This window comes from Streptomyces sp. NPDC052020 (assembly GCF_040680575.1).
Classification (GTDB): Bacteria; Actinomycetota; Actinomycetes; order Streptomycetales; family Streptomycetaceae; genus Streptomyces.
The window spans coordinates 165,227-222,765 of the sequence record NZ_JBFAWY010000008.1 but is presented as its reverse complement, the minus strand read 5'-3'; the positions used below and the strand labels follow the sequence as shown (position 1 = coordinate 222,765).

The window sequence follows — 57,539 nt, the reverse complement described above, 5'->3', positions numbered from 1 at the left end:
CTGGACGGCGAGAAGGACGCCATCGCCCGGCTCCAGGAGACCAAGCGGCTCGGGATGTGACCTCACGCGCGGGGGCGGGCCGGGTGCCCCGGGGCTCCGGCCCGTCCCGGCGTCACCGTACGGCGTGGCCGGCCTCCCGCAGCGTCTGCTTCACCTCGCCGACGCGCAGGTCGCCGAAGTGGAACACGGACGCCGCCAGCACCGCGTCCGCGCCGGCCGCGACGGCCGGCGGGAAGTCGGCGAGCTTGCCGGCGCCACCGGAGGCGATCACCGGGACCGTGACGTGCTCGCGGACGGCGGCGATCATCTCCAGGTCGTAGCCGTCCTTCGTGCCGTCCGCGTCCATCGAGTTCAGCAGGATCTCGCCCGCGCCCAGCTCGGCCGCCCGGTGGGCCCACTCGACGGCGTCGATGCCGGTGCCGCGCCGGCCGCCGTGGGTGGTGACCTCGAAGGAGCCGGACGGGGTGCGCCGGGCGTCGACGGACAGGACCAGCACCTGGCGGCCGAAGCGTTCGGCGATCTCGCGGATCAGGTCGGGGCGGGCGATGGCCGCCGTGTTGACGCCGACCTTGTCCGCGCCCGCCCGCAGCAGCTTGTCGACGTCCTCGGCGGTGCGCACGCCGCCGCCCACCGTCAGCGGGATGAACACCTGCTCGGCGGTGCGGCGCACCACGTCGTAGGTCGTCTCGCGGTTGCCCGACGAGGCGGTGATGTCCAGGAACGTCAACTCGTCGGCGCCCTCGGCGTCGTACACCTTGGCCATCTCGACGGGGTCGCCCGCGTCGCGCAGGTTCTGGAAGTTGACCCCCTTGACGACCCGGCCGTTGTCCACGTCCAGGCAGGGGATGACTCGGACCGCCAGGGTCATGACTCCACGGCTCCTCAGTACACGAAGGTCTCTAGCCTCTGAAGGCTTCCAGTTCCACCGACACCAGCACGCGCGGGTCGATGAACCCCTCCACGACCAGCAGGGTCGTGACGGGGCGTACGGCGTCGAACAGCTCCTTGTGGGCCCGGCCCACCTCGTCGACGTCCCGGGAGTGCGCGAGATGCACACGGGTGCGGACGACGGAGTCGACGCCCAGGCCGAACTCGGCGATCGCCTCCAGCGCGGTGGTGAAGGCCACCTTGGCCTGCTCGTAGGGGTCGCCCTCCCCGTACAGCACGCTGCCCCTGAAGGACGTCGTGCCCGCCACCAGGACGCGGTCGCCCGCCGCGACGGCGCGTGCGAAACCGAAGGACTCTTCCCAGGGACTTCCGCTCTGCACACGCCGCACGGCTTCGGACGTCATGACGACACAGCCTCCAAGGCCTCTTCCAGGGTGAACGCCTTCGCGTACAGCGCCTTCCCTACGATGGCGCCCTCGACACCGAGCGGGACGAGACCGGCGATGGCGCGCAGGTCGTCCAGGGAGGACACGCCGCCGGAGGCGACGACCGGGCGGTCCGTCGCCGCGCACACGTTCTTCAGGAGGTCCAGGTTGGGGCCCTGGAGGGTGCCGTCCTTGGCGATGTCGGTGACGACGTAGCGGGCGCAGCCCTCCTTGTCGAGCCGCTCCAGCGTCTCGTAGAGGTCGCCGCCGTCGCGGGTCCAGCCCCGGCCGCGCAGGGTCGTGCCGCGGACGTCGAGACCGACGGCGATCTTGTCGCCGTGCTCGGCGATGACCCTGGCGACCCACTCCGGGGACTCCAGGGCGGCCGTGCCGAGGTTCACCCGGGTACAGCCGGTGGCCAGGGCGGCGGCGAGCGTGTCGTCGTCGCGGATGCCGCCGGACAGCTCCACCTTGATGTCCATCGCCCCCGCGACCTCGGCGATCAGCTCGCGGTTGTTCCCGGTGCCGAACGCGGCGTCCAGGTCGACCAGGTGCAGCCACTCGGCGCCGGAGCGCTGCCAGGCCAGGGCGGCGTCCAGGGGGGAGCCGTAGGAGGTCTCGGTGCCGGACTCGCCGTGCACGAGGCGGACGGCCTGGCCGTCGCGGACGTCGACGGCGGGGAGGAGTTCGAGCTTGGCCATGTCGCTACAGGGTTCCGATCCAGTTGGTGAGGAGCTGGGCACCGGCGTCGCCGGACTTCTCGGGGTGGAACTGCGTCGCCCACAGGGCGCCGTTCTCGACGGCGGCCACGAACGGCTTGCCGTGCGTGGTCCAGGTGACCCTGGGCGCGGCGATGGCCGGGTTGTGGGTTTCGAGGGACCAGTCGTGGACCGCGTAGGAGTGCACGAAGTAGAAGCGCGCGTCGGCGTCCAGCCCGGCGAACAGCTCCGAGCCGGCCGGCGCGTCGACGGTGTTCCAGCCCATGTGCGGCACGACGTCGGCCTGGAGCGGCTCGACCGTGCCGGGCCACTCGTCGAGGCCCTCGGCCTGCACGCCGTGCTCGATGCCGCGGGCGAAGAGGATCTGCATGCCGACGCAGATGCCCATCACCGGGCGCCCGCCGGAGAGCCGGCGGTCGATGATCCAGTCGCCGCGCGCCTCCTTGAGCCCCTGCATGCAGGCGGCGAAGGCGCCGACGCCGGGCACCAGCAGACCGTCGGCGTTCATCGCCTTGTCGAAGTCGCGGGTGATCTCGACGTCGGCTCCCGCGCGTGCCAGGGCGCGCTCGGCGGAGCGGACGTTGCCGAAGCCGTAGTCGAAGACGACGACCTTCTTCGCGGGAGCGGTGCTCACCGTGCTCAATTCCACACCTCCAGCCGCAGGACCCCGGCGACCAGACACATCGCGGCGCCGATGGAGAGCAGCACGATCAGGCTCGTGGGCATCTTCTGCTTGACGAAGGAGATGATCCCGCCGACCAGGAAGAGGCCGACGACGATCAGGATGGTCGAGATGCCGTTCACAGCGCGCCCTTCGTCGAGGGGAGGATGCCCGCGGCCCGCGGGTCGCGCTCGCTGGCGTAGCGCAGCGCCCGCGCCAGCGCCTTGAACTGGCACTCCACGATGTGGTGCGCGTTGCGCCCGTAGGGCACGTGCACGTGCAGCGCGATCTGGGCCTGGGCGACGAAGGACTCCAGGATGTGCCGGGTCATCGTGGTGTCGTACTCGCCGATCATCGGCGCCATCTTCTCGGGCTCGGTGTGCACGAGGTACGGGCGGCCGGACAGGTCGACGGTGACCTGGGCGAGGGACTCGTCCAGCGGGACCGTGCAGTTGCCGAAGCGGTAGATGCCCACCTTGTCGCCGAGGGCCTGCTTGAAGGCGGCGCCCAGCGCGAGGGCGGTGTCCTCGATGGTGTGGTGGGAGTCGATGTGCAGGTCGCCCTTGGTCTTCACGGTCAGGTCGAACAGACCGTGCCGGCCGAGCTGGTCGAGCATGTGGTCGTAGAAGCCGACGCCGGTCGCGATGTCGGTCTTGCCGGTGCCGTCGAGGTCGATCTCGACGACGACCGAGGTCTCCTTGGTGGTCCGCTCCACGCGTCCTACGCGGCTCATGCGCTCTGCTCCTTAGGGGGTGTGGGGATCTGCCCCACCGAACACCTCAGTTCACGTACCGCGTCGAGGAACGCGTCGTTCTCCTCGGGCGTTCCGGCGGTGACCCGCAGCCATCCCGGCACGCCGTTGTCCCGCACCAGGACGCCCCGGTCGAGGATCTCGCGCCACACGTCGTGGGCGTCGGCGAAGCGCCCGAACTGCACGAAGTTGGCGTCCGATTCCGTCACCTCGTAGCCGAGCGCGCGCAGTCCGGCGACGAGCCGGTCCCGCTCGGCCTTGAGCTGCTCGACGTAACCGAGCAGGGTGTCGGTGTGCTCCAGGGCGGCCAGCGCGGTCGCCTGGGTGACGGCCGACAGATGGTAGGGCAGCCGGACGAGCTGGACGGCGTCGACGACGGCCGGGTGCGCGGCCAGGTAGCCCAGGCGCAGGCCGGCGGCGCCGAACGCCTTCGACATCGTGCGGGAGACGACGAGGTGCGGGCGCCCTTCGAGCAGCGGCAGCAGCGAGCGGCCGTGGCTGAACTCGATGTACGCCTCGTCCACGACCACCATCGACGGCTTGGCCGCCTGCGCGGCCTCGTACAGGGCGAGGACCGTCTCGGGCGGGACCGCGGTGCCGGTGGGGTTGTTGGGGGAGGTGATGAAGACGACGTCCGGGCGGTGCTCGGCGATGGCCTTCTCGGCGGCGGCCACGTCGATGGTGAAGTCCTCGCTTCGCGGCCCGGAGAGCCAGCCGGTGCCGGTGCCGCGTGCGATGAGGCCGTGCATCGAGTACGACGGCTCGAAGCCGATCGCGGTGCGGCCCGGCCCGCCGAAGGTCTGGAGCAACTGCTGGAGGACCTCGTTGGAGCCGTTGGCGGCCCAGACGTTCTCGACGCCGAGGGGGTGCCCGGAGGTCTTTGTCAGGTACTCGGCCAGCCTGGTACGCAGCTCGACCGCGTCCCGGTCGGGGTAGCGGTTCAGGCCGCGGGCGGCCTCGCGCACCCGCTCGGCGATGCGCTCGACCAGCGGCTCGGGCAGCGGGTACGGGTTCTCGTTGGTGTTCAGCCGTACCGGGACGTCCAGCTGGGGCGCGCCGTAGGGGGACTTGCCGCGCAGCTCGTCACGGACGGGAAGCTCGTCCCAGGGGGACGCGGGGGTGTCGCCGGTCACTTGCCCTCGGGAACCTTCCAGTCGAACCGGGCCTTGATCGCCGCGCCGTGCGCGGGCAGGTCCTCCGCCTCCGCCAGCGTCACCACGTGGTGCGCGACCTCGGCCAGCGCGTCCTTGGAGTAGTCCACGACGTGGATGCCGCGCAGGAAGGACTGGACGGACAGGCCGGAGGAGTGGCAGGCGCAGCCGCCGGTGGGCAGGACGTGGTTGGAGCCGGCCGCGTAGTCGCCCAGCGAGACCGGCGCCCAGGGGCCGATGAAGACCGCGCCGGCGTTGCGGACGCGGTCGGCGACCGCGGCGGCGTCGGCCGTCTGGATCTCCAGGTGCTCGGCGCCGTAGGCGTCGACCACGCGCAGGCCCTCCTCGACGCCGTCGACCAGCACGATCGCGGACTGCTTGCCGGACAGGGCCGGGCGGATGCGGTCCTCGACGTGCTTGCTCGCGGCGACCTGGGGGGCCAGTTCCTTCTCCACCGCGTCCGCGAGCCGGACGGAGTCGGTGACCAGGACGGCCGCGGCCAGCGGGTCGTGCTCGGCCTGGCTGATCAGGTCGGAGGCGACGTGCACCGGGTCGGCGGTGTCGTCGGCGAGGATGGCGATCTCGGTCGGGCCGGCCTCGGCGTCGATGCCGATACGGCCGGTGAAGTAGCGCTTGGCGGCGGCGACCCAGATGTTGCCGGGGCCGGTGACCATGACGGCGGGCGGGCAGGACTCGGTGCCGTAGGCGAACATCGCGACGGCCGTGGCGCCGCCGGCCGCGTAGACCTCGTCCACGCCGAGCAGCTCGCAGGCGGCGAGGATCGTCGGGTGCGGCAGGCCGCCGAACTCGGCCTGGGCCGGTGAGGCCAGGGCGATCGACTCGACGCCGGCCTCCTGCGCGGGCACGGCGTTCATGATCACGGAGGAGGGATAGACGGAGCGTCCGCCGGGGGCGTAGAGACCGACGCGCTCGACCGGCACCCACTTCTCGGTGACGGTGCCGCCGGGCACCACCTGGGTGGTGTGGGTGGTACGGCGCTGGGCGCGGTGGACGAGGCGGGCGCGGCGGATCGACTCCTCCAGAGCCGCGCGCACGGCCGGGTCGAGCCGCTCCAGGGCGTCGGCGAGCGCCTGCCGCGGCACGCGGACGGACTCCAGCCGTACGCCGTCGAACTTCTCGGCGAAGTCGATCAGCGCCGCGTCGCCGCGATGATGCACGGCCTCGCAGATCGGACGCACCTTCTCCAGGGCGGCCGAGACGTCGAAGTCGGCTCGGGGCAGCAGGTCGCGCAGGGCGGGGCCCTCGGGAAGGGCGTCGCCGCGCAGATCGATTCGGGAGATCACGCAACCAATTCTCTCAGACCCGCGTCCGGCACCGTCCGCACGTATCAGTGACTGATACGGAACGTGGTGCACACCACCCGCACGGGCCCCCTCGGTTTCCGGTACGACAGATCCTTCTCACGTTGGGTGTTCGAGCGGTGACACAGCGGGCATGAACGGTTGTATCGGGAACCGACTCGCGAGCAGCGGGTGACGAAGGGAAGCACCGTGACCGAGGGTGCCGGGCTCAGCCCCGGGGACCTGCCGGACGACCTGACCGCCGCGGAGGCCGGCATGTGGCAGGCCTTCCGCAACGGCAGCGTGTACGACCTCAGCAGCGGGGACGCGCTGGCCGACGATCCGCACGGAGCGCATCCCTGGGGCCCGGAGCGGACCGTGCGGGCCCGGATCGTGTGCTGGCTGCTGCTGGACGGGCCGCCCGCGCTGACCGGCCGGGTCTCCTCGCTCAAGCTCGTCGGTGTCCAGGTCGTCGACGCGCTGGACCTGGCGGGCGGCACGGTCGTGCCGTACGTCGAGATGCGGGGCTGCCGCTTCGAGCGGGAGGTCCTGCTGCCCGAGGCCCGCTTCACCACCGTCCGGCTGGTGGACTGCTCGGTGCCGCGCCTGGAGGCGGCCCGGGTGCAGACCGAGGGCGATCTGCATCTGCCGCGCTGCCGCTTCCGGCACGGCATCCGGCTCACCGACGCCCAGATAGGCACGGATCTGCTGCTCAACCAGGCGATCGTGCACCGGGACCGCAGCGGCCGGTCGATCGCCGGGGACGGGCTGAGCGTCGGGCAGGACCTCCAGGCCGAGATGCTGGAGTCGGACGGCGAGCTGAGCCTGCGCGGCGCCACCGTCGGGGTCTCGCTGAGCCTGCGGGGCGCCCGCCTGAGCAACCCCTCGGCGCGGCTCGCGCTGAACGCCCCCCAGCTGTCCGTCGAGCGCACCCTCTACATGACCCCGGCGGGCGTCACGGGCGTCGGCGGCCCCCTGCTCAGCGGGATGACGCCGGTGGAGGGCATCCGGGTGCAGCGGTTCGAGTGCGAGGGCGGGATGCGGCTGGACGACGGCCGGTTCGGCGACGCGCTCGACTTCGAGCGGGCCCGCTTCACCCTCACCGACGAGCAGGAGCTGTCGCTGCGCCGGGTGCAGACGCCCGAGCTGCGGTTCCTCGGCGAGCGCCCGGCGCGCGGCCGGGTGGTGCTGTCGGGGGCGCGGGTGGTCAACCTGATGGACCGGGCGGACAGCTGGCCGGGCCCGGGACGGCTGCACATGGGCGGCTTCTGCTACGAGAACCTGGTGCCGCGCGGCCCGTTCCCGCTGGCGGAGCGGCTGGACTGGGTGGCCGCCGCGACCGCCGAGTACAACCCGGAGCCCTACGAACGGCTCGCGGCCGTGCTGCGGTCCGGCGGCGAGGACGAGGACGCCCGGGAGGTGCTGCTCGCCAAGCAGCGCCGGCGCCGCGAGAGCCTGCCGCTCGCCCCCAAGCTGTGGGGGTACGCGCAGGACTGGACGGTTGCCTACGGCTACCGGCCGGGCCGGGCCGCGGTGTGGATGGCGGTGCTGTGGGCGGCGGGCTCGGTCGCGTTCGCGCACGCGGGGCACCCGCCCGTGAAGCGGGGTGAGCATCCGGCGTGGGATCCGGCCCTGTTCGCCCTCGACCTGCTGCTGCCGGTGATCGAGCTCGGCCAGGCCGGCGCCTGGCAGCTGAGCGGCGGCTGGCAGTGGCTGGCGGCGGCGATGGTCCTGCTGGGCTGGGTCCTGGCGACGACGGTGGCGGCGGGGGCGACCCGGCTGCTGCGCCGCGGCTGAGGTGCGGCCGGCGGCGGCCCTCCGGGGAGACCGCCGGTGCGGAAGTGACGCGGGCACCCACCTCTTTGCCCTTCCTTGACTGAACTCCGTACAACTTTCCATGAGTTCCACCGGAGCGCTGGCGCGCTGCTGACCTGCGCACTTTCAATGGTCGGCACCATGGCTCTGCTGCGCATGCTCCTGAGTAGGGCGCGGGTGAGCGGGAAGCCGCCGCGCCTGGCCGCCGGACCGCCCGCCGAGGACGAGGTGCTCCTCGACGTGCCCGACGACCGCCTCGCCCCGGCCCTGATCGCGGCGGCGCACGGCGGGTACGCGCCCGCGGCCGAGCTGCTCGCCGCCACCCGCGCGAGCGCCGAGTGGGAGCACCGCGACCGGTACGCGGCCCGGCTGGCGGCCATCGCCCGCTCGCGCCCGGAGTGGCTGCGGGCCTGGTACGCCGCCGCCCCGCACGACCCGGACGCCCTGCTGGTCGGGGCCCGCCTCGCGGTGGACCGCTGCTGGGAGTCGCCGGCCCGCGCGGAGCTGCTGCGCCAGGCGGCCCCGGCGATCGCGGCGGCCGCCGACCGCGGCGGGCGCGACCCGGTGCCCTGGCGGATCGCGCTGGACGGCGCGCTGGGCCGGGGCACCAAGCCGGCCGAGTTCGAGCGGCTGTGGGGCGAGGCCGTCCGCCGCTGCCCGCACCACTACGGCAGCCATGTCGCGGCACTGGAATACCTGGCCGCCACCTCGCCCGGCGCGCACCGCGCGTGCCTGGACTTCGCCGAGACCGCCGCGCAGGACGCGCCCGAGGGGGCCCTGGTGCGGGCGCTGCCGCTGCGGGCCGCGTTCGCGTGCCTGGCCGCGGGCGGCGGGCGGGGGGTGGAGCGGGCCCGGCTGCACGCGGCGGCCGATCTCGCGATCGCGCTCTCGTCCGCCTATCCGGCCGCCGACCCGTGGCCCGCGGAGCTGCGCAACCTGCTGGCGTACGTGCTGGTGCGCCTGGGACGCCGGGCGGACGCCCTGGAGCAACTGCGGCTGACCGGCCCGTACGCGACGTCCTTCCCCTGGGACCGGGAGGCGGACGATCCGCTCGGCCGCTTTCTGGACGTGCGCCGCGACGTGCGCGCGGCGGTGGCCCGCGCGCCGGTGCCGGCGCGTTCCGGCCGCCCCCGATACGGGCACGGCCGCCGTGTCCGCTCCGCCGACCATTAGGCTTCTGCGTCGTGACCACCGTCCGGCTCCCCCTGTTCCCCCTGAACTCGGTCCTGTTCCCGGGGCTCGTCCTCCCGCTGAGCGTCTTCGAGGCGCGTTATCGCGCCATGATGCGCGAGCTGCTGAAGACGTCCGAGGACGAGCCGCGCCGGTTCGCCGTCGTGGCGATCCGGGACGGCCACGAGGTGGCGCCCAGCGCGCCCGGCCTGCCCGATCCGACGGCGCTGCCCGAGCGGGGCGCCGCCGCCGGGTTCGGCCCCGATCCGGCCAAGGCGTTCCACAAAGTGGGCTGCGTGGCGGACGCGGCCACCATCCGGGAGCGTCCCGACGGCACCTTCGAGGTGCTGGCGACCGGGACGACCCGGGTCCGGCTGCTGTCGGTGGACGCCTCGGGGCCCTTCCTGACGGCCGAGCTGGAACCGCTCGCCGAGGAACCCGGCGACGAGGCGGGGGCGCTGGCCGAGGGGGTGCTGCGGGCCTTCCGCCAGTACCAGAAGCGGCTGGCGGGGGCGCGGGAGCGGTCGCTGGCGACCGGCGCGGACCTGCCGGACGAGCCGGGCGTGGTCTCCTATCTGGTGGCCGCCGCGATGGTGCTGGACACGCCCACCAAGCAGCGGCTGCTCCAGGCCCCGGACACCGCGTCCCGGCTGCGCGACGAGCTGAAACTCCTTCGCGCGGAGACGGCCATCATCCGTACGCTGCCGTCGTTGCCGGCGTCGGAGCTGACGCGCGGCCCGACGAGTCTCAACTGACGTACCGAATCGACGTACCCAACCGACGTACCGACGCGACGAGTACGGGAACAGGCCGGATGGCGAAGAAGGCGAAGAAGCGGGACGGGGCGCGCGAAGCGCGTGCGCACCAGGGCGGCGGCCGGCGGGCCGGCGGAACGCCCGCGACGGTGGCGCTCACCGCGGCGGGAGTGCCGTACACGGTCCACTCCTACGACCACGACCCCTCCCACCCCTCCTACGGCGAGGAGGCGGCGGAGGCGATGGGCGTCTCCCCCGACCGGGTGTTCAAGACGCTGGTGGCCGACGTCGACGGGGCCCTGACGGTGGCGGTGGTCCCGGTGGCGGGCCAGCTGGACCTGAAGGCGCTGGCGGCGGCGGTGGGCGGCAAGCGCGCGGCGATGGCCGACCCGGCGCTCGCGGAACGCGCCACCGGCTACGTCCGCGGCGGCATCTCCCCCCTCGGCCAGCGCAAGAAGCTCCCGACGGTGCTGGACGCCTCGGCCGCGGCGCACGGCACGATCTGCGTCTCCGCCGGCCGCCGCGGCCTGGAGGTGGAGCTCGCGCCCGGCGACCTCGCCCGGCTCACGGACGCCGTTCTCGCGCCCGTGGGGCGCGTGTGACCGCTCGCCGGGCGGCTCCCGCCCGCTGACGTCCGGCGCGCGGGAGCGGCGTGCGCGCGGGGCCCGGCGCCGCGCGCCGGGGCTCACGCCCCGGGAGACTTCCCGTACGGGTCGCGCGGCCCGTCGTAGGGGCCCTGCGGGTACGGGCCGCCCTGCGGGAGGGGACCCTGCGGGTACGGTTCCGGGTCCCGCGGCCCGAACAGCGCCGTCAGCCCCAGGTGGACCAGCAGCGCGGCCAGGGGCCAGGCCAGCAGCGCCCCCTTCGCGCCGAGCCTCAGCGGCGCCTGGAACGTCACGCCCTTGCCGGCCTCCTTGGCCTGGGCGATCACGTCCTGTCCGGGACCGAGCCACACCCCGGTCCGCCACGCCAGCAGAGAGCCGAGCAGGCCCCCGACGCCGAGCGCGACCACCAGCGGCACGCCGCCGCGCCGCCGCAGCAGGAAGACGACCGCCGCGCTGACCGCGCCGAAGGCCAGCGCCAGCAGCGTGAACGTTCCGTCGACGCCGATGGCCTGCTCGCCCTCGGTGTCCTTGAGGTAGACGACCCAGGTGCCGTCGACGGCGTCCCCGACCAGGGGCACGCGCGGCGCCAGCCACCACCACACCACCCCGAGCAGCACCCCGGCGACCGTCACCCCGACGGCCGTCACCACGGCCTCGCGCACTTCGGTCTTCATCCCGGGGCCGTCCTGTCCGTACGCGCCGCCCCACGTGTGCGCGCCGGCGGACGGCGGCGTCTGCCGGTGCGACGAATCGTCGTGCGGGGGCGGGGGCGGAGTCAGCGGTGCGGTCACCCTGACATCGTGCCAGGCCCGTCCGCGCGGTGCGTCACCGGACGGCCGCCCTGCGATAGGCCCAGGTGGCGACGGCCAGCGAGACCACGCCGACCGCCCCGCACACGGCGAGGTCACCGAGGACGAAGGCCCACTCCGGCCCGTCCGCGAAGGTCCTCGCGAACGCCTCCACGCCGTACGTCGACGGCAGCAGGTCCCGGGCCAGGCGCACCGCCTCCGGCATCCGCTCCGCCGGCAGCACCCCCAGCAGCAGCGCCGCGGACATGCCCAGCTGCCCGAGCAGCGTGGCCAGCTCCGGGCGCGGCGCGAGCAGGCCGAGGGCGGCCCCGAGCCCGGCGAGCGCGGCACCGGCCAGCGGGATCACGGCCGCGAGCACCCACAGATGCGCCAGCGGCAGCCCGAACAGCACGCACCCGAAGACGGCGGTCACCACGGTCCCCGGCACGGTGAAGGAGGCGTACGCGCCGGCGGCGCCCAGCACCACGGCGGCCGGCGGCACCGGCAGCGTCGCGTAGTGGTCGAGGCCGCCGCTGGCGCGCAGCTGGCCGAAGTACTGCGCGAGCAGGTTCAGCGCGACGAACGCCACCACGAGCACCGACGACCCGGCGACCACGGCCCGCGCCTCGCCGCCGCCGTCGACCACGCCGCGCATGAGGATCATGATCCCGATCGACTGGAAGGTCGCCACGAACAGCAGCGGGATCCGCGCCACGCGCGCGCGGGAGAGCTGCGCCCGGTAGACCGCCACCAGGGAGGGCCACACCCGCGCCTTCGGCCCGAGCTCGGCCGCCGGTGCGGGAGGCTCCTCGGCGGCCACGGCACCGCCCGGCAGGACATCGGCGGGTACGACACTCACGTCGTGCTGCTCCTCTTCGCTGAGGTCACTGAGGTCTTCCCCGAGGCAGGTGAGGTCCCTGAGGTCGTCAAGGCCCCGCCGGGGCTCCGGGTGACGTCGCCCCGGCCGGTGGGCGGGGCGGCGGCGGCCCGCGTGCTCACGCCTTCACCAGCCCCTGCCGGGCGGCGCCGCCCAGCGCCAGGTACACGTCCTCCAGGCTCGGGGTGGCGAGGGTGAAGTCGTCCAGGGCGGCGAAGGCGGCCCCGCCGGTGACGGTGGCGACGACCGTACGGGCCTCCTCGGGCGCGAGCCTGAGCGTCCAGCGGCGCCCGGACTCGGCGGCGCGGTCCCGCAGCGCGGCGACCTCGGGGACGTGGAGGGGGGCCGTCTCGCGCCACACCAGGTCGACGCGGACCTCGCCGGCGACCTGCTCCTTCAGCCCGGCAGGCGTGTCGCAGGCGATGACGCGGCCGCGGTCCAGGACCGCGACCCGGTCCAGGACGGTCTCGGCCTCGATGACGTTGTGGGTGACGAGCAGCACGGTGGTGCCGCGCTCGGCCCGGCGCCGGTCGACGGCGGCCCACACCGCCCGCCGCGCCACCGGGTCCATGCCGGTGGTCGGCTCGTCGAGGACGAGCAGCGGGCGCTCCCCCACCAGCGCGGCGGCGAAGCAGGCCAGGCGCCGCTGCCCGCCGGAGAGCCTCTTCAGCGGGCGCCCGGCGATCGGGGTGAGACCCAGCTCCTCCAGGACGGCGTCGCGCTCGTCGCGGGCCCGCCGGGCGTCCAGACCGCGCAGCCGCCCGGTGGTCTCGGCGGCCAGCGACACGGTCAGCTCGTCCAGGGCGGTGGACTCCTGCCCGAGGTAGGCGAGGATCCGCGAGGCCCGCTCCGGGTGCCGCACGATGTCGTGGCCGAGGATCCGCACGGTGCCGGCGTCGGGCCGCATCAGTCCGGTCAGCTGCCGCACCAGGGTGGACTTGCCGGCGCCGTTCGGGCCGAGCAGCCCGAAGATCTCGCCGCGCCGGATCTCCAGCCGGACGTCGTCGGTGGCCCGCACCTCGGGTGTCGCGGGGGTGCCGCGCCGGCCGCGCACGGCGGGGTAGGTCTTGGTCAGTCCGCGCACCGCGCACACGACATCAGCACGGTGCCGGTATGTCTGTGCCACGCGCGTACTCACAAAGCAGGAGCCTACGGGGTCGGCGTCCCGGCCACGCTCCCGGGTGGCCCCATAAGCGTCAACTCGGCGCAACCCTTCCCCTCCCGCGGCGGACGGCGGCCGGGCGCGGAAAGGCGCCGGGGCCGGACCGGCGGACGAGGCGGGGCGGGCGCGGCGCTCACTCCCCGGCCGGGGCGCGCTCCACCGCCGTCCGCTGGTCGATCTCCCGCCAGAACCCGGCCCGGATCGCGTACCGGTCGCGTTCGTCGATCTGGTCGTCCTTGTGGGCGAGCAGCCCGAAGCGGGCGGCGTAGCGCAGCAGCTCGCCGTCGACGCGGTGCGGGATGCGGGGGTACATGCCCGACAGCTTCTGCAGATGGCTCTGGTCGCCGAGGCGCTCCACCCAGCGGCGGGCGAAGACCTGCCCCACCTCGTAGGGGTCGCCGCCGACCGTGGTGATGTCCTCCTCGCGGTCGGCCCACCGCTGCTCGGCGGTGGTGAGCTGCGCGAGCGTCGGCATCGAGACGGCCTCGGGGGGCTCGGAGACCGGACGGTCGACCCACCCCTTGTCGGAGGACCAGCGCAGGGTGGCGGAGGCGGGATGCGGGGCGGCGGCGGGCTGGGGACCGGGGGCCCGCAGGGCGGCGAGGTCCTTGGGGGTGGGCACGCCCTTGGCGGCCGGTGCGCGCTCGGCGCCGCCGTTGCGCGCGGCGGTGGACGCCGTCGGGTGCGGCGGCTCCTCGGCGGACCGCTCCGCGGGGGCGGGCAGCGCGGACTCCGGCAGGGGTGCGGAGAGGATGGCGGCGATCTCCGGGCGGGGCGCGGGCGGCGGCGCGCACACGCCGGTGAGCTCCTTGGCGCGTACGGCCTTGGTGATCCAGGTACGGTCCAGTACGCGCCGCTCGTCGGCCTCGGCGACCAGGTCCTCGGACTGGTTGTAGTCGCCGTCGGCGGCCTGCACGGCCCACAGATGGACGGCGACGCCGTGCTCCTTGGCCGCCATCATGCCCGGCAGCAGATCGCCGTCGCCGGTCACCAGCACGATGTCGGAGCAGGCGCGGTTGCGGGCCAGCTCGGTCAGCTCGGCGTGCATGGCCGCGTCCACGCCCTTCTGCGCCCAGCGGCCGTCGCTGCGGGTCAGCGCGCCGAGCCGGACGGTGACCCGGGGCATCACGCGCAGCCGGCGGTGCTCGGGCTGCGGGACGCGGTCGGGGGCGCCGTCGAACCAGTAGATGCGCAGCAGGGGCTGCCGCGTGTCGGACTCGGCGCGTTCGCGCAGCCCCTGGATGAGGGCGGCGTGGTCGACGGTGATGCGGGACCGCGAGGGCTCACCGGCGAGGAGACTGGCGGCGGCCCCCAGCAGATACCCGGCGTCCACCAGGACGATGCAGCGGTCCACGCGATCCACCCTCTTTCCGGGAGGTTTGCTTCGGGCTTGCTTCGAGTCTGCCCGACCACGCCGGGGTTAACGGCCCGAACTCGATCATCGGCGTGGCGTTTCGGCGCTTCACCGACCGACGAGCCCTGTCACAGACGGTAATTGCCCGACATGCGTTCTTTGTACGCCTATGTGAATCTGGTCCCGGCCCTGGCCCCTAGATCCCCCACAGGAGGCATCACCATGGCCAAGAACAAGAACCGTGACCGTAAGCAGCCGCGGGCGGAGCGCGCCTCTCAGTCGTCCCAGACGGCCACGCTGGAGCCGCAGGACGAGCAGCGCACCTCGCAGGCGACGCCCGGCGAGATAACCGCCCGCAAGGGCAGGCAGAAGCGCTTCGGTCACAACTGAGTCCGGTAACCGGGTCGTGGCCGGCCGCTGCCGGCCCGCCCGCAAGACATGAGGGGCGCACCCGCCGCCGGGTGCGCCCCTCGTGTTTCCCGCGTCTTGTGCCTCCCGCGCTCCGGCGGCCGGCTAGCCGGCCAGGCAGGACGGGCCGAGCAGCACCTTCAAGTCGCCGAAGAGGGCCGGGTCGGGCTTGACCCGGTGCCGGTCCAGGCGCAGCACCGTCGTCTTCGTCGGGCCCTGGAGCTTGATCCGGACCTCGCTGTCGCCCTTGTGGTGGGTGAGGATCTCGCCGAGGCGGCTGACCATGGGCGGGGTGACGCGGGTGGCCGGGATGGTCAGGACGACGGGCGCGTTGGTGCCCGCGTTGGACAGGTCGGGGACCATCAGCTCCATCGCGACCAGCCGGGGCACGTCCTCGCGCTTGTCCAGGCGGCCCTTGACGAACACGACGGCGTCCTCGACGAGTTGGGTGGACACCAGCTGGTAGGTCGCCGGGAAGAACATGCACTCGATGGAGCCGGCGAGGTCCTCCACGGTGGCGATGGCCCAGGCGTTGCCCTGCTTGGTCATCTTGCGCTGGAGGCCGGAGATGATGCCGCCGATGGTGACCACCGCGCCGTCGCCGAAGTCGCCGCCGGTGAGCTGGGAGATGCCCGCGTCGGCCTTGTCGGACAGGATGTGCTCCAGGCCGAACAGCGGGTGGTCGGAGACGTACAGACCGAGCATCTCCCGCTCCTGGGCGAGCAGATAGGTCTTGTCCCACTCGTCGGCGGAGAACTCCACGTCCAGCCCGAAACCGGGCTCGCCGCTGTCCTCCTCGCCCATGCCGCCGAAGAGGTCGAACTGCCCCTCGGCCTCCTTGCGCTTGACCGCGACCACATTGTCGATCATGGGCTCGTACTGCGCCATGAGGCCCTTGCGGGTGTGGCCCATCGAGTCGAAGGCGCCGGCCTTGATCAGCGATTCGGTGGTGCGCTTGTTGCAGACGACCGCCTCGACCTTGTCGAGGTAGTCGGGGAAGGAGGTGTACTTCCCCTTGGCCTTGCGGCACCGGATGATCGACTCGACCACGTTGGTGCCGACGTTGCGCACCGCGGACAGGCCGAAGAGGATCACGTCGTCGCCCTGCGCGGCGAAGTTCGCCTCGGACTCGTTGACGTTGGGCGGGAGCACCTTGATGCCCATGCGGCGGCACTCGTTGAGGTAGACGGCCGACTTGTCCTTGTCGTCCTTGACGGAGGTGAGCAGCGCGGCCATGTACTCGGCGGGGTGGTTCGCCTTCAGGTACGCCGTCCAGTACGACACCAGGCCGTACGCGGCGGAGTGCGCCTTGTTGAACGCGTAGCCGGCGAAGGGGACCAGCACGTCCCACAGCGCCTGGATGGCCTCGTCGCTGTAGCCCTTCTTGCGGGCGCCCTCCTGGAAGAGGACGAAGTTCTTCGCCAGTTCCTCGGGCTTCTTCTTGCCCATGACGCGGCGGAGGATGTCGGCCTCGCCGAGCGAGTAGCCGGCGATGATCTGGGCGGCCTTCTGCACCTGCTCCTGGTAGACGATCAGGCCGTAGGTGACGTCCAGGACCTCCTTGAGCGGCTCCTCCAGCTCCGGGTGGATCGGCGTGATCTCCTGCTGGCCGTTCTTGCGCAGGGCGTAGTTGATGTGCGAGTTCATGCCCATCGGTCCCGGCCGGTACAGGGCCGAGACGGCGGAGATGTCCTCGAAGTTGTCGGGCTTCATCATGCGCAGCAGGGAGCGCATGGGGCCGCCGTCGAACTGGAAGACGCCGAGGGTGTCGCCGCGCTGGAGCAGTTCGAAGGTGGTCGGGTCGTCGAGCGGGAGGCTGAGGAGATCGATGTCGATCCCCTTGTTCGCCTTCACCATCTTGACGGCGTCGTCCATGATCGTGAGGTTGCGCAGGCCCAGGAAGTCCATCTTCAGCAGGCCGAGCGACTCGCAGCTCGGGTAGTCCCACTGCGTGATGGTGACGCCGTCGGTGTGCCTGACCCAGACCGGGACGTGGTCGACGATCGGCTCGCTGGACATGATCACGCCGGCGGCGTGCACGCCCATCTGCCGCACCAGGCCCTCGACGCCGCGCGCGGTGTCGATGACCTTCTTCACGTCCGGCTCGTTCTCGTACATCGAGCGGACCTCGCCCGCCTCCGTGTACCGGGGGTGGCTGGGGTCGGTGATGCCGGACAGCGGGATGCCCTTGCCGAGGACGTCGGCGGGCATGGCCTTGGTGATGCGGTCGCCCATCGCGTACGGGTAGCCCAGCACGCGCGCGGAGTCCTTGATCGCGTTCTTGGCCTTGATGGTGCCGTAGGTGCCGATCTGGGCGACCTTGTCGGCGCCGTACTTCTCGGTCACGTACCGGATCACCTCGGCGCGCCGGCGCTCGTCGAAGTCGATGTCGACATCGGGCATCGAGATGCGCTCGGGGTTGAGGAACCGCTCGAAGATCAGGCCGTGCGGGATCGGGTCGAGGTCGGTGATGCCGAGCGCGTAGGCGACGATCGAGCCGGCCGCGGAGCCGCGGCCGGGGCCGACGGCGATGCCCTGCTTCTTGGCCCACATGATGAAGTCGGCGACCACGAGGAAGTAGCCGGGGAAGCCCATCGAGATGATGACGTCCATCTCGTACTGGGCCTGCTTCATGCGGTCCTCGGGGATGCCGCCCGGGTAGCGGCGCTCCATGCCGCGGCGGACCTCCTCCTGGAACCAGGTGACCTCGGTGTAGCCCTCCGGGATGTCGAACTTCGGCATGAGGTCGCGCTTCTCGAACATGCCGGTGGTGTCGACCATCTCGGCGATCAGCCGCGTGTTGGCGCAGCCCTCCTGCCAGGCGTCGGAGGAGTCGATGGCGTACATCTCCTCCGTCGACTTCAGGTAGTAGCCGGTGCCGTCGAACTTGAAGCGGTCGGGGTCGGAGAGGTTCTTGCCGGTCTGGATGCACAGCAGGGCGTCGTGCGCCTGCGCCTCGTGCGCGTAGGTGTAGTGCGAGTCGTTGGTGACCAGCGGGGGGATGCCGAGCTTCTTGCCGATCTCCAGCAGGCCGTCGCGGACCCGGCGCTCGATCTCGATGCCGTGGTCCATCAGCTCCAGGAAGTAGCGGTCCTTGCCGAAGATGTCCTGGTAGTCGGCGGCCGCCTTCAGGGCCTCGTCGAAGTGGCCCAGGCGCAGCCGGGTCTGCACCTCGCCGGAGGGGCAGCCGGTGGAGGCGACGAGCCCGGTGGACCACTGGGCGATGGTCTCCTTGTCCATCCGGGGCCACTTCTGGAGCCAGCCCTCGGCGTAGGCGTCCGAGGAGAGGCGGAAGAGGTTGTGCAGGCCCGTGCTGTCGACCGCCCAGATGGTCTTGTGCGTGTAACCGCCGGAACCGGAGACGTCGTCCCGCTTCTGGTGCGGCTGGCCCCAGAGGATCTTGCGCTTGTTGCGGCGCGACTCCGGCGCGACATACGCCTCGATCCCGATGATCGGAGTGATCCCGGCCTTCTGCGCGGAGTGGAAGAAATCGTACGCACCGTGCAGGTTGCCGTGGTCGGACATGGCGATGTGCGTCATGCCCATCTCGTTGCACGCGTCGAACATGTCCTTCAGCCGCGCGGCACCGTCCAGCAGCGAGTACTGGGTGTGGACGTGCAGGTGCGTGAACGGCGGCTTCGACACGTGCGGCCTCCTGGGGAAACGCTGGGCGACAGGCTGCGGACAGTCTGGGGGTCAGCGTCGAAGTCTATGCCCCGGGACCGACAGCGGCGGGCTCACCCGCGTACCGTCGACACGGGGCGCCGGGCACTCGGACGGGCCGCCGGACGTTGGTCCGGGCGGGGCGTTCGCCGCCGCGCGCGCCGCAAGCCGCCGCGCACCTGCGAAAACGTCCGCCCCACAGGTCACGCACCACCGCACCAGGAGGCACCCAGCGATGCCGGTACCGCAGCTCGACGAGGAGCACCGCGGCGAGGAGATCCTCGCCGTCTTCGACACCGCCTTCGGCGAGCTCCTGGCCGCCGACCCGGCCGCGTTCCGGGTGAAGTTCCGGAAGATGGCGGCCTCCGCCTTCGCCTTCTACCGCGGCACGGCGTGCCTCTTCTACCACGACCTGGACCGGGAGGGCTCCGGGCGGGAGGGCGGCACGGCCGGTCACGGCCCGTACCTCGACGAACGCACCTCCCGGGTGTGGATCCACGGCGACCTGCACGCGGAGAACTTCGGCACGTACATGGACTCCACCGGCCGCCTGATCTTCAACGTCAACGACTTCGACGAGGCGTACGTCGGCCCCTTCACCTGGGATCTGAAGCGCTTCGCGGCCTCCGTCGCCCTGATCGGGTACGCCAAGGCGCTCAGCGACGAGCAGATCACCGAGCTGGTGGGGGTGTACGCGGGCGCGTACCGCGAGCGGATCCACGCCCTGGCGACCGGCGCCAAGAGCGACGAGGTGCCGCCGTTCACGCTGGACACGGCGTCGGGCCCGCTGCTGGACGCGCTGCGCGACGCCCGTGCGCTGACCCGCTTCGGGCTGCTGGAGTCGATGACGGAAATCCGCGACTTCGAACGCCGGTTCGCGCCGGGCGGCGGCTCCATCGAGCTGGACGCCGCCACCCGCTACAAGGTGCTGGCGGCCTTCGACGGTTATCTGGAGACGCTTCCGGAGTCGTCCCTGACCCGCCCGGACTCCTACCGGGTGAAGGACGTGGTCGGCCGCCGGGGCATCGGCATCGGGTCGGCCGGACTGCCGTCGTACAACATCCTGCTGGAGGGCAACAGCGACGCCCTGGAGAACGATGTGGTGATCTACATCAAGCAGGCCCAGACCCCGGCCGTCTCCCGGCACATCACCGACCCGGCGATCCGCGACTACTTCCGGCACGAGGGCCACCGCACGGTGATCTCCCAGCGCGCCCTCCAGGCCCACGCCGACCCGTGGCTGGGCTGGACCGAGCTGGACGGCGCGGGCCAGCTCGTCGCCGAGATCTCGCCGTACGCCGTCGACCTGGACTGGGGCGACATCGACGACCCGGAGGAGATCGCCGAGGTCGTCGCCGACCTGGGCCGGGCCACGGCCGCCATGCACGCGGCGGCGGACGACCAGTCCGGCGAGTCCCTGGTGCCGTTCTCCACGGAGCGGGCCATCGACGCGGCGATCGCCGCCGACGAGGAGGGCTTCGCCCCGCTGCTGATCGACTTCGCCCACGACTACGGCGCCCGCGCCCGCGCCGACCACCAGATCTTCGTCGACCTGTTCCGCAACGGCCGGATTCCGGGTCTGTAACCGTCGGCTCTCACAGCACCCCTTTAGGGGTCTCTTACCGGCCTCCGTGACAGACTCTCCTTTCGCTATGGACATATCCGGGACCCACCTCAGAGCCGTGCGCGCGGCGCTGTTCACGGCACTCGTCGTGATGCTCAGCACCGCGTCGCACGTGCTGCTGTCGCAGGTCCCGCTGCCGCTGAACACGGTGGCCGCGATCGCCGCCGCCGTGTTCGTCCCGGCCTACGCCCTGGCGGGCCGCGAGCGCTCCTTCGGGCGGATCGCGGCCCTGCTGATCCCCCTGGAGCTGGCCGCCGACACGGTCTTCACCACCGGCCAGCACCTGTGTTACGGCCGGGCGGGCGGCCCGGTCACCGGCCCGCTGCGCTCCGTCGGCCTGCATGTGCTGTGCGGCGACGGCACCGGCGTCGGCGCCGGTGTCGCCGCCCCGCTGACCCGGGTGACCGGCGCGGACACCGACCGGATCGCCGTCGCCCTCACCCACGCCGACGCCGCCACCGCCTGGCTGCTGCTCGGCGCCCACGTCGGCGTCGGCCTGCTCGCCGCGGCCTGGCTGCGCCGCGGCGAGCGAGCACTGGCCCAGCTGCTGCGGGCGGTGGCCGCGACCACGTTCCGGCCGCTGCTGCTGGCCGTGGCGGCGGTGACCGCGGGGCGGGCCCCGGCACCGCACCGGCCGGCGCGCCCGGCCCGGCGCACCGCCACCGCCCGTGACCGGATCCTCGCCCACTGCATGGGACGGCGCGGACCACCGTGCTCGGCCGCCTTCGCCTGAACCACCCGAGCACCAGCAGTCCCCCCAAGTCTTCCGCACACCCCCGTGTGCGCGTCCCCATGGAGATCACCACCATGAGCAAGCGGAACAGCCAGGCGGCGAAGATGGCGGCCCGTGAGCGCCTGCGCGAGGAGCGCGAGCGCCAGGCCAAGCGCGACAAGGCCAAGCGGCAGATCGTCGTCGCCGGCTCCATCGTCGCCGTCCTGGCGATAGCCGGCGGCATCGGCTACGCCGTCGTGCAGGCCAACAAGCCCTCGCACTGGGAGTCGGTCGCGGACGCCAAGGTCGTCGCCCCGGCCCACACCTCCGGCAAGGACGGTACGACCGTCACGGTCGGCAAGAGCGGCGCCAAGAAGACCCTCAAGATCTACGAGGACCCGCGCTGCCCGGTCTGCGCCGCCTTCGAGCAGGCCGTCGGCCCCACCGTCGACAAGGACGTCGAGGCCGGCAAGTACAAGCTCCAGTTCATCGGCGGCACGTTCCTCGACGGCGACACCGAGAAGGACGGCAAGTTCGAGACCGGCTCGCACGGCGAGGGCTCGAAGAACGCGATGAGCGCCCTGGGCGCCGCCCTGAACGTGAGCCCCGAGGCGTTCCTCGACTACAAGACCGCCCTGTACTCGGCCAAGTGGCACCCCTCGGAGAGCGACGACAAGTTCAAGGACGACGACTACCTCATCGAGATCGCCGACAGCGTCCCCGCCCTGAAGGGCAACGCGAAGTTCCGCGACGCCGTGGAGAAGGGGACGTACGACGCCTGGGCGGTGGCCATGTCCCAGACGTTCAACAACAACAAGGACGGCGTCACCGGCACGCCGAGCCTGGTGATGGACGGCAAGAAGCTCACCGGCGCCGGCGGCAACGCCCCCATGACGGCGGACGAGTTCAGCAAGGTGATCGACGCGGCCCTCAAGGCGTGAGCCTCCGGCCGGCGAACCGGCGCTGAAGAGCGGGCGAACTTCACGAGTTCGCCCGCTCTGTTTCGTACCGATCAGTAATCTGATCGCCCGTGACCAGTCGACACAGATCATCCGGCTCCGGCCGGCCGGCGTCCGCCGAGCGCGCCGACGCCCTCGTCCCGTCGCCCGCCGAGCCCGCCCGCCCCTCCGCCCCGAGCCGCCGCACGGTGGTCAAGGCCGCGACCGCCGGCGCGGTCCTCGCCGGGCCGCTCACCGCCGCCGTGCCGGCCGGCGCCGCGGCCGCCGCGCCCGCCTTCCTGCACGGGGTCGCCTCCGGCGACCCGCTGCCCGACGGCATCCTGCTGTGGACCCGGGTGACGCCCGTGCCCGAGGCCGTGCCGGGCTCCGGCGCCGGCCCGGACACGGAGGTGGAGTGGGTCCTCGCGCGGGACCGGGCCTTCACGGACATCGCCGCCAAGGGCTCCGTCACCGCGACCGCCGCCTCCGACCACACCGTCAAGGCGGACGTCCGCGGCCTGGAGCCCGCCACCGACTACTGGTTCCGCTTCTCCTCCGGCGCCGCCGTCTCCCCCTCCGCCCGCACCCGCACGGCCCCGGCGCCCGACGCGGCCGTCGCGGGCCTGCGCTTCGGTGTGGTGTCCTGCGCCAACTGGGAGGCCGGCCACTTCGCCGCCTACCGTCACCTCGCGGCCCGCGGCGACCTGGACGCCTGGCTGCACCTGGGCGACTACCTCTACGAGTACGGCACCGGGGAGTACGGCACCCGCGGCACCGTCGTCCGCCCGCACGCGCCCGCCCACGAGATCCGCACGCTCGCCGACTACCGCGTGCGGCACGGGCGCCACAAGACCGACCCCGACCTCCAGGCGCTGCACGCCGCCGCGCCGGTCATCGCGATATGGGACGACCACGAGTTCGCCGACAACGCCTGGTCGGGCGGGGCGGAGAACCACACCGAGGGCGCCGAGGGCGCCTGGTCCGCGCGTCAGGCCGCCGCCAAGCGGGCCTACTTCGAGTGGATGCCGGTCCGCCCGGCGATCGCCGGCACGACCTACCGCCGGCTGCGCTTCGGCAGACTCGCCGACCTCTCCCTGCTGGACCTGCGGTCCTTCCGCACGCGGCAGACCGGGATCGGCGACGGCGAGGCCGACGACCCGGACCGCACCCTCACCGGCCGCGCCCAGCTGGACTGGCTCAAGACCGGGCTGCGCACGTCCGACACCACCTGGCGGCTGGTCGGCAACTCGGTGATGATCGCGCCGTTCGCCATCGGCTCGCTCACCGCCGACCTGCTGCGCCCGCTCGCCGAGCTGCTCGGCCTGCCCCGGGAGGGCCTCGCCCTCAACCCCGACCAGTGGGACGGCTACACCGACGACCGCCGCGAACTCCTGGACCACCTGCGGACCCACGCCATCCGCAACACCGTCTTCCTGACCGGCGACATCCACATGGCGTGGGCCAACGACGTGCCCTACGACGCCGGGACCTACCCGCTGTCCGCCTCGGCCGCCACGGAGTTCGTCGTCACCTCGGTGACCTCCGACAACCTCGACGACCTCGTGAAGGTCCGCGAGGGCACGGTCTCCGCGGTCGCCGCGCCGCTGATCCGCGCCGCCAACCGGCATGTCCACTGGGTCGACACCGACCGCCACGGGTACGGCGTCCTGGACGTCACGGCCGAACGCGCGCAGATGGACTACTACGTCCTGTCCGACCGTACGCGGGCGGACGCCACCGCCACCTGGGCGCGTTCGTACCGCACCCGCAGCGGCACCCAGAAGGCCGAGCGGGTCTACGACCCGGTCTGAGGAGTCTCGTCCTCCAGGGAGGCGAGGAAGCCGAGCGCCACCCGCCAGGTGGCCTCGGCGGCCTCCTCGTCGTAGTCCGGCAGGGCGGGGTCGGTGTAGAGGTGTCCGGCCCCGGCGTACCGGTACACCTCCACGTCGGCTCCGGCCCGGCCCATCTGGAGATACCAGGCGCTCAGCCAGTCGTCCGGCTCGAACGGGTCCGGCTCCGCCACGTGCAGCTGGACCGGCAGCCCGTCCGCCGAGGCGTTCGGAGCGAGGTCGGAGGTGCCGTGCAGGAGCAGCAGCCCGCGCGCCTTGTCGTCGCCGAGGGCGAGGGTCTGGGCGATGGAGGCGCCCAGCGAGAACCCCGCGTAGACCAGTTGGCGCTCCGAGTAGGGAGCGGCGGCCAGCACGGCCCGCTTCAGCAGCTCGTCCTTGCCGGTCTCGTCCTGGAACGCCATGCCCTCCTCGGCCGTGTCGAACGTGCGTCCCTCGAAGAGGTCCGGCGTCCAGACCTGGTGCCCGGCGCCGCGCAGCCGGTCCGCGGCCGAGCGCACCGCGGGGGTGAGGCCATGGGACGAGTGAAAGAGCATGATGTTCATGAGGCCATGGTGCCAGCCGGGTCCGACAGCACCTGGCCGCGTCCCTACCCGCGAGTGCCGGGAAGTCACATGTTCGATCTCCCGCGTCGCCGGTTACGTTCGTGGGCATGGAGAACATACTCCGCCCGCTGATCGTGGTCGGCGGCTCGGTCGTCCTGACGCTCGTCATCGGCTGGGCCACCGACCTGCTGCTGCGCAAGGCCGACGAACGCAACCGCCACACGCCGCTGTGGGGACTGCTGCGCCGGGGCCGGATCCCCTACCAGCTCGTCCTGTGCACCGCGCTGCTGAGAGGGTCCTACGTCGAGGCGGGACTGTTCCCCTCGCACCGGACCGGTATCGGCCGGACGCTGACGCTGGTGCTGATCGGCTCGGCCGCCTGGCTGGTCATCAGGATCGCCTCGGCGATCGTGGAGACGTCCTACACGCGTTATGCCAACGCCCGGGCCGCGCGGGACCCCGCGCGGGTGCGGCGGGTGCGCACCCAGGTGTCGCTGATCATGCGGGTGGTCTCCGCGGTCGTCGGGGTGGTGGCGGGGGCCTCGATGCTGCTGACCTTCCCGGACATGCGCACGGCGGGCGCCTCCCTGCTCGCCTCCGCCGGTGTCCTCGGCATCGTCGCCGGCATCGCCGCCCAGTCGACGCTGGGCAACCTGTTCGCGGGGTTGCAGATCGCCTTCGGCGACATGGTGCGCATCGGCGACACGGTGGTGGTGGACGGCGAGTGGGGCACCGTCGAGGAGATCACGCTGACGTTCCTGACCGTGCGCACCTGGGACGAGCGCCGGATCACCATGCCGGTGTCGTACTTCACCTCGAAGCCGTTCGAGAACTGGTCGCGCGGCACGCCGCAGATGACGGGCATCGTCTACTGGCACCTGGACCACTGCGCGCCGCTGGACGCGATGCGCGACAAGCTCCGCGACATCCTGCGCGCGTGCCCCGCCTGGGACGGGCGCGCCTACGACCTGACGGTCACCGACAGCACGCCGACCACCATGCAGGTGCGGGCCCTGGTGACGGCGAAGGACGCGGACGACATCTGGACGGTCCGGGTCACGGTCCGCGAGCAGATCATCCGCTGGCTGGCCGAGGCGCACCCCTACGCCCTGCCCCGCGTCGCCGTCGGGGACGCGGTCCCGGCGCCGGGACACGACGGCCCGCGCCGGCCCGCGCCCGACGGGGCCGCGCGCCGTCTTCCCGAGCAGTCGCGGCACGGCCGCTGAGTCCCCGGGGCGGCCGCGGCACCCGGCCGCGCTCCCCGGCACGGCACGCCGGTCACCGCCCGCGCGCGGGCGCACCACCGCGGGCGTACGGGAGCGCGGGCGCGCCGGGGTCAGCGCAGGCTGCGGACGTCCAGATGCCGCAGCACCCGGTCCACGATCTCCGGATCGGCGCCGGGTTCGCTGCGCGCCGCGAGCACCTCGTGGCGCGCGGCGCTCAGCAGCTCGCCCTGGATCCGCCGGATCCGCTTCAGCCTCCGCACCCGCTGCTGCTGCGCCTCGCGCCGCTCCTCGTCCCCGATGTCTGGACTGATCCGCACCCCGATGTCGAAGGCGCGCCGCAGCATCTGCTCGGAGAGTTCCTCCGGCAGTTCCTCGACCGCCTCGATCTCCTTCAGCCGCCGCTTCGCCGCCCGCGCCGCCCGCAGCGCCAGCTCCTTCTCGAACGCCTTCTCCCGCTCGGTGTCGGCCCGTACTCCGAGCCGGCCCACCAGCCACGGCAGGGTGAGCCCCTGGACGAGCAGCGTCACCATGATCACCCCGAAGGCGATGAAGATGATCTCGTCGCGGTTGGGGAAGGGGCTGCCGTCGTCCGTCTTCAGCGGAATGGCCAGCGCCAGCGCGACCGAGGCCACCCCCCGCATCCCCGACCACCACATGACGACGGTCTCCCGCCAGCTCGTCGGGATGTCCTCGTCCTGGTCCCGCCGGGCGTGCAGCCGCTTGGTCAGCCAGGTCGCCGGCAGCAGCCACAGCAGCCGGACCAGGACGACGACGGCGACGACCGCGGCGGACCAGCCGAGCAGCTCGCCCCAGCGCCCGGACGCCGTGTGGATGGCGTTGTGCAGCTCCAGGCCGATGAGCCCGAAGGCGACCCCGGTGACGAGCGTGTCGACGACGTCCCACACGGTGTGCCCGGCCAGCCGGGTCAGCACGTCGTCGGCGTCGGCCGCGTACTCGGCGAGGAACATCGCCGCGGTGAGGACGGCGAGCACCCCGGAGCCGTGCAGTTCCTCGGCCAGGACGTAGCTGACGTACGGCACCAGCAGCGTCAGGCCGATCTGGAGGGTGGCGTCGCCCAGCAGGTCCAGCAGCTTGCTCGCGCCCCAGCCCAGGGCGAGGCCCACGGCGACGGCGACGACCGCGGACAGCACCAGGTCCAGGCCCGCCCGCCACGGTGAGAAGGTGCCGCCGACGGCGGCGGCGATGGCCACGTGGTACAGGACGATGGCCGTCACGTCGTTGAACAGGCCCTCGCCCTCCAGGATGGAGACGAGCCGGCGCGGCAGCCCCAGCTGTCCGGCCACGGCGGTCGCCGCCACCGGGTCGGGCGGCGCCACCAGCGCGCCCAGGGCGAAGGCGGCGGCGATCGGCAGCCCCGGCACGATCGCGTGGGCGGTCGCGGCCACGCAGGTCATCGTGAGGAAGACCAGCGCGACCGCGAGCAGGAAGATCGGCCGTTTGTTGGCCGCGAACTGCCGCCAGGAGGTGCGCCGCACGGCCGCGTACAGCAGGGGCGGCAGCAGCAGGGGCAGGATGAGGTCGGGCGGGATGTCGACGTTGGGGACGAAGTCGACCAGGGCCAGGACGATGCCGAGGACCGTCATCAGCACCGGTGCCGGCAGCCCGAGGCGGTCCCCGACCGGGACGCTCAGCAGGGCCCCGAGCAACAGCAGGAACAACAGGGCCAACTGATCCACGGTCAGCGCTCCGGCGATCTAGACGTTCACACGGCCGGCTTCAAGCCTGCCACGTCACCGCGCCGGCCAGCCCCTTCCGCCCGCCGAGTCCCGCGGCGCGCCGGGTGGGACGGATCACACCGGTTCCCGGACGCGGTGGGTCACAGGGCGCGCCGCATGGCGCGGTGCGGTATCCCGGCGTCCGGGAACTCGGGCCCGTACGCCGTGTAGCCGAGCCGCTCGTAGAAGCCCAGCGCGTGCGTCTGCGCGTGCAGGTCGACCGCCGTGAGCCCCCGCGCGCGGGCCGCCTCCTCGAGCGCCCGCACCAGCGCCGCCCCGACGCCCAGTCCGCGGGCGGCCCGGGTCACGGCGAGCCGGCCGAGGGAGCCGACGGCGGGCCCGTCGCCGGTCTTGGCCGCGGCGGCGTCGCCGTGTAGCAGCCGCCCGGTGCCGAGCGGCTCGCCGTCCTCGCGGACCGCCAGGACGTGGACCGCGCCGGCGTCGTAGGCGTCGTACTCGATGTCCTCGGGGACCTTCTGCTCGGCGACGAAGACCTCCTTGCGCACCGCGAAGCACGCCTGGAGGTCGGCGGGGTCCCCGGCGACGCGCACCGTGTACGGCCCGGCGCTCATGCCCAGGTCTCCTCGCGGACCTGGTCCAGGGCCATCTGGAGATCCTCCGGGTAGTCGCTGGTGAACTCGGCCCACTCTCCGCTGCCGGGGTGCTCGAAGCCGAGCCGTACGGCGTGCAGCCACTGGCGGGTCAGGCGCAGGCGCTTGGCGAGCGTCGGGTCGGCGCCGTAGGTCAGGTCGCCGACGCAGGGGTGCCGGTGGGCGGCCATGTGGACGCGGATCTGGTGGGTGCGTCCCGTCTCCAGCTTCACGTCGAGCAGGGAGGCCGCCCGGAACGCCTCGATCAGGTCGTAGTGCGTGACGGACGGCTTGCCGTCGGCGGTGACCGCCCACTTGTAGTCGTGCTGCGGGTGGCGGCCGATGGGGGCGTCGATGGTGCCGCTGGTCGGGTCGGGATGGCCCTGGACGAGCGTGTGGTAGCGCTTGTCGACCGTGCGCTCCTTGAACTGGCGCTTGAGCGAGGTGTAGGCGCGCTCCGACTTGGCGACCACCATCAGGCCGGAGGTGCCCACGTCGAGGCGGTGCACGATGCCCTGGCGCTCGGCGGCGCCGGAGGTGGAGACGCGGTAGCCGGCCGCGGCGAGCCCGCCGATGACCGTGGGGCCGGTCCAGCCGGGCGACGGGTGGGCGGCGACCCCGACCGGCTTGACGATCACGACCACGTCGTCGTCGTCGTGCACGATCTCCATGCCCTCGACCGGCTCGGCGACCACCTGCACGGGCGCGGGCGCCTGCGGCATCTCGACCTCCAGCCAGGCCCCGCCGCGCACCCGCTCCGACTTGCCGACCACCGACCCGTCGACCGTGACCTTCCCCGCCGCCGCCAGCTCGGCGGCCTTGGTACGGGAGAAGCCGAACATGCGGGAGATGGCGGCGTCGACGCGCTCGCCCTCCAGGCCGTCGGGCACGGGCAGGGTACGGATCTCGGGAATCGTGCTCACCCGTCGAGTATGCCGGACGGGTCCGACAGCCCCGTACGGCGCTCAGTCCTTGTGGACGGTCCCGTCCGGGTCGAGCCCCCGGAACGACAGCAGCACGATCAGGATGCCGCCGCACACGATCGCCGAGTCGGCGAGGTTGAAGACGGCGAAGTGCTTGGGCGCGATGAAGTCCACGACCGCGCCCTCGAAGACGCCGGGCGAGCGGAAGATCCGGTCGGTCAGGTTGCCCAGCGCCCCGCCGAGCAGCAGGCCGAGCGCGATCGCCCACGGCAGGCTGTAGAGCTTGCGGGCCAGCCGGGCGATCACCACGATGACCACCGCCGCGATCACCGTGAAGATCACGGTGAAGGCCTCGCCGAAGCCGAAGGCCGCGCCCGCGTTGCGGATCGCCTCGAACCTCAGCCAGTCCCCGACGATCTCGATGGGTTCGTGGTGCTCCAGCTTGGCGACCACGATCATCTTGCTGATCAGGTCGAGGGCGTAGGCGAACGCGGCGACGGCGAACAGCACGGCGATCCGGCGCTTGCCCCGGGGACCGCCGGCCGCGCCGCCCCCGGCCTCGCCGGCTCGGGACTCCGGCTCCGCCGGGCGGCCCGCCTCGGACCCGGCCGCCTCATCGGCGCCGCCGGCGCCCTCGGTACCGGCGGCGGGCCCGCCGGCCGGGGTCCGCTCCGTCCCGGCACCGGACCGCTCGCCCGGCGCGGCCGCCTCGTCCGGCCGCTCCCGCCCGGCCCGCGACCCGTCCGGGATGTCCGGCGTACCGATGATGCGCTCCGCCTCTGCCACGTGAGTCCCTCAACCTAGGTGCCTGACTGAGGACGAGGGTACGGCACGCCTTCCGCGCCCCACGTGCTCAGGACGGGCACGGCGGCCGATCAGTACCGGCGCTCCTGCTTCTGCTTGCACTCCACGCACAGGGTGGCCCGCGGGAACGCCTGCATCCGGGCCTTGCCGATCGGGTTCCCGCAGTTCTCGCACAGCCCGTAGGTCCCCGCGTCCAGGCGCTCCAGGGCCCGCTCGGTCTGGGTGAGCATCTCGCGCGCGTTGGCGGCCAGCGCCAGCTCGTGCTCACGCGTGATGTTCTTGGTGCCGGTGTCCGCCTGGTCGTCGCCCGCGCCGTCCCCGGAGTCGCGCATCAGGCCCGCCAGCGACTGCTCGGACGAGGTGATCTCGGCGCGCAGCCGCGCCTCCTCCGATTGCAGCTCGCCGCGGGCCTCCTCGACCTCTTCCGGGGTCCAGGGGTCCTCCCCGGGACGTACCGCGAGCTCGCCGGGGTCCGCCGCGGCGACGCGCGCCTTGGGAACGGCCGTCTTCGCCGCCGTGGCCGTGCCAGGGGTCTTCTTCGCAACCACCGTCGTGGCTCCCGTCTGCTCGGCGGCCTGAGCCGCACCCGCCTTCTTGGCCGTGCTCTTCCTGCGGGCGCCGCCCTTCGCGGCGCCCTTCGCGGCGCCGTCCGGCCCGGTGCCGCTCTCGGTGGCGGTGCCCTCCCCGCCCGCAGCCGCGGCGCCGCTCGTCGCCCCGGTGCCCTCCCGCGGACCGTCCTCGGCACCGTCCGCACCGGCGAGGCGGCTCCCGGCGGTGCGGGAGGTACCCGAGGTGCCGGTGGTACAGGAGGTACCCCTGGTACCCGTGGTACGGGAGGCACCCCTGGTACCGGTGGTACCCGAGGCACCGCTGGTACCGGTGGTACGGGAGGCACCCCTCGTGCCGGTGGTACCGGTGCCCTTCGCCCGGGCCGCCCCGGTCACGGCCGCGGCCTTCCCGGGCGGCTCTCCGGAGACGGCGGCCTTCCCGGCGGCCGTCTTCCGCCCGACCGGCGTCTTCCCGGCGGATGCCTCCCCCGCCGTCGTCTTGGCGACCGCCCTCTTCACGGCCGCCTTCTTCACGGCCGCCTTCCTCGCGGGCGCCCGCGCCACGCCGGCGTCGTCGCCGGCCGCCTTCCCGACCGCTCCCTTCCTGGCGACCGCCTTCCTCCCGCGCGCCTCCGCGGGCACGGGGGCCGCGTCGCCGGAGGAACCCGTGGGCGTACCGGACCTCGACTGCTCTACGGCGGTCTTCTTCACCACCATGGCCGCGGCCCCCTCACATATTGTGATCTTGCTCGTGAATCGTGCTGGGACGATAAATCGACTTCAGTCCCGCGGCAACGGGGCATACCGCCCGATCCGCCCGCCTCGCACCCGCCGCTCGGCGGACCTGCATGCGTTGTGCCCAGCTCGAGGCCGGGTATGCCGCCGCGGGAGACCTCCCGGGACCGCGAACGCCGTACCGCTCCATTCGGGGCATGACAGGCCGCGGCGCGCGCCGGCGCCACCCGGCGCCAAAACCGGTCGGCCGCCGCCCGCGCGGCGCCGTACACTGGGCGGAGCGAAAAGCGTGGATGGGGACGAGTAGCGGCGTCGGCAGCCCAGAGCGACCCGGGGACGGTGTGAGCCCGGGGGCGAGCGCGCCGTGAAGATCACCCCGGAGCCGCCGGAAGAAAGCCGCACCGGACCGGCGCGGCGAGTAGAACCGGCATCGCGAGCCAAACGAGGGGGCTCACCGGAGTGCGCGCGGCGCACGCCGTACCGGGGAGCCAAGGAGGGTGGTACCGCGGGAGCCCGCCGCAGTCAGCGGCGACAGCAAGGTTCTCGTCCCTCCGACGGAAGGCAGCACGTCCGCCGGAGGAAGCCCGTTGAATACGCCGCCGCAGTACCGCCAGGTACCCGCCCAGGTCGACCTGCCCGCGCTCGAGCACGCGGTGCTCGACTTCTGGCGCGAGCAGAAGATCTTCGCCAAGAGCCTGGAGCAGTCCGCAGGCCGCCCCGAATGGGTGTTCTACGAGGGGCCGCCCACCGCCAACGGCATGCCGGGCGCCCACCACATCGAGGCCCGCGTCTTCAAGGACGTCTTCCCCCGCTTCCGCACCATGCGCGGCTACCACGTGGCCCGCAAGGCCGGCTGGGACTGCCACGGCCTGCCCGTGGAGCTCGCGGTGGAGAAGGAGCTGGGCTTCTCCGGCAAGCAGGACATCGAGGCGTACGGCATCGCCGAGTTCAACGCCAAGTGCCGCGAGTCGGTGACCCGCCACACCGACGCCTTCGCCGAGCTGACCACCCGCATGGGCTACTGGGTCGACCTCGACGACGCCTACCGGACCATGGACCCGGAGTACGTCGAGTCGGTCTGGTGGTCGCTGAAGGAGATCTTCGCCAAGGGCCTGCTGGTCCAGGACCACCGCGTCGCCCCCTGGTGCCCCCGTTGCGGCACCGGCCTGTCCGACCACGAGCTGGCCCAGGGCTACGAGACGGTCGTCGACCCCTCGGTCTACGTCCGCTTCCCCCTCACCTCCGGCCCGCTGGCCGGCGAGGCCGCGCTGCTCGTGTGGACGACCACCCCCTGGACCCTGGTCTCCAACACCGCGGTCGCCGCGCACCCCGAGGTCACCTACGTCGTCGCCACCAACGGCGAGGAGAAGCTCGTCGTCGCCGAGGCGCTGGTCGCCAAGGCCCTCGGCGAGGGCTGGGAGACCACCGGCCAGACCTTCACCGGCGCCGAGATGGAGCGCTGGACCTACCAGCGCCCGTTCGAGCTGGTGGAGTTCCCTTCCGAGGCCCACTTCGTGGTCAACGCCGACTACGTCACCACCGAGGACGGTACGGGTCTGGTCCACCAGTCCCCCGCCTTCGGTGAGGACGACCTGAAGGTCTGCCGCTCCTACGGCCTGCCGCTGGTGAACCCGATCCGCCAGGACGGCACCTTCGACGCGGACCTCCCCCTGGTCGGCGGCGTCTTCTTCAAGAAGGCCGACGAGAAGCTCACCGAGGACCTCCACGAGCGCGGGCTGCTCTTCAAGCACCTCCCGTACGAGCACAGCTACCCGCACTGCTGGCGCTGCCACACCGCGCTCCTGTACTACGCGCAGCCGTCCTGGTACATCCGCACCACGGCCATCAAGGACCGCCTCCTGGCGGAGAACGAGAAGACCAACTGGTTCCCGGACACGGTCAAGCACGGCCGGTTCGGCGACTGGCTGAGCAACAACATCGACTGGGCGCTGTCCCGCAACCGCTACTGGGGCACCCCCCTGCCGATCTGGCGCTGCGAGGAGGGCCACCTCACCTGCGTCGGCTCCCGCGCCGAGCTCACCGAGCTCACCGGCACCGACCAGTCCGGCCTCGACCCCCACCGCCCCTACATCGACGACGTCACCTTCACCTGCACCCACGAGGGCTGCTCCCTGGAAGCGGTGCGCGTGCCGGAGGTCATCGACGCCTGGTACGACTCGGGCTCGATGCCGTTCGCGCAGTGGGGCTACCCGTACAAGAACAAGGAGCTGTTCGAGTCCCGCTACCCGGCGCAGTTCATCTCCGAGGCCATCGACCAGACCCGCGGCTGGTTCTACACCCTCATGGCGGTCGGCACCCTCGTCTTCGACAAGTCCTCCTACGAGAACGTCGTCTGCCTCGGCCACATCCTGGCCGAGGACGGCCGCAAGATGTCCAAGCACCTGGGCAACATCCTCCAGCCGATCCCGCTGATGGACCAGCACGGCGCCGACGCCGTCCGCTGGTTCATGGCGGCCGGCGGCTCCCCCTGGGCGGCCCGCCGCGTCGGCCACGGCACCATCCAGGAGGTCGTCCGCAAGACGCTCCTCACCTACTGGAACACGGTCGCCTTCCAGGCCCTGTACGCCCGCACCTCCGGCTGGGCCCCCTCCGAGGCCGACCCGGCCCCGGCCGGCCGCCCGCTGCTGGACCGCTGGCTGCTGTCCGAGCTGCACGCGCTGACCGACCAGGTCACCCAGGCCCTGGAGGGCTACGACACCCAGCGCGCCGGCAAGCTGCTGTCCGCCTTCGTCGACGACCTGTCCAACTGGTACGTACGCCGCTCCCGCCGCCGGTTCTGGCAGGGCGACAAGGCCGCGCTGCGCACCCTGCACGAGGTCGTCGAGACGGTCACGAAGCTGATGGCCCCGCTCACCCCGTTCATCACCGAACGGGTCTGGCAGGACCTGATCGTGCCGGTCACCCCCGGCGCGCCGGAGTCCGTCCACCTCTCCTCCTGGCCCCAGGCCGACCTCGACGCCATCGACCCGGAGCTGTCGCGGCAGATGGTGCTGGTCCGCCGGCTCGTCGAGCTGGGCCGGGCCACCCGCGCGGAGTCGGGCGTCAAGACCCGCCAGCCGCTGAAGCGGGCGCTGATCGCGGCGACCGGCTTCGAGTCCCTCGACCGCGAGCTGCACACGCAGATCACCGAGGAGCTGAACGTCGAGTCGCTGGCGTCGCTGAGCGAGGTCGGCGGCTCCCTGGTCGACACCACCGCCAAGGCCAACTTCCGCGCGCTCGGCAAGCGATTCGGCAAGCGCGTCCAGGACGTGGCCAAGGCGATCGCGAACGCGGACGCCGCGGCCCTCTCCCTCGCCCTGCGCGAGGGCACCGCCTCGGTGGAGGTCGACGGCGAGACGATCACTCTCGCCCCCGATGAGGTGATCATCACCGAGACCCCGCGCGAGGGCTGGTCGGTCGCCTCCGACTCCGGCGCCACGGTGGCCCTGGACCTGGAGATCACCGAGGAGCTGCGCCGCGCGGGCCTCGCCCGTGACGCGATCCGCCTGATCCAGGAGGCCCGCAAGAACAGCGGCCTGGACGTCGCCGACCGCATCGCCCTGCGCTGGACCGCCACGGACCCGGCGGTCATCGCCGCCCTGACCGAGCACTCCGCCCTGATCGCCGACGAGGTCCTCGCCACGGACTTCGCCCAGGGCGAGGCGGACGGCACCTACGGTGACTCCTTCACCGACGAGGGTCTGAGCCTGACATTCCGCCTGCGCAAGGCGTAAGGCACAAGGCGCGAGGCGTCAGCGCACACCCCACGGCACGAGGGTCCGGCCCCGCCCCGGCAGGCGGGACCGGACCCTCACCGCTGTCCGGCGCGCGGGCCCCGGGCCGTACGGGGGCGGGCAGGCGAAAGGGCGAGGCCCCGGATCCGTGGATCCGGGGCCTCGCCCAGTGAACGCTGCCGACGTCTACGGCGTGCCCATGGCCGCCGGGGCCGTCAGTTGTCGTCCTCGTCGATGAGGAACCCGCGCATCGGCGAGGGCGCCTGGCCCATCGGGGACGGACCCTGCGGACGCACCGGCGCCATCGGCTGGGTCATCGCCGGGGACATCTGCTGCTGTCCGCCGTAGGACGGGCCGGACGAGGAGCCCGGACCGCTGCCCATCGACTGGTTGCCGCCGCCGTAGGACGGGGCGCTCGCGCCGGCCGGAGCCATGGAAGGCGCCGGGGACGGCGGGAGGGAGGCCGTGGCGGGCGTGCGCGGCGGGGCGAGCGAGTCGTCGGCCTGGGTCTCCAGCTGACGCAGCTGCGACTCCAGGTAGGACTTCAGCCGCGTACGGTACTCGCGCTCGAAGCCGCGCAGGTCCTCGACCTTGCGCTCCAGCGTGGCGCGAGCGGACTCCAGGGAGCCCATCGCGACGCGGTGCTTCTCCTGCGCGTCCCGCTCCAGGGCGTCGGCCTTGGCACGAGCGTCACGCTCCAGACCCTCGGCACGGCTGCGCGCCTCGCCGACGATCTTGTTGGCCTCGGAACGCGCCTCGGCGATCGCCTGGTCGGCGGTCTGCTGGGCCAGCGACAGGACGCGCGCCGCGCTGTCGCCGCCGGGACCCTGGCCCATCGGACCGGGACCGCCCATGGGCCCGCCCATCGGGCCGGGACCCATCTGGCCCTGCATCGGGCCACCCTGACCCATCGGACCAGGACCCTGGCCCATGGGGCCGGGACCCTGCGGGCCACCCTGACCGCCGGGACCGGCGGGCAGCTGCGGGGCACCGCTCGGCAGCTGGGGCGGGCCACCCATGGGGCCGGGACCGCCCATCTGCTGCTGCGGCGGGCCCGATATGCCGGCGGGCACCGGAGCGCCGGGACCTCGCATGCCCTGCTGGGGCATGCCCTGCTGCTGATCCTGCTGCTGCTCCGGGGGCTTGCGCATGTTCTGCTGGTTCTGCGCGGCGGCCCGCGTGGCCGCGGCCAGCTTGGCGCGCAGGTCCTCGTTCTCGCGGAGCAGGCGGGTCAGTTCGGCTTCGACCTCGTCGAGGAAGGCATCGACCTCGTCCTCGTCATAGCCTTCTCGGAGGCGGACGGTCGTGAACTGCTTGTTCCGCACGTCCTCGGGGGTCAACGGCATCTCTTCACCTCAACGTAGTCGTCGGCATTCGGCAAGACCGTAGTTCACATCGCTCACAGCCGGCTCACGATCGAGATCAGGATGTAGACGATGATCATCAGTACGAAGAAGGACAGGTCGAGCGCCACGCCCCCGAGACGCAGCGGCGGAATGAACCGCCGCAGAAGCTTCAGCGGTGGATCGGTGACAGTGTAGGTGGCCTCCAGAACGACCACCATCGCCTTGCCGGGTTGCCACGAGCGGGCGAACTGGAAGACGTAGTCCATGACCAACCGGAAGATGAGCACAATGAGGAAGCACATCAGCGCGATGTAGACGACATCCAGGACCACGCTCATGACCTGTGCTTCCCTCTCCCCTGATCCAACCTCGGATCCTTGCTCTCACCGGTAATGCGTCTCAGCTCTGGTTGAAGAACCCGCCCTCTGCGATGCGGGCCTTGTCCTCCGCCGTGACATCGACGTTAGCAGGCGACAACAGGAACACCTTCTGCGTCACCCGCTCGATACTGCCGTGAAGACCAAACACCAGACCGGCCGCGAAGTCGACCAGCCGCTTGGCGTCTGTGTCATCCATCTCAGTCAGATTCATGATCACCGGGGTGCCCTCACGGAAGTGTTCCCCGATGGTACGGGCCTCGTTGTAGGTCCGCGGGTGAAGCGTGGTGATCCGGTAAGGCTCTCGTTCCGACACGACCTTGGGCATGATCACCGGTGCGTTCTTCTCCAGGCTCGCGCGTTCTTGTGTGATGGATGCCACGGGTGCGATGCGTGCCGGGCGTCCGGATTCCGCGGGGAGCGAAGTGGCCCGGGAGACCGGCTCGCGCGGCGCGGGCGGCTGTACGACTCGTACCTCTTCGTCCCTTTGGGGCTGGTGTGAGCCGTGCGACTGATGTGACGGGTCGTGCCGCCGGTGGTCCCGCTCGGGCTCCGGGTCCAGTTCGGGCTCGAAGTCGTCGTCGGGGTCGAACCCCCGGCCGTCGTACCCATCGTCCTCCACGAGGCCGAGGTAGACCGCCATCTTGCGCATCGCGCCGGCCATGCTCTGAGTCCTCCGCTCTGTGGTGGATCTGCTGACGACTGCCAAGTGCCCGCGATCCACGTGGTCGTTGCGTCCGCCTTTCGACGGCACTGACCATATTTTCTGCTGTGGTCCGACTTCTTGGCGACGTTACCCGAGCCTAGGGCGGACTCCGAGCACCGCGGTACCGACGCGTACATGTGTCGCTCCGGCGGCCACGGCCTGTTCGAGGTCCGCGCTCATCCCTGCGGAGACCATGTTCGCAGCCGGATGGGCCCGGCGCAGGTCGGTCGACAAATCCATGAGCCGTTCGAAGGCAGCCTGTTGACGCCCGGCGTACTCGCCGGTGAGCGGGGCGACGGTCATCAGTCCGTCCAGACGCAGACCAGGCGACCGGGCGACAAGATCGGCCAGCTCTTCGATTCCCTGGGGGGCCACACCCCCGCGCTCCCCGCGTCCGCTCTCGCCGGCGTCCAGAGCGACCTGGATGAGGCACCCCACCTCGCGCCCGGCCCGCACGGCCTCCTTCGAGAGAACCGTGACGAGCTTGGCACGATCGATCGACTGCACGTGATGCGCGTAGCCGACCACGGAACGCACCTTATTGGTCTGCAACTGGCCGACAAAGTGCCAGGTAAGGGGCAGGTCCGCACATGCGGCGGCCTTGGGGGCCGCGTCCTGGTCGCGGTTCTCGGCGACGTGGCGGACGCCGAGTTCGGCGAGGATCCGCACGTCGTCGGCGGGATAGGTCTTGGTGACCACGATCAGGGTCACCTCCTCGCGGGGGCGTCCGGCGGCCGCACACGCGGCGGCGATACGCTCCTCCACCTTCGCCAGGTTTCCGGCGAGTTCGTCCTTACGGTCCGTCATGCCCTATCAGTCCAGCCAGACATAGCCCGCGAGCCGCCCGGTGATGCGGTCGCGGCGGTACGAGAAGTGGTCGTGCGACTCCAGCGTGCATACCGACGACTGCGCGCGGTCGCGCACCCCGAGGCGCTCAAGCTGTGCGTGCACTCCGGCGCTCACATCGACCGCCGGTGTGTTCCAGCTCGTCTCGGCGTACGCCGCCGGCTCGACGGCGGCCACCTCGGCGCGCATCGCCTCGGGCACCTCATAGCACCGGCCGCACACGGCGGGTCCGGTGCGGGCGACGATCCGGGCGGGGTCGGCACCGAGTCCGGTCATGGCCCGGACGGCGGCCGGGACGACCCCGGCGGCCATCCCGGGCCGGCCCGCGTGGGCCGCGGCGGCGACCCCGGCGACGGGGTCGGCGAGCAGGAGGGGCACGCAGTCGGCGGTGAGGACCGCGAGGGCCAGACCCCGTTCGGCGGTGACGAGCGCGTCCACCCGCGGCGCCGGGTCCTCGCCCCAGGGGCCGTCCACCACGGCGACGTCGGCGCCGTGCACCTGGTTCATCCAGACCACGCGGGCCGGGTCGAGACCGAGGGACTTGGCGGCCAGTTCGCGGTTGGCGTTCACCGCGGCGGGGTCGTCGCCGACCGCGCCGCCGAGATTGAGCTCCTCGTACGGAACGGCGCTCACCCCGCCCCACCGGTCGGTGAAGGCGAAGTGCGCGCCGTTCACGGTGTCGCGCTGTCCTATCACTTGAGGAAGTCCGGCACGTCCAGCTCCTCGGCCGCGCTGTCCGTGTAGGTCCGCGACGAGGGGACCGGGGGCGGCGGGGTGACCGGCGGCAGGTCGCTCACCGGCTCGGGGGCGGCGGGCTCGGGCTCCTCCTTCGGCTTGACGCTGCCGAGCGAGCCGAAGGCCGGGCGGCTCTCGGGCTGCCGGGCCGGCGCGGGCTCCTCGCGCTTGGGCGCCGGGGAGGCCGGGGCCGAGGCCGAGCCGAGGACGTTGTCCCGGCGGGCCGGCGGCTGGCCGCCGTCGAAGCCGGCGGCGATCACGGTGACCCGCACCTCGTCGCCGAGGGCGTCGTCGATGACGGCGCCGAAGATGATGTTGGCCTCGGGGTGGGCGGCCTCGCTGACCAGCTGGGCGGCCTCGTTGATCTCGAACAGGCCGAGGTCGGAGCCGCCGGAGATGGAGAGCAGCACCCCCCGGGCGCCGTCGATGGACGCCTCCAGCAGCGGCGAGGAGATCGCCATCTCGGCCGCGGCCACCGCGCGGTCGTCGCCGCGTGCCGAGCCGATGCCCATGAGGGCCGAGCCGGCCTCGGACATGACCGACTTCACGTCGGCGAAGTCCAGGTTGATCAGGCCCGGGGTGGTGATGAGGTCGGTGATGCCCTGCACACCGGACAGCAGCACCTGGTCGGCGGACTTGAACGCGTCGAGCACGCTGACCTGGCGGTCCGAGATGGACAGCAGCCGGTCGTTGGGGATGACGATGAGGGTGTCGACCTCTTCGCGGAGCTCGGCGATGCCGTCCTCGGCCTGGTTCGCGCGGCGCCGTCCCTCGAAGGTGAACGGGCGGGTGACCACACCGATGGTGAGGGCACCGAGCGAGCGTGCGATGTTGGCCACGACGGGCGCGCCGCCGGTGCCGGTGCCGCCGCCTTCACCGGCTGTCACGAAGACCATGTCGGCCCCCTTGAGGACCTCCTCGATCTCCTCGCGGTGGTCCTCGGCGGCCTTGCGGCCGACGGCCGGGTTGGCTCCGGCGCCGAGTCCGCGGGTGAGTTCACGGCCGACGTCCAGCTTGACGTCGGCGTCGCTCATCAACAGAGCTTGCGCGTCGGTGTTGATGGCGATGAACTCGACGCCCTTGAGACCGACCTCGATCATCCGGTTGATGGCATTGACACCACCGCCGCCGACACCGATGACTTTGATGACTGCGAGGTAGTTCTGCGGTGCTGCCACGTCGAAGGCCTCTCGCCTCGAGTTACGTGTCGCCGGATCACCGGGACGCGCTGCGCCCCGCGACCCGACGACTGATGCCGAATGGGACGGTCCGTATCGCCGACCCGAACCCTAAACCTGAAGTTTAGGGTTACCAGTGTGTCTGTTCCCTGGAGTCTTCTGAACAGGACACTAAGTCGACAAGTGGCGCGCGTTCAACGAACACGCCGAACCTCCCGTTTTTCTTTTCACCCTATGTGATCAGCCGTAGCGGTGCCCACCCAGGGTGCTGGCCTGCGCCGATGCGCGTCAACTCCCCGCTGACGCCGGGGCCGTGGGAACGCTCACGTCGAAGTGGTGCGCGCCGGGCTCGGCTTTCATCAGCGCGGTCAGCACCCGCGCCTTCTCCGCGCCCTTCTCGCCGCTCCCCCAGGCGACCGTCCGGCCGCCGCGCAACTCGAGCGAGATGTCGTCGTACGAACGGACCTTGACGACCCGTGCGTCCCGGGCCACCGCGGCCGGAATGCGGCCGGCGACCCGCACCGCCTCGCGCACCAGCCGGTCCTCGCCGAAGCGGCGCAGGCTGGCCGCGGACGAACCCCGGCGGGAGAGCGCCAATTCCAGCAGGGGTACGCCTTTCGGGGCGCGGGAAACCATGGCGAACCGGACGCCCTCGTCATCCACTTCCATGAAGTTCCGGCCCTTTCGCACCAGAAGAACCGGAGTACGTTCCGTCACTTTCAGTTCGATTCCGTCCGGCCAGGAACGGTCCACGGCAACCGTGTCGATCCGGGGCGTTCTGCTCAGCAGCCGGGCCTCGATCGCCTCGGTGTCGACGGACATCAGCGGCTCCCCCACGGGGACGTCGGCGGCCTCGCGCACCTGATCGGGCGTCAGGACGCGGGTGCCGGTCACCGAGACGTCGTGCACGCGCAGCCAGTCGGAGCCGTACAGGATCCAGCCGGTCCCGAGGGCGGCCAGCAGCGCGGCGGCGGCCAGGATGACGAGCGTACGAGGGCGTGGGGCCCGCGGGCGCCGCGGGCGGGGCGGGCCGGACGAGCCCTGCTGGCGTTCACCGCGTGCGGCGGTGGTCGTTCCGGCCACGCTCCCTGCCCTCCGTCATCCGTGCCTAGCGGTGTGCGCGACTGGCGGCGATCGCCTCGTACACCATGCCGACGAGCAGCTCGTCGGCGTCCCGGCGGCCGAACTCGCTCGCCGCGCGGGACATCTCGTACAGCCGGTGCGGGTCGGCGAGCACGGGCAGGACGTTCTGCTGCACCCACTCGGGGGTGAGGTCCGCGTCGTCGACCAGCAGGCCGCCGCCGGCCTTGACCACCGGCTGGGCGTTGAGCCGCTGCTCGCCGTTGCCGATGGGCAGCGGGACGTAGGCGGCCGGGAGCCCGACGGCGGAGAGTTCGGCGACGGTCATCGCGCCCGCGCGGCAGAGCATCATGTCGGCCGCGGCGTACGCGAGGTCCATCCGGTCCAGGTAACTTACCGGGATGTACGGGGGCATGCCCGGCATCTGGTGGACCTGCGGCAGTTCGTTCTTCGGGCCGACCGCGTGCAGGATCTGGATCCCGGCCTGCTGGAGCCAGGGCGCGACCTGCTGGACGACCTCGTTCAGGCGGCGGGCGCCCTGTGAGCCGCCCGACACCAGCAGGGTGGGCAGATTGGGGTCGAGGCCGAAGGCCGCGCGGGCCTCGGGGCGCACCGCCGCCCGGTCCAGGGTCGCGATGGTGCGGCGCAGCGGGATGCCGATGTAGCGGGCGCCGCGCAGCTTGCTGTCGGGGGTCGAGACGGCGACCTGGGCCGCGTACCGGGAGCCGATCTTGTTGGCGAGGCCGGGGCGGGCGTTGGCCTCGTGGATGACGATCGGGACGCCGAGCCGCTTGGCCGCGAGGTAGCCGGGCAGGGCGACGTAGCCGCCGAAGCCGACCACGACGTCCGCCTTGGTGCGCTCCAGGATCTGCTCGGCCGCCTTGATGGTGCCGCGCAGCCGGCCCGGGACGGTGATCAGCTCGGGGGTGGGCTTGCGGGGCAGCGGCACGGCCGGGATCAGCGCCAGCTCATAGCCCCGCTCGGGCACGAGCCGGGTCTCCAGGCCGCGTTCCGTGCCCAGGGCCGTGATCCCCACCGTCGGGTCCTGCCTGCGCAGGGCGTCCGCGAGGGCGAGCGCGGGCTCGATGTGGCCGGCGGTGCCTCCACCGGCGAGGACGACATGCACCGAAATTCACCGCTCTCCGGACGTGCGCACCGCCGAGGTGCGCCGTCGCATCGTGTTCCATCTCCGGGGTCCCCGAGGACCCCTGGCCCCCCGCTTTTTACCAAAGCGGGGTTGCCGCATCGCAAGCGCCGCCCGCGCAGCGGGCTCGTCGCGTGCGAAGGCGATCAGCAGCCCGATGGCGAACATGGTCGGCAGCAGGGCGGATCCCCCGTAGGAGAACAGCGGGAGGGGGACACCGGCGATCGGCAGCAGACCGAGCACCGCACCGATGTTGATCACGGCCTGGGCCGTGATCCAGGTGGTCACGCCTCCCGCGGCATACCTCACGAAGGGGTCCTCCGTGCGTCCGGCCACGCGGATACCCGCATAGCCTAGAGCCGCGAAGAGGGCGAGCACCGACAGCGTCCCCGCCAGGCCCAGTTCCTCACCGGTGACGGCGAAGATGAAGTCGGTGTGCGCTTCAGGGAGTTGGCCCCATTTTTCCACACTGGCGCCGAGTCCGGATCCGAACAGGCCGCCCGAGGCGAGGGCGTAGATGCCGTGCACGGCCTGCCAGCAGGTGTCGTTGGGGCCGGGGTCGGTGGCGCCGATGCAGGCGAGCCGGGCCATGCGGTTGGCGCTGGTCTTGATGAGGATCACACCGAGCAGCGCGGCGATGGACAGCACGCCGGCGAAGAGCCGGGTGGGCGCCCCCGCGAGCCACAGCAGACCGAACAGGATCGCCGTGAGGATGATCGCCGTGCCCATGTCGCCGCCGAGCATGATCAGCCCCAGCAGCATGAAGGCGGCCGGCACGAGCGGCACCAGCATGTGCTTCCACTGCGCGAGCAGCCGCCTGTCCTGTTTGCGGGCGAGCAGGTCGGCGCCCCACAGCACCAGCGCCAGCTTGCCGAACTCGCTGGGCTGGAGCTGGAAGGGCCCGCCGATGGAGATCCAGTTCTGGTTGCCGTTGACCGACATCCCTATGCCGGGCACCTGCACCAGGGCCATCAGGAAGACGGCACCGGCCAGGATCGGGTAGGCCAGCGCCCGGTGCAGCTTCACCGGCATCCGGGAGGCGGCCAGCAGCAAGGCGCCCCCGATCAGGGCCGCCAGGAACTGCTTGCGGAAGAAGTACGAGCCCGGCAGGGACAGTTGCAGCGCCGTGATCTGCGAGGCCGAGTAGACCATCACCAGGCCGAGCACGGTGATCAGCGCGCTGCCGCCGAGGATCAGGTAGTACGCCGTCAGCGGCCGGTCCCAGGCGCGGCGGGCGCGGGCGTGCAGGCGCAGGAGCGGGTTCTCGCGCGCCGGACCCGGGGCGGCGGGCCGTTCGGCCGCCCGCCGCACGGGCGGACGCCCGGTACGGCTACCGGGCATCGCAACCTCCGTCGTACGTCGGCCTCGACGGTCCCACGCGTCCCTCCCAAGGTCGCCCGGCGCAGGCGGCCGGGTCAGGCGCCGAGTTCGCGAACGGCCTGTGCGAACGCGTCACCGCGCTTGTTGTAGTTGGTGAACATGTCCATGGATGCGCAGGCCGGGGCCAGCAGTACCGTGTCGCCGGGCCGGGCGAGCCGACGCGCCTCCCGGACCGCCTGGAGCATCGCCCCAGTGTCGGTCCGGTCGAGGTCGACGACGGGTACTTCCGGGGCGTGTCGCGCCAGGGCTTCGCGGATCAGGGCGCGGTCGGCGCCGATCAGCACGACTCCGCGCAGCCGCTTGGCCGCGTCCGCGACCAGCTCGTCGAAGGTGGCTCCCTTGGCGAGGCCGCCCGCGATCCAGACGATCGACTCGTACGCCGCCAAGGAGGCCCCCGCGGCGTGGGTGTTGGTGGCCTTGGAGTCGTCGACGTACGCCACGCCGTCCACGTCCGCCACGTGCGCGATGCGGTGGGCGTCGGGCCGGAAGGCCCTCAGGCCGTCCCGGACGGCGGTGGCGGGTACCCCGAAGGCCCGCGCGAGGGCCGCCGCGGCGAGGGCGTTGGCGATGTTGTGCGGAGCCGGCGGGTTCACGTCGCCGACCTCGGCGAGCTCCTGGGCGTTCTTGTGCCGGTCCGCCACGAAGGCGCGGTCGACCAGGATGCCGTCCACGACCCCGAGTTGGGAGGGTGCCGGGGTGCCGAGCGTGAAGCCGACGGCCCGGCAGCCCTCCTCGACGTCGGCCTCGCGCACCAGGTCCTCGGTGGCCTTGTCGGCGGCGTTGTAGACGCAGGCGACGCGGTTGCCCTCGTAGATGCGGCCCTTGTCGCGCGCGTACGCCTCCATGGAGCCGTGCCAGTCGAGGTGGTCGGGGGCGAGGTTGAGCACGGCGGCCGAGTGGGCGCGCACGGAGGGCGCCCAGTGGAGCTGGTAGCTGGACAGCTCCACGGCCAGGACGTCGTAGTGCTCCTCGCCGGTCACCGCGTCCAGCAGCGAGACGCCGATGTTGCCGACGGCGGCCGTGCGCAGGCCCGCAGCCTTCAGGATGGAGGCGAGCATCTGGACGGTCGTCGTCTTGCCGTTGGTGCCCGTGACGGCGAGCCACGGGGCCGCTTCCCTGCCGTCCCGGCCGCGCAGCCGCCAGGCCAGCTCGACGTCGCCCCAGACCGGGACCCCGGCCCGCTCGGCCGCCGTGAACAGGGGCTTGTCCGGCTTCCAGCCGGGTGCGGTGACGATCAGCTCGGTGGCCTCGGGCAGGGTGTCCCCGTCGCCGAGGCGCACGGTGATCCCGAGGGCCTCCAGTTCGGCCGCCTGGGCCCGCGCCCGCTCGTCGTCGCCGTCGTTGACGACCGTGACGTGCGCGCCGAGGCCGAGCAGGACCTTGGCCGCCGGGACCCCGGAGACGCCGAGTCCGGCGACGGTGACGTGCTTTCCCTGCCATTCGGTCACTTGTCGGCCGCCCATCCCGCGTAGAAGAGGCCCAGTCCGACGATCACACAGATGCCCTGGATGATCCAGAAGCGGACCACCACCAGGACTTCGGACCAGCCCTTGAGTTCGAAGTGGTGCTGGAGCGGCGCCATCCGGAAGACCCGCTTTCCGGTGAGGCGGAAGGAGCCGACCTGGATCACCACGGACATGGTGATCAGGACGAACAGGCCGCCCAGGATGGCGAGCAGCAGCTCGGTGCGGGAGCAGATCGCGAGGCCCGCGAGCACACCGCCGAGCGCGAGCGAACCGGTGTCGCCCATGAAGATCTTGGCCGGGGAGGTGTTCCACCACAGGAAGCCGAGGCAGGCGCCCATCAGGGCGGAGGAGACCACGGCGAGGTCGAGCGGGTCGCGCACCTCGTAGCAGGCGCCCGGGTTGGTCAGCGTCATGGCGTTGGCGCACGACTCCTGGAACTGCCACACGCCGATGAAGGTGTAGGCGCCGAAGACGAGGACGGAGGCGCCGGTGGCCAGGCCGTCCAGGCCGTCGGTGAGGTTCACGCCGTTCGACATCGCCAGGATCATGAACAGCGCCCAGACCACGAACAGCACCGGGCCGATGGTCCAGCCGAAGTCCGTGATGAACGACAGCTTGGTGGAGGCGGGCGTGTTGCCGCGGGAGTCCGCGAACTGGAGCGAGAGCACCGCGAAGGCGATGCCGACGATGAGCTGGCCGGCCATCTTCGCCTTGGCCCGCAGGCCCAGCGAGCGCCGCTTGACGATCTTGATGTAGTCGTCGAGGAAGCCGACCAGGCCCATGCCGACCATCAGGCCGAGCACCAGCACCCCGGAGTACCTCGGCGGCTCGCCGCTGATCACCTTGCTGAGGAAGTAGGCGGCGACCGTGGCCAGGATGAAGGCGATGCCGCCCATGGTCGGCGTACCGCGCTTGCTGGCGTGCTCGCGCGGGCCGTCGTCACGGATGTACTGGCCGTACCCCTTGCGCGCGAGCAGCTTGATCAGCAGCGGGGTGCCCACCAGGGTCAGGAACAGTCCGATGACACCCGCGAACAGGATCTGATTCATCATCGGGCTGCGACCTCACCCTCGGCACCGGTCTCGAGCAGCGCCTCGGCCACCTTCTCGAGCCCGACCGAACGGGACGCCTTCACGAGTACGACGTCTCCCGGGCGCAACTCGCTGCGCAACAGGTCGACCGCCGCCTGTGCGTCGGACACGTGCACCGACTCCTCACCCCACGAACCCTCGTTATATGCGCCCAGTTGCAGCCAGGCGGCTTCCCTGCCGCCGACCGCGACGAGCTTGCTGACGTTGAGCCGGACGGCGAGCCGTCCGACCGCGTCGTGCTCGGCGAGCGCCTCGTCCCCGAGCTCGGCCATCTTGCCGAGCACCGCCCACGTACGGCGTCCCTTGGCCATGGCTGCCAGCGCGCGCAGGGCGGCCCGCATGGACTCGGGGTTCGCGTTGTAGGCGTCGTTGACGATCGTCACGCCGTCCGGGCGCTCGGTGACCTCCATCCGCCAGCGGGAGAGGGAGCCCGCCTCGGAGAGCGCGAGGGCGATCTCGTCTGCGGACATGCCCAGCTCGTGGGCGACGGCGGCCGCGGCGAGCGCGTTCGACACGTGATGCTCACCGTACAGGCGCATGGTCACATCGCTTGCACCGGAGGGTGTGTGAAGCCTGAAGGAAGGCTGTCCGCTGTCCGTGAGTCGCACGTTCTCGGCGGACACGTCCGCTTCGCCGGACTCTCCGAAAAGGACCACCTTCGCCTTCGTACGGGAGGCCATGGCGCGAACGTAGGGGTCGTCCGCGTTGAGGATGGCCGCACCATCCTCCGGCAGCGCCTCGACCAGCTCGCCCTTGGCCTGGGCGATCTGCTCGCGGCCGCCGAACTCGCCGATGTGGGCGGAGCCGACGTTGAGGACGAGGCCGATCTTCGGGGGGGTGAGTTCGGTCAGGTACCGGATGTGGCCGATGCCGCGCGCGCCCATCTCCAGGACGAGGAACCGCGTCTCGTCGGTGGCGCTCAGCGCGGTCAGCGGCAGCCCGATCTCGTTGTTGAGCGAGCCGGGCGTGAACACCGTCGGCGCCTTGCGCCCGAGGACCTGGGCGATCAGGTCCTTGGTGCTGGTCTTGCCCGCGGAACCGGTGAGCGCCACGAGGGTGGCGCCCAGGCGGCGGACGACGTGGCGGGCCAGGGCGCCGAGGGCGGTCTGGACGTCGTCCACGACGACCGCGGGCACGCCGACGGGGCGGGTGCCGAGCACGGCCACCGCTCCCGCCCCGACGACGGCCTGCGCGAAGTCGTGGCCGTCCACGCGCTCGCCGGCGAAGGCGACGAAGAGGCTGCCGGGCTCCACCTCACGGGAGTCCCGGACGACCGGCCCGGTGACCTGGACGGACGGATCCGGTATGTCGTGCGTCTGCCCGCCGACGACTTCTGCGATCTCGGCGAGAGAGAGGGCGATCACAAGTTCATCCCTGGGTTTTCTGGATTGCTTCGCGAAGCACCTGGCGGTCGTCGAAGGGACGGACCACCCCGGCGATGTCCTGGCCCTGCTCGTGGCCCTTGCCCGCCACCAGCACGGTGTCGCCCGGCTGCGCGCGGGCGACGGCGGCGGCGATGGCGGCGGCCCGGTCCTCGAAGACCTGGACCTCGCCGCGCTCGTGCGCGGGGACCGAGGCCGCTCCCTGGAGCATGGTGGCGAGGATGGCGAGGGGGTCCTCGGAGCGGGGGTTGTCGGAGGTCAGTACGGCGGTGTCGGCGAGCCGGGCCGCGGCGGCGCCCATCGGGGCCCGCTTGGTGGTGTCCCGGTCGCCGCCGCAGCCGAGGACGACGTGCAGCCGGCCCTCGGTGACCTTGCGCAGGGCGCGCAGCACCGACTCGACGGCGTCGGTCTTGTGGGCGTAGTCGACGACCGCGAGGTAGGGCTGCCCGGCGTCCACGCGCTCCAGCCGGCCCGGCACACCCGGCACGGCGGCCACGCCGTCGGCGGCGGCCTGCGGGTCGAGGCCGGCGGCGGCGAGGGCGGCGATCGCGGCGAGGGTGTTGGCCACGTTGAAGGGGCCGGCCAGCGGTGAGCGGGCGGCGATCCGCTCGCCCTTCGGGCCGGTCGCGGTGAACGTCGAGTCCAGCGGCCCGACCCGCACGTCCTCGGCCCGCCAGTCGGCGTCCGGGTGGCCCTCGGCGGAGTAGGTGACGACCGGGACGGTCGCCTCCTTGGCGAGCCGGCGGCCGTACTCGTCGTCGGCGTTGACCACGCCGAGCCTGCTGCGCCGCGGGGTGAACAGCTGCGCCTTGGCCCGGAAGTAGTCCTCCATGCCGGAGTGGAACTCCATGTGCTCCGGGCTGAGGTTGGTGAAGACGGCGACGTCGAAGACGCAGCCGTCGACGCGGCCGAGCACGAGGGCGTGGCTGGAGACCTCCATGGCGACCGCCTCGGTGCCGCGTTCGCGCATGACCGCGAAGAGGGCCTGGAGGTCGGTGGCCTCGGGTGTGGTGCGCTCGGACTTGATGCGCTCGTCACCGATGCGCATCTCGACCGTGCCGATCAGTCCGGTGGACTTCGCCGTCCGCAGGCCGCCCTCGACGAGGTAGGCGGTGGTGGTCTTGCCGGAGGTGCCGGTGATGCCGATCTGGAGCAGATCGCGGCCCGGGTGGCCGTAGATCGTGGCCGCGAGCTCGCCCATGCGCCCGCGCGGGTCGCCGACCACGAGCACCGGCAGCCCGGTGGCGGCGGCGCGCTCGGCGCCGGACGGGTCGGTGAGCACGGCGGCGGCGCCGAGGCCGGCGGCCTGGGTGACGAAGTCGGCGCCGTGGGCGCGGGCCCCGGGCAGGGCGGCGTACAGGTCGCCGGGGCGGACCGCGCGCGAGTCGTGGGTGATGCCCGTGACCTCGGCGGTCTTCTCCGGCGCGGTGGCACCCAGCTGATCGGCGAGTTCCGCGAGGGGTGTGGCGGAGACCTGCACCGGCCGGGGCGGTCCCGGATATGTCACGGGTTGGCCCTTCTGGGTGATGTGGGACTGATCAGCGTGTGGCACGGCGGTGAGCGTACCGGGCGCACCCGCTTCCGGGCGAAGTGAGGGGCGGGGGGCTTCCTGGTTCCCGGAATCGGGGGTGATCGTCGTCACGGGGTGGTTCCTGGTGGCTCGGTACTGGTCAGGGCGTGAAGGTGACCGGGAGGTTCGCGGGCTCGGCCCCGGTGGGCGGGACCTGGAGGGTCTTCAGGGCGAACTCCATCACCTGCTTGTAGATGGGGCCGCAGATCTGGCCACCGAAGTAGCTGCCCTTGGTGGCGTTCTGGATGGCGCAGTAGACGGTGACGCGGGGCTTGTCGGCGGGCGCGAACCCGGCGAACGACGAGGTGTAGCCGCGGTACTTGCCGGTGGCCGGATCCACGCGGTTGGCGGTGCCCGTCTTGCCCGCCACCCGGTAGCCGGGGATGCGCGCCTTGGTGCCGGTGCCCTCCTCGTCGTCGACGACGGACTCCAGCATGCGGGAGAGGGTCTTCGCCGTCTTCTCGCTGATCACCCGTGTCTTCTCCGGCTCGGGAGCGGGGGTGAAGCGCCCGTCGGGGCCCTTGGTGCCGCGTACGAGCGTGGGTGCGACGCGGACGCCGCCGTTGGCGATGGTCGAGTAGACGGAGGCCGCCTGCATCGCGTTGATGGACACGCCCTGGCCGAAGGGAATGGTGTACTGCTGCGAGGTCGACCACTGGCCGGGCGGGGCGAGGATGCCCTTGGTCTCGCCGGGGAAGCCGAGCCCGCTGTAGCTGCCGAGGCCGAATTTGCGCAGGTAGGAGTAGAGGACCTGGTTGGCCTCCCGCTGGGTCTCGCCGAGCTGCCCGGTGGCCAGGATGGTGCCGATGTTGCTCGACTTGGCGAGCACGCCGTTGAGCGTGAGGTGCCAGGTCGGGTGGTCGACGTCGTCCTTAAACAGCCGGTCGCCGCGGTGCAGCCGGTTGGGCACGACGACATGGGTCATCGGCGTGGCCGCGTTCTCCTCCAGTACGGCCGCCATCGACATCACCTTGGCGGTGGAGCCGGGCTCGTAGGCGTCCTGGAGGGCCGCGTTGCCGAGCGCGGCCGGATCGGCGTCCGCGAGGTTGTTCGGGTCGAAGCCGGGCGAGTTGGCCATGGCGAGGATCTCGCCGGTGCGGGTGTCCTGGACGATGACGTAACCGCCGTCCGCCCCGGACTCCTTCACCTGCTCGGTGATGGCGTGCTGAGCGGCCCACTGGATGTCGCGGTCGATGGTGAGCTCGACGTCGCTGCCGGGCACGGCGGGCTTCTCGTTGGCGCCGATGGTGGGCACCTGCCGGCCGCCGGACTGGGCGTAGCGGATCTCGCCGTCCTCGCCGGCCAGCGTCTTGTCCAGCTTCCGCTCCAGGCCGCCGCTGCCCTCCCCCTCGGAGTTGACCCAGCCCAGGATGCCGGCGGCGAGGTCGCCGTTGGGGTAGACGCGCTTGCTGCTGGGGTCGGCGAAGACGCCGGCGAGGACGTTGACGGCGGACTCGTCCCGCTCGGCCTTCTTGCCGAGCGCGGTCTTCAGGTCCTTGATCTGGTTCCAGACCTCGGGGGTCTTGCCGCGGGCGAGCCGGACGTAGCGCAGCTCCTTGTTCTCCGGGCGGAGCTTGGCGGCCAGCGCCTCCTGGTCCTCCCCGAGGATCGGGGCGAGGAGGGCCGCGGCCTGCTCCGGTCCGTCGCCGACCTTGAGCTGCTCGCGCGTGAACATCGTGGGGTCGGCGGTGATGTCGTAGGAGTCCACGGTGGAGGCGAGGGCCACGCCGTTGCGGTCGGTGATGCCGCCGCGCTCGGCGGGCAGGGTGTGGACGACGTACCGGTTCTGCTGGGCCTTGGCCGCGTAGGTGCTCGCGTCGACGGCCTGCACCTGGAGCAGCCGCAGCACGAAGGCGGCCAGGACGAGGGTGAGGGCCACCCCGATCATGCGCAGCCGGGGGCGCGGACTGCCCAGTCTCAGGGCGGGCGGGGCGGCCTTGCGGGGCGGGGCCGGCCGGCCGGCCGGGCGGGCGCCGGGGCCGGGTCGGCGCTGGGCCCCGGGGCGGACCGGGCGGGCGGGTCCGGGCACGCGGCGGCGCGGCGCTTCCCTGTCGGACACTTCCGTCACCTGCCGGGAGTCGTGGGGGGCGTGGGCATGGCGGCCGGTGCCCGCGCGGTGAGGGCCTGGGGGGCGAGGACGAGCGGGGGCGCCGCCGCGGGGGCGGGGCTGGGTACGCCCTTGACGGTGCCGTCCGGCTGGAGGAAGGCGGGGTCGCCGCCGGGGACCATGCCGAGCTCGCGGGCGCGGCGCAGCAGGGCCTGGGGGGCGGAGTAGCCGTCGATGTCCCGCTGGAGGGACTGCTCCTCGTCGGTGAGGCTCTTGGTCTCCTCCTTCAGGTCGTCCAGCTGGAAGGAGCCCTCGCTCAGGGCGGAGTTCAGCACCAGCAGCCCGATGAGGCCGCCGCCCAGGAGCAGGACGACGAGCACCACGAAGGGCGTACGGGCGGCCTGCCCGCCGCCCGGCGGGAGGAGCCGGGCCAGCCGGGCGGCCCGGCCCTTCAGTTCGGGTTTCCTGTTCACTCGCTCTCCCCCTCGGCCCCCGGGCCGCGCCCGCGGCCCGGCCTCACCTGCCTCACTCGACGTCCTCCCTGACGCGCTGGGCCGCGCGCAGCCGGGCCGGCGCCGCCCGCCGGTTCTCGGCGATCTCCTCCTCGGTGGGAAGTTCGGCACCGCGGGTGAGCAGCTTGAGCCGGGGCGCGTAACGCTCGGGGACGACCGGCAGCCCGGGCGGGGCGGTGTTGGCGGCCCCGGCCGCGAAGACCTGCTTGACCAGGCGGTCCTCCAGCGAGTGGTAGGACAGCACGGCGATCCGCCCGCCCACGCCGAGCGCCTTCACGGCGGCCGGGATCGCCCGCTGGAGGACGGACAGCTCGCCGTTGACCTCGATGCGCAGCGCCTGGAAGGTGCGCTTGGCCGGGTTGCCGCCGTGCCGCTTGGCGGCCTGCGGCAGCGCGTCGCGGATCAGTTCCACCAGCCGGGCGCTGTTGCTGAAGGGCTCCTTCTCGCGCTCGCGCACGATCGCGGCGACGATCCGCTTGGCCTGCTTCTCCTCGCCGTAGGCCCGCAGGATCCGCACCAGCTCGCCCGGGGGGTAGGTGTTGAGGACCTCGGCGGCGCTGATGCCGCTGGTCTGGTCCATGCGCATGTCGAGCGGGGCGTCCTGCGCGTAGGCGAAGCCGCGGCCGGCCTCGTCGAGCTGCATGGAGGAGACGCCCAGGTCGAACAGGACGCCCTGCACGCGCGCGATGCCGAGCCGTTCCAGCACCTCGGGGAGCTCGTCGTACACGGCGTGCACGAGGGTGGCGCGCTCCCCGTACGGCGCGAGGCGCTCGCCGGACAGGCGCAGGGCCTCCTTGTCGCGGTCCAGGGCGACGAGCCGGGCCTCGGGGAAGCGCTTCAGCAGTGCCTCACTGTGTCCGCCGAGGCCCAGCGTGCAGTCGACGACCACGGCTCCCGGCTCCGTCAGGGCGGGCGCCAGCAGGTCCAGGCACCGCTGGAGCATCACCGGGACGTGTCGACTCTGGCTCAAGGGGGCCTCTCAGATCCGGCGAGCGGTACGCACCGCCGGGTCCCCGCCCGCTCGTGCGGTGGAGACGGCCGCCGGCGCCGGAAGCGTCAGCCGACCGGGAGCGGAAGGAGGCCGAGCCGTACGTACGCGCCGCGCACGTGGGGAGGTCTCCGGCAGCGCCGCCGGGGTCTCCGTGGAATTCAGTCCAGCGGGGAGAGCCTCGCCTCCCGCTTCGCGCCACTTTAGTCCACCGTGTCGCCTGGTCAATCAACCGGCCTGCGCGTCGCCGAAGCCGCGGGCGGGCCGCGGCACGTCCGGGAACACCACTCGCGCGGGTGAATCCGTGCCACTCGTGGGGAGGAACGGGCCGTGCGTCCCGCTGACGGCCGCCACCCGCGCCCGCCGTCGCGGCCCCGCCGCACGCCCGTCCTCCGTTTGTCCCCCCTCCGCGACCCGCGGGACACCTGACCAGTACGGTCATGGTTATGACGAACTCTGCATCCGTTCCCGCCGGGTCCGGGGCCGCCATGGGCGGCGCCTCTGCCACCGACCGTTTCGTGGAGGCCAACGCGCGGTACGCCGCCTCCTTCGCCGACGCCGGCCTGGACTCCCGGCCCGCCCTGCGGACCGCCGTCGTGGCGTGCATGGACGCGCGCCTGGACGTGACCGCCGCGCTCGGCCTGAACAACGGAGACTGCCATGTCATCCGCAACGCGGGCGGTGTCGTCACCGACGACGTGATCCGCTCCCTGACGATCAGCCAGCGCAAGCTGGGCACCCGCAGCGTGGTCCTCGTCCACCACACGGGCTGCGGCATGGAGACCCTGACCGAGGACTTCCGCACCGAGCTGGAGAACGAGCTCGGCGAGCGCCCCACCTGGGAGGTGGGGTGCTTCAAGGACGTCGAGCAGGACGTGCGGCAGTGCCTGGAGCGGGTGCGCACCTCGCCGTTCCTGCCGCACACCGACGACGTGCGCGGCTTCGTCTACGACGTGAAGACGGGCCTGCTGCGGGAGATCGACCCGGCCTGACCCTTCCGCCCGCCCCGGACGTCCCGCGTCACGAGCGCCGCAAAGGTTCCCAAGGCCCGACATATCGCGGCCAGTTGTCCACAGGCGAGTGACACGAATCGGTAACGGCAGCAAGAATGCGGGGAGCGGCGTCGCGCGGAACCGTTCCCGCGTGGCGTCCGTGTCTTCGGGGCGGGCCGGTCCGCAGCGTCGCGCACCGGTCCGGAAAGCTGGGGTATCCCCGCTCCTTGACGAGCGCGGGAAGGGCCGAGGAGGGCCGGGTGACGACCTATGAGGATCGTGCGAGCCATGGGGGCGTCCCCGACCGGGCGTACGCGGGTGCGGGGGACGATCTGACCTCCGTGGTCGAGCGCGTGCGCGGCTCGGTGGAGGGCGTGATCGAGGGCAAGCCCGAGGTCGTACGGCTCTCGCTGACCGTCCTGCTCGCCGAGGGCCATCTGCTGATCGAGGACGTCCCCGGGGTCGGCAAGACGATGCTCGCCAAGGCGCTGGCGCGGTCGATCGACTGCTCGGTGCGGCGCATCCAGTTCACGCCCGACCTGCTGCCGTCGGACATCACCGGCGTGTCCATCTGGGACCAGCAGCGCCGGGACTTCGAGTTCAAGCCGGGCGCGATCTTCGCGCAGGTGGTGATCGGCGACGAGATCAACCGCGCCTCGCCCAAGACGCAGTCCGCGCTGCTGGAGTCGATGGAGGAGCGGCAGGTCACCATCGACGGCAAGACCTACGAGCTGCCCAGCCCCTTCATGGTGGTGGCGACGCAGAACCCGGTCGAGATGGAGGGCACCTATCCGCTGCCGGAGGCCCAGCGGGACCGCTTCATGGCGCGTGTCTCCATCGGCTATCCCAGCGCGGACGCCGAGCTGCGGATGCTCGACGTGCACGGCGGGGTGAGTCCGCTGGACGACCTCCAGCCGGTGGCGCACGCGCACGAGATCGTGAAGCTGATCGAGGCGGTCCGCGCCGTCCACGTCGCCGAGCCGGTCCGCCGCTACGCCGTGGACCTGGTCGCCGCCACGCGTGCCCACCCCGACCTCAGACTCGGTGCCTCCCCGCGCGCCACCCTGCATCTGCTGCGCGCGGCGAAGGCGGCCGCCGCCCTGAGCGGCCGGGAGTACGCGCTGCCGGACGACGTGCAGGCCCTCGCCGTCGCCGTCCTGGCCCACCGCCTGCTGCCCACCGCCCAGGCCCAGCTCAACCGACGGACCGCCGAGCAGGTCGTGCAGGAGATCGTCCAGCGGACCCCGGTGCCCGCGGCGCCCCGGCAGCCGGGCGGCCACGGACCGGGCCACGCCACCCCGGCGTACGGGCAACCGCCGCGGAGGGTGTGATGACCGCCGGGGGGACGCGACAGGCGGAGGGGGACCCGGGCGCCCGGGGCGGCGTTCGCACCGCCCTGGCCGGCCTGACCACCCGGGGGCGCTCCTTCCTCGCGGCCGGCGTCGCCGCCGCCGTCTGCGCCTACGTCCTGGGCCAGAGCGACCTGCTCCGCGTCGGGCTGCTGCTGGCGGCGCTGCCCCTGGTGTGCGCGACGGTGCTGTACCGCACCCGCCACCGGGTGGCGGGCAGCCGCCGGCTCTCCCCCGAGCGGGTTCCCGCCACCGGGGAGGCCCGGGTCCGGCTGCGCGTCGAGAACGTCTCGCGGCTGCCCACCGGCCTGCTCATGCTCCAGGACCGGGTGCCCTACGTGCTCGGCCCGCGTCCCCGTTTCGTACTGGACCGGGTCGAGGCGGGCGGCCGGCGCGAGGTGTCCTACCGGGTCCGCTCCGATCTGCGCGGCCGCTACCCGCTGGGCCCCCTCCAGCTGCGCCTGTCCGACCCGTTCGGGATGTGCGAGCTGACCCGGTCCTTCTCGGCGTACGACACCCTGACCGTGACCCCGCGCGTGGAGCCGCTGCCGCCGGTCCGCATGGGCGGCGAGGCCAAGGGGTACGGCGACGGACGGCAGCGTTCCCTGGCGCTGGCGGGCGAGGACGACGTGATCCCGCGCGGGTACCGCTACGGCGACGACCTGCGGCGTGTGCACTGGCGCTCCACCGCCCGCCACGGCGAGCTCATGGTGCGCCGGGAGGAGCAGCCGCAGCGCGCCCGCTGCACGGTGCTGCTCGACACCCGGGGTGGCGCCTATGAGGGCGCGGGCCCGGACTCGGCCTTCGAGTGGGCGGTGGCGGGCGCGGCCTCCGTGCTCGTGCACATGCTGGAGCGGGGCTTCTCGGTGCGGCTGCTCACGGACACCGGCAGCGTGGTGCCCGGCGAGGGCGCCGACGGGTTCGCGGGGGCGAGCCAGCAGACGGCGGACGCGGCCGGGCTGATGATGGACACCCTCGCGGTGGTCGGCCACTCCGACGGCTCCGGACTGTCCCGGGCCTACGACGTGCTGCGCGGCGGCGGCGAGGGGCTGCTCGTGGCGTTCTTCGGCGACCTCGACGAGGAGCAGGCCGCGGTGGCCGCCCGGATGCGGCAGCGCAGCGGCGGCGCGGTCGCGTTCGTGCTGGACAGCGAGACCTGGCTGCGGGAACCGGCCGGTGTGCCCGGCCCGCCGGGCCGGGGCGGTCCGGGCCTGCGGTCGCTGCGCGAGGCGGGATGGACGGCGCTCACGGTGGAGCGGGGCGCTTCCTTGGACGAGTTGTGGCGCCGGGCGGACCGGGAGCGCACCGGGGTCGCCGCGGCCGGCGGCGGGGAGGGCGCGTGATGGGCGGGCGGGGACGACTGGCGTGGTGCGCGTGGGCGGCCACGCTGATGGCGGCCTGCGCGCTGCTGCCGCTGGTCGACCCTTCCACGTGGATCCTCCAGGCCGCCGTCCTGCTGGCGATCCAGTGCGGGGTGGGTGCGGTGTGCCGGCGGGTGCCGCTGGCCCGGCCGCTGACCGTGGCCGCCGAGGGCCTGGCCCTGCTGGTGCTGCTGACGGTGGCGTTCGCCCGCGAGCAGGCCCTGCTCTGGCTGGTGCCCGGCCCCCGGGCCTTCGGCCACTTCGGCGATCTGCTGCACCAGGGCGCCGACGACATCGCGCGGTACGCGATCCCCGCGCCGCTGGAGTCCGACGGCATCCGGCTGATGCTGGTCGGCGGGGTCCTGGTGATCGGGCTGCTGGTGGACACGCTCGCGGTGACGTTGCGCGCCGCGGCGCCGGCCGGGCTGCCGCTGCTGGCGCTGTACTCGGTGGCCGCGGGGCTGTCCGACGGCGGCGCCGACTGGCTGTGGTTCCTGCTCGCGGCGGCCGGCTATCTGATGCTGCTGCTGGCCGAGGGGCGGGAGCGGCTCGCCCAGTGGGGGCGGGTCTTCGGCGGGACGCCGCGCGCCGGGGGCGGTGGACCGGGCGGTGCCCTCGCCCCGGTCCGCACCGGGCGGCGCATCGGCGTGGTGGTGCTGGGCATCGCCCTGGTGGTGCCGCTCGCCCTGCCCTCGATGGACGGCGGCCTGCTCGACGGCGCCGGTACGGGCATCGGCTCCGGCTCCGGCGACGGCGGCACGATCTCCGCGGTGAACCCGCTGGTCTCGCTGCGCGACAGTCTCAACGTGGACGAGGACCGCCAGGTGCTGTCGGTGAACACCGATTCCGGCGACCTCTCCCACCTGTACCTGCGGATCGTGTCGCTGGACGACTTCGACGGCACCACCTGGAAGCCGTCCCGGCGGCAGATCACCGAGGTGCCGGACGGCGCCTTCCCCGCTCCGCCCGGTCTCGGGCCCGACATCCGGCGCGCGCGGGTCCGGACGACGATCGCCGCCGCGGACTGGTACGGCCAGGACTGGCTGCCGATGCCGTATCCGCCGAGCGGGGTGCGGGTCGTCGGCAACTGGCGCTACGAGCCCGTCGGCATGACCCTGGTCGGCGATCACGGCCAGAACACCCGGGGCCTGACGTACGAGGTCGACAGCCTGGACGTGCAGCCGACGGCGGAGCAGCTCGCCGGGGCTCCCCGACCGCCGGCGGCGCTGGCGCGCGAGTACACCGAGCTGCCCGACTCGCTTCCGGCGGTGGTGTCCCGCACCGCCCGCGACATCACCGCGGGGGCGGTCGGCGACTACGACCGGGCGGTCAGGCTCCAGGAGTACTTCGCGCTCACCGGCGGTTTCCAGTACGACACCCGGGTGCAGGTCGGCAGCGGTTCGCAGGCGATCGCCCGCTTCCTGCGGGACAAAGAGGGCTTCTGCATCCACTTCTCCTTCGTGATGGCGGCGATGGCCCGCTCCTTGGGCATCCCGGCGCGCGTCGCGGTGGGCTTCGCGCCGGGCTCTCCGAT

Annotated in this window: 51 protein-coding genes (2 of these 51 running past the window's edge); 16 read left to right on the top strand and 35 right to left on the bottom strand. The window is 72.5% G+C overall.

All coding sequences use genetic code 11. The annotated features are described in order from the left end of the window. Positions 1-60, top strand: partial view of a TIGR03085 family metal-binding protein gene (locus AB0L74_RS11250; RefSeq protein ID WP_365648778.1) — the end only. 576 nt of this gene lie to the left of the window's left edge; the window shows 60 of its 636 coding nt (coding positions 577-636); the start codon falls outside the window, past its left edge; the stop codon is at positions 58-60. 52 nt (positions 61-112) lie between these two features. On the opposite strand, the gene hisF is transcribed toward AB0L74_RS11250, so the two are convergent. The 8 genes from hisF to hisD are packed head-to-tail and all read right to left on the bottom strand — an operon-like array spanning position 113 to position 5,899. Next, positions 113-868: an imidazole glycerol phosphate synthase subunit HisF gene (hisF, locus tag AB0L74_RS11245; protein ID WP_365648776.1), complete on the bottom strand. Its 756-nt coding sequence runs from the start codon at positions 866-868 to the stop codon at positions 113-115. Positions 869-899: 31 nt separating this feature from the next. Beyond that, on the bottom strand, positions 900-1,292 hold the full coding sequence (locus AB0L74_RS11240) for a RidA family protein (RefSeq protein WP_365648774.1): 393 nt from the start codon (positions 1,290-1,292) through the stop codon (positions 900-902). Continuing rightward, positions 1,289-2,014, bottom strand: coding sequence for a bifunctional 1-(5-phosphoribosyl)-5-((5-phosphoribosylamino)methylideneamino)imidazole-4-carboxamide isomerase/phosphoribosylanthranilate isomerase PriA (priA, locus tag AB0L74_RS11235; protein ID WP_365648772.1), 726 nt, complete (start codon positions 2,012-2,014; stop codon positions 1,289-1,291). The genes AB0L74_RS11240 and priA overlap by 4 nt, the downstream gene beginning before the upstream one ends. A 4-nt stretch (positions 2,015-2,018) precedes the next feature. Continuing rightward, on the bottom strand, positions 2,019-2,666 hold the full coding sequence (gene hisH, locus AB0L74_RS11230; protein ID WP_365648918.1) for an imidazole glycerol phosphate synthase subunit HisH: 648 nt from the start codon (positions 2,664-2,666) through the stop codon (positions 2,019-2,021). Between the two features lie 5 nt (positions 2,667-2,671). Beyond that, on the bottom strand, positions 2,672-2,836 hold the full coding sequence (locus AB0L74_RS11225) for a hypothetical protein (RefSeq protein WP_365648770.1): 165 nt from the start codon (positions 2,834-2,836) through the stop codon (positions 2,672-2,674). Further along, positions 2,833-3,426: an imidazoleglycerol-phosphate dehydratase HisB gene (gene hisB, locus AB0L74_RS11220; RefSeq protein WP_365648768.1), complete on the bottom strand. Its 594-nt coding sequence runs from the start codon at positions 3,424-3,426 to the stop codon at positions 2,833-2,835. Before hisB ends, AB0L74_RS11225 begins: the two co-directional genes overlap by 4 nt. After that, positions 3,423-4,577, bottom strand: coding sequence for a histidinol-phosphate transaminase (locus AB0L74_RS11215; protein ID WP_365648766.1), 1,155 nt, complete (start codon positions 4,575-4,577; stop codon positions 3,423-3,425). Before AB0L74_RS11215 ends, hisB begins: the two co-directional genes overlap by 4 nt. Beyond that, positions 4,574-5,899, bottom strand: a complete 1,326-nt coding sequence (gene hisD, locus AB0L74_RS11210) for a histidinol dehydrogenase (RefSeq protein WP_365648763.1) — start codon at positions 5,897-5,899, stop codon at positions 4,574-4,576. Before hisD ends, AB0L74_RS11215 begins: the two co-directional genes overlap by 4 nt. A 207-nt stretch (positions 5,900-6,106) precedes the next feature. Here hisD and AB0L74_RS11205 point away from each other — a divergent pair, with 207 nt between their 5' ends. The 4 genes from AB0L74_RS11205 to ybaK all read left to right on the top strand — a co-directional run bounded on the left by AB0L74_RS11205 (position 6,107) and on the right by ybaK (position 10,238). Continuing rightward, on the top strand, positions 6,107-7,693 hold the full coding sequence (locus AB0L74_RS11205; protein ID WP_365648760.1) for an oxidoreductase: 1,587 nt from the start codon (positions 6,107-6,109) through the stop codon (positions 7,691-7,693). A gap of 159 nt (positions 7,694-7,852) precedes the next feature. Then, positions 7,853-8,884, top strand: coding sequence for a hypothetical protein (locus tag AB0L74_RS11200; protein ID WP_365648757.1), 1,032 nt, complete (start codon positions 7,853-7,855; stop codon positions 8,882-8,884). Positions 8,885-8,895: 11 nt separating this feature from the next. Further along, the gene (locus tag AB0L74_RS11195; RefSeq protein WP_365648754.1) at positions 8,896-9,636 is read left to right on the top strand and encodes an LON peptidase substrate-binding domain-containing protein; all 741 of its coding nucleotides are present in this window, start codon (positions 8,896-8,898) and stop codon (positions 9,634-9,636) included. A gap of 59 nt (positions 9,637-9,695) precedes the next feature. After that, positions 9,696-10,238 carry a Cys-tRNA(Pro) deacylase gene (gene ybaK / locus AB0L74_RS11190; RefSeq protein ID WP_365648751.1) on the top strand — a complete coding sequence of 181 codons (543 nt, stop codon included), beginning with the start codon at positions 9,696-9,698 and terminating at the stop codon, positions 10,236-10,238. 83 nt (positions 10,239-10,321) lie between these two features. On the opposite strand, the gene AB0L74_RS11185 is transcribed toward ybaK, so the two are convergent. From AB0L74_RS11185 to AB0L74_RS11170, 4 genes are all read right to left on the bottom strand, one after another. Further along, a complete protein-coding gene (locus AB0L74_RS11185; RefSeq protein WP_365648748.1) occupies positions 10,322-11,032 on the bottom strand; it encodes an AAA family ATPase in 711 nt (236 codons plus the stop codon). 34 nt (positions 11,033-11,066) lie between these two features. Then, the gene (locus tag AB0L74_RS11180; protein ID WP_365648745.1) at positions 11,067-11,888 is read right to left on the bottom strand and encodes an ABC transporter permease; all 822 of its coding nucleotides are present in this window, start codon (positions 11,886-11,888) and stop codon (positions 11,067-11,069) included. 136 nt (positions 11,889-12,024) lie between these two features. Then, complete coding sequence (locus AB0L74_RS11175) at positions 12,025-12,999, bottom strand: ABC transporter ATP-binding protein (RefSeq protein WP_365648915.1); 975 nt, start codon at positions 12,997-12,999, stop codon at positions 12,025-12,027. Between the two features lie 202 nt (positions 13,000-13,201). Further along, positions 13,202-14,422, bottom strand: a complete 1,221-nt coding sequence (locus tag AB0L74_RS11170; RefSeq protein WP_365648743.1) for an NYN domain-containing protein — start codon at positions 14,420-14,422, stop codon at positions 13,202-13,204. Positions 14,423-14,644: 222 nt separating this feature from the next. On the opposite strand from AB0L74_RS11170, the gene AB0L74_RS11165 reads away from it, so the two are divergent. Then, entirely contained in the window at positions 14,645-14,812 is a 168-nt protein-coding gene (locus AB0L74_RS11165) for a hypothetical protein (RefSeq protein WP_365648740.1), read from the top strand. A gap of 123 nt (positions 14,813-14,935) precedes the next feature. Here the strand turns inward: AB0L74_RS11165 and dnaE are convergent, their stop codons facing one another. After that, entirely contained in the window at positions 14,936-18,475 is a 3,540-nt protein-coding gene (gene dnaE / locus AB0L74_RS11160) for a DNA polymerase III subunit alpha (protein WP_365648737.1), read from the bottom strand. Between the two features lie 253 nt (positions 18,476-18,728). Between dnaE and AB0L74_RS11155 the strand changes: the two genes are divergently transcribed. The 4 genes from AB0L74_RS11155 (at position 18,729) to AB0L74_RS11140 (ending at position 23,578) form a co-directional block, all read left to right on the top strand. Then, positions 18,729-20,078: a DUF2252 domain-containing protein gene (locus AB0L74_RS11155; RefSeq protein WP_365648734.1), complete on the top strand. Its 1,350-nt coding sequence runs from the start codon at positions 18,729-18,731 to the stop codon at positions 20,076-20,078. 67 nt (positions 20,079-20,145) lie between these two features. Next, positions 20,146-20,850 (top strand): hypothetical protein, encoded by a 705-nt coding sequence (locus AB0L74_RS11150; protein ID WP_365648731.1) that lies wholly within the window; start codon positions 20,146-20,148, stop codon positions 20,848-20,850. Between the two features lie 74 nt (positions 20,851-20,924). Next, complete coding sequence (locus AB0L74_RS11145) at positions 20,925-21,770, top strand: thioredoxin domain-containing protein (RefSeq protein WP_365648728.1); 846 nt, start codon at positions 20,925-20,927, stop codon at positions 21,768-21,770. 206 nt (positions 21,771-21,976) lie between these two features. After that, positions 21,977-23,578 (top strand): alkaline phosphatase D family protein, encoded by a 1,602-nt coding sequence (locus tag AB0L74_RS11140; protein ID WP_365648912.1) that lies wholly within the window; start codon positions 21,977-21,979, stop codon positions 23,576-23,578. Here the strand turns inward: AB0L74_RS11140 and AB0L74_RS11135 are convergent. After that, on the bottom strand, positions 23,563-24,159 hold the full coding sequence (locus tag AB0L74_RS11135) for a dienelactone hydrolase family protein (RefSeq protein WP_365648725.1): 597 nt from the start codon (positions 24,157-24,159) through the stop codon (positions 23,563-23,565). The two genes, AB0L74_RS11140 and AB0L74_RS11135, sit on opposite strands and share 16 nt — an antisense overlap. A 107-nt stretch (positions 24,160-24,266) precedes the next feature. Between AB0L74_RS11135 and AB0L74_RS11130 the strand changes: the two genes are divergently transcribed. Next, entirely contained in the window at positions 24,267-25,385 is a 1,119-nt protein-coding gene (locus AB0L74_RS11130) for a mechanosensitive ion channel domain-containing protein (RefSeq protein WP_365648722.1), read from the top strand. 110 nt (positions 25,386-25,495) lie between these two features. Here AB0L74_RS11130 and AB0L74_RS11125 read toward each other — a convergent pair whose 3' ends face one another. The 5 genes from AB0L74_RS11125 to AB0L74_RS11105 form a co-directional block, all read right to left on the bottom strand. Next, a complete protein-coding gene (locus AB0L74_RS11125) occupies positions 25,496-27,082 on the bottom strand; it encodes a Na+/H+ antiporter (protein WP_365648719.1) in 1,587 nt (528 codons plus the stop codon). Between the two features lie 140 nt (positions 27,083-27,222). Further along, positions 27,223-27,693 carry a GNAT family N-acetyltransferase gene (locus tag AB0L74_RS11120; protein WP_365648716.1) on the bottom strand — a complete coding sequence of 157 codons (471 nt, stop codon included), beginning with the start codon at positions 27,691-27,693 and terminating at the stop codon, positions 27,223-27,225. After that, positions 27,690-28,634, bottom strand: coding sequence for an RluA family pseudouridine synthase (locus tag AB0L74_RS11115; protein WP_365648713.1), 945 nt, complete (start codon positions 28,632-28,634; stop codon positions 27,690-27,692). Before AB0L74_RS11115 ends, AB0L74_RS11120 begins: the two co-directional genes overlap by 4 nt. Positions 28,635-28,676: 42 nt before the next feature. Next, complete coding sequence (gene lspA, locus AB0L74_RS11110) at positions 28,677-29,420, bottom strand: signal peptidase II (protein ID WP_365648710.1); 744 nt, start codon at positions 29,418-29,420, stop codon at positions 28,677-28,679. A gap of 89 nt (positions 29,421-29,509) precedes the next feature. Further along, the gene (locus tag AB0L74_RS11105) at positions 29,510-30,703 is read right to left on the bottom strand and encodes a TraR/DksA family transcriptional regulator (protein ID WP_365648707.1); all 1,194 of its coding nucleotides are present in this window, start codon (positions 30,701-30,703) and stop codon (positions 29,510-29,512) included. 605 nt (positions 30,704-31,308) lie between these two features. Between AB0L74_RS11105 and ileS the strand changes: the two genes are divergently transcribed. Further along, a complete protein-coding gene (ileS, locus tag AB0L74_RS11100; protein ID WP_365648704.1) occupies positions 31,309-34,455 on the top strand; it encodes an isoleucine--tRNA ligase in 3,147 nt (1,048 codons plus the stop codon). Positions 34,456-34,670: 215 nt separating this feature from the next. Here ileS and AB0L74_RS11095 read toward each other — a convergent pair whose 3' ends face one another. From AB0L74_RS11095 to rsmH, 16 genes are all read right to left on the bottom strand, one after another. After that, positions 34,671-35,801 (bottom strand): DivIVA domain-containing protein, encoded by a 1,131-nt coding sequence (locus AB0L74_RS11095; RefSeq protein ID WP_365648701.1) that lies wholly within the window; start codon positions 35,799-35,801, stop codon positions 34,671-34,673. A gap of 53 nt (positions 35,802-35,854) precedes the next feature. Continuing rightward, positions 35,855-36,139, bottom strand: a complete 285-nt coding sequence (locus AB0L74_RS11090; RefSeq protein ID WP_007448661.1) for a YggT family protein — start codon at positions 36,137-36,139, stop codon at positions 35,855-35,857. 61 nt (positions 36,140-36,200) lie between these two features. Then, positions 36,201-36,842 (bottom strand): cell division protein SepF, encoded by a 642-nt coding sequence (gene sepF / locus AB0L74_RS11085; RefSeq protein ID WP_365648699.1) that lies wholly within the window; start codon positions 36,840-36,842, stop codon positions 36,201-36,203. A 129-nt stretch (positions 36,843-36,971) separates the two neighbouring features. Beyond that, positions 36,972-37,691 carry a YggS family pyridoxal phosphate-dependent enzyme gene (locus AB0L74_RS11080; protein ID WP_365648696.1) on the bottom strand — a complete coding sequence of 240 codons (720 nt, stop codon included), beginning with the start codon at positions 37,689-37,691 and terminating at the stop codon, positions 36,972-36,974. A 6-nt stretch (positions 37,692-37,697) separates the two neighbouring features. Next, on the bottom strand, positions 37,698-38,426 hold the full coding sequence (gene pgeF, locus AB0L74_RS11075; RefSeq protein ID WP_365648693.1) for a peptidoglycan editing factor PgeF: 729 nt from the start codon (positions 38,424-38,426) through the stop codon (positions 37,698-37,700). Further along, positions 38,423-39,643 carry a cell division protein FtsZ gene (ftsZ, locus tag AB0L74_RS11070; RefSeq protein WP_365648691.1) on the bottom strand — a complete coding sequence of 407 codons (1,221 nt, stop codon included), beginning with the start codon at positions 39,641-39,643 and terminating at the stop codon, positions 38,423-38,425. The genes pgeF and ftsZ overlap by 4 nt, the downstream gene beginning before the upstream one ends. A gap of 288 nt (positions 39,644-39,931) precedes the next feature. Continuing rightward, positions 39,932-40,726: an FtsQ-type POTRA domain-containing protein gene (locus AB0L74_RS11065; RefSeq protein ID WP_365648688.1), complete on the bottom strand. Its 795-nt coding sequence runs from the start codon at positions 40,724-40,726 to the stop codon at positions 39,932-39,934. Between the two features lie 25 nt (positions 40,727-40,751). After that, complete coding sequence (gene murG / locus AB0L74_RS11060) at positions 40,752-41,849, bottom strand: undecaprenyldiphospho-muramoylpentapeptide beta-N-acetylglucosaminyltransferase (protein ID WP_029386495.1); 1,098 nt, start codon at positions 41,847-41,849, stop codon at positions 40,752-40,754. A 6-nt stretch (positions 41,850-41,855) separates the two neighbouring features. Then, positions 41,856-43,208 carry a putative lipid II flippase FtsW gene (gene ftsW, locus AB0L74_RS11055; RefSeq protein ID WP_365648685.1) on the bottom strand — a complete coding sequence of 451 codons (1,353 nt, stop codon included), beginning with the start codon at positions 43,206-43,208 and terminating at the stop codon, positions 41,856-41,858. 74 nt (positions 43,209-43,282) lie between these two features. Then, a complete protein-coding gene (murD, locus tag AB0L74_RS11050; RefSeq protein WP_365648682.1) occupies positions 43,283-44,710 on the bottom strand; it encodes a UDP-N-acetylmuramoyl-L-alanine--D-glutamate ligase in 1,428 nt (475 codons plus the stop codon). After that, complete coding sequence (gene mraY, locus AB0L74_RS11045) at positions 44,692-45,765, bottom strand: phospho-N-acetylmuramoyl-pentapeptide-transferase (protein ID WP_358783279.1); 1,074 nt, start codon at positions 45,763-45,765, stop codon at positions 44,692-44,694. Before mraY ends, murD begins: the two co-directional genes overlap by 19 nt. Further along, on the bottom strand, positions 45,762-47,168 hold the full coding sequence (gene murF, locus AB0L74_RS11040) for a UDP-N-acetylmuramoyl-tripeptide--D-alanyl-D-alanine ligase (RefSeq protein WP_365648678.1): 1,407 nt from the start codon (positions 47,166-47,168) through the stop codon (positions 45,762-45,764). Before murF ends, mraY begins: the two co-directional genes overlap by 4 nt. Positions 47,169-47,172: 4 nt before the next feature. Continuing rightward, a complete protein-coding gene (locus tag AB0L74_RS11035) occupies positions 47,173-48,693 on the bottom strand; it encodes a UDP-N-acetylmuramoyl-L-alanyl-D-glutamate--2,6-diaminopimelate ligase (protein WP_365648909.1) in 1,521 nt (506 codons plus the stop codon). Positions 48,694-48,856: 163 nt separating this feature from the next. After that, positions 48,857-50,824 carry a penicillin-binding protein 2 gene (locus AB0L74_RS11030; RefSeq protein ID WP_365648675.1) on the bottom strand — a complete coding sequence of 656 codons (1,968 nt, stop codon included), beginning with the start codon at positions 50,822-50,824 and terminating at the stop codon, positions 48,857-48,859. Then, a complete protein-coding gene (locus tag AB0L74_RS11025) occupies positions 50,821-51,276 on the bottom strand; it encodes a hypothetical protein (protein ID WP_365648672.1) in 456 nt (151 codons plus the stop codon). Before AB0L74_RS11025 ends, AB0L74_RS11030 begins: the two co-directional genes overlap by 4 nt. 52 nt (positions 51,277-51,328) lie before the next feature. Then, the gene (gene rsmH / locus AB0L74_RS11020; RefSeq protein WP_365648669.1) at positions 51,329-52,285 is read right to left on the bottom strand and encodes a 16S rRNA (cytosine(1402)-N(4))-methyltransferase RsmH; all 957 of its coding nucleotides are present in this window, start codon (positions 52,283-52,285) and stop codon (positions 51,329-51,331) included. Positions 52,286-52,749: 464 nt separating this feature from the next. On the opposite strand from rsmH, the gene AB0L74_RS11015 reads away from it, so the two are divergent. The 4 genes from AB0L74_RS11015 to AB0L74_RS11000 all read left to right on the top strand — a co-directional run. Further along, positions 52,750-53,295, top strand: coding sequence for a carbonic anhydrase (locus AB0L74_RS11015; protein ID WP_365648666.1), 546 nt, complete (start codon positions 52,750-52,752; stop codon positions 53,293-53,295). A 332-nt stretch (positions 53,296-53,627) separates the two neighbouring features. After that, on the top strand, positions 53,628-54,626 hold the full coding sequence (locus tag AB0L74_RS11010; RefSeq protein WP_365648906.1) for a MoxR family ATPase: 999 nt from the start codon (positions 53,628-53,630) through the stop codon (positions 54,624-54,626). Then, positions 54,626-55,987, top strand: coding sequence for a DUF58 domain-containing protein (locus AB0L74_RS11005; RefSeq protein ID WP_365648662.1), 1,362 nt, complete (start codon positions 54,626-54,628; stop codon positions 55,985-55,987). Before AB0L74_RS11010 ends, AB0L74_RS11005 begins: the two co-directional genes overlap by 1 nt. Then, a protein-coding gene (locus AB0L74_RS11000) for a DUF3488 and transglutaminase-like domain-containing protein (protein ID WP_365648659.1) crosses the window boundary here: on the top strand, positions 55,987-57,539 show its 5' portion. The gene runs 838 nt beyond the window's last position; 1,553 of the gene's 2,391 nt are visible here — the first part of the coding sequence; the start codon lies at positions 55,987-55,989; the stop codon falls past the right edge of the window. The genes AB0L74_RS11005 and AB0L74_RS11000 overlap by 1 nt, the downstream gene beginning before the upstream one ends.

Coding starts and splice junctions, on each gene's coding strand:
- AB0L74_RS11130 (WP_365648722.1), top strand. CDS start 24,267: ATGGAGAACATACTCCGCCCGCTGATCGTGGTCGGCGGCTCGGTCGTC.
- AB0L74_RS11145 (WP_365648728.1), top strand. CDS start 20,925: ATGAGCAAGCGGAACAGCCAGGCGGCGAAGATGGCGGCCCGTGAGCGC.
- AB0L74_RS11135 (WP_365648725.1), bottom strand. CDS start 24,159: ATGAACATCATGCTCTTTCACTCGTCCCATGGCCTCACCCCCGCGGTG.
- AB0L74_RS11200 (WP_365648757.1), top strand. CDS start 7,853: ATGGCTCTGCTGCGCATGCTCCTGAGTAGGGCGCGGGTGAGCGGGAAG.
- mraY (WP_358783279.1), bottom strand. CDS start 45,765: ATGATGAATCAGATCCTGTTCGCGGGTGTCATCGGACTGTTCCTGACC.
- AB0L74_RS11120 (WP_365648716.1), bottom strand. CDS start 27,693: ATGAGCGCCGGGCCGTACACGGTGCGCGTCGCCGGGGACCCCGCCGAC.
- sepF (WP_365648699.1), bottom strand. CDS start 36,842: ATGGCCGGCGCGATGCGCAAGATGGCGGTCTACCTCGGCCTCGTGGAG.
- AB0L74_RS11165 (WP_365648740.1), top strand. CDS start 14,645: ATGGCCAAGAACAAGAACCGTGACCGTAAGCAGCCGCGGGCGGAGCGC.
- hisF (WP_365648776.1), bottom strand. CDS start 868: ATGACCCTGGCGGTCCGAGTCATCCCCTGCCTGGACGTGGACAACGGC.
- AB0L74_RS11105 (WP_365648707.1), bottom strand. CDS start 30,703: ATGGTGGTGAAGAAGACCGCCGTAGAGCAGTCGAGGTCCGGTACGCCC.
- AB0L74_RS11005 (WP_365648662.1), top strand. CDS start 54,626: ATGACCGCCGGGGGGACGCGACAGGCGGAGGGGGACCCGGGCGCCCGG.
- AB0L74_RS11240 (WP_365648774.1), bottom strand. CDS start 1,292: ATGACGTCCGAAGCCGTGCGGCGTGTGCAGAGCGGAAGTCCCTGGGAA.
- AB0L74_RS11090 (WP_007448661.1), bottom strand. CDS start 36,139: ATGAGCGTGGTCCTGGATGTCGTCTACATCGCGCTGATGTGCTTCCTC.
- priA (WP_365648772.1), bottom strand. CDS start 2,014: ATGGCCAAGCTCGAACTCCTCCCCGCCGTCGACGTCCGCGACGGCCAG.
- AB0L74_RS11095 (WP_365648701.1), bottom strand. CDS start 35,801: ATGCCGTTGACCCCCGAGGACGTGCGGAACAAGCAGTTCACGACCGTC.
- AB0L74_RS11155 (WP_365648734.1), top strand. CDS start 18,729: ATGCCGGTACCGCAGCTCGACGAGGAGCACCGCGGCGAGGAGATCCTC.
- ybaK (WP_365648751.1), top strand. CDS start 9,696: ATGGCGAAGAAGGCGAAGAAGCGGGACGGGGCGCGCGAAGCGCGTGCG.
- hisB (WP_365648768.1), bottom strand. CDS start 3,426: ATGAGCCGCGTAGGACGCGTGGAGCGGACCACCAAGGAGACCTCGGTC.
- AB0L74_RS11150 (WP_365648731.1), top strand. CDS start 20,146: ATGGACATATCCGGGACCCACCTCAGAGCCGTGCGCGCGGCGCTGTTC.
- ftsW (WP_365648685.1), bottom strand. CDS start 43,208: ATGCCCGGTAGCCGTACCGGGCGTCCGCCCGTGCGGCGGGCGGCCGAA.
- murD (WP_365648682.1), bottom strand. CDS start 44,710: ATGGGCGGCCGACAAGTGACCGAATGGCAGGGAAAGCACGTCACCGTC.
- AB0L74_RS11080 (WP_365648696.1), bottom strand. CDS start 37,691: ATGACGGACCGTAAGGACGAACTCGCCGGAAACCTGGCGAAGGTGGAG.
- AB0L74_RS11015 (WP_365648666.1), top strand. CDS start 52,750: ATGACGAACTCTGCATCCGTTCCCGCCGGGTCCGGGGCCGCCATGGGC.